The sequence below is a fragment of the Glutamicibacter sp. NPDC088483 genome (assembly GCF_044753145.1).
Classification (GTDB): Bacteria; Actinomycetota; Actinomycetes; order Actinomycetales; family Micrococcaceae; genus Glutamicibacter.
In genome coordinates, this window is sequence record NZ_JBIVMP010000009.1 from 1 (window position 1) to 55294 (window position 55294).

General features: G+C 62.5%; 57 protein-coding genes and 1 tRNA gene (1 of these 58 cut by a window edge). 23 read left to right on the forward strand and 35 right to left on the reverse strand.

Annotation, left to right across the window (positions count from 1 at the left end; genetic code table 11):
- Window positions 1-205 precede the first annotated feature (205 nt).
- The 6 genes from ACIP6G_RS17365 to ACIP6G_RS17390 all read left to right on the forward strand — a co-directional run bounded on the left by ACIP6G_RS17365 (window position 206) and on the right by ACIP6G_RS17390 (window position 7801).
- Window positions 206-2179 carry a M13 family metallopeptidase gene (locus tag ACIP6G_RS17365; protein WP_400291524.1) on the forward strand — a complete coding sequence of 658 codons (1974 nt, stop codon included), beginning with the start codon at window positions 206-208 and terminating at the stop codon, window positions 2177-2179.
- A 138-nt stretch (window positions 2180-2317) separates the two neighbouring features.
- Window positions 2318-3832 carry a lysine--tRNA ligase gene (gene lysS / locus ACIP6G_RS17370; protein ID WP_332488537.1) on the forward strand — a complete coding sequence of 505 codons (1515 nt, stop codon included), beginning with the start codon at window positions 2318-2320 and terminating at the stop codon, window positions 3830-3832.
- Between the two features lie 2 nt (window positions 3833-3834).
- Complete coding sequence (locus ACIP6G_RS17375; RefSeq protein WP_166650875.1) at window positions 3835-4002, forward strand: hypothetical protein; 168 nt, start codon at window positions 3835-3837, stop codon at window positions 4000-4002.
- Between the two features lie 137 nt (window positions 4003-4139).
- Window positions 4140-4460, forward strand: coding sequence for an Lsr2 family protein (locus tag ACIP6G_RS17380; protein WP_400291527.1), 321 nt, complete (start codon window positions 4140-4142; stop codon window positions 4458-4460).
- A 269-nt stretch (window positions 4461-4729) separates the two neighbouring features.
- Entirely contained in the window at window positions 4730-7243 is a 2514-nt protein-coding gene (locus tag ACIP6G_RS17385) for an ATP-dependent Clp protease ATP-binding subunit (RefSeq protein WP_105659016.1), read from the forward strand.
- 90 nt (window positions 7244-7333) lie between these two features.
- Window positions 7334-7801, forward strand: coding sequence for a hypothetical protein (locus ACIP6G_RS17390; RefSeq protein WP_400291529.1), 468 nt, complete (start codon window positions 7334-7336; stop codon window positions 7799-7801).
- Between the two features lie 32 nt (window positions 7802-7833).
- On the opposite strand, the gene ACIP6G_RS17395 is transcribed toward ACIP6G_RS17390, so the two are convergent.
- The 4 genes from ACIP6G_RS17395 to ACIP6G_RS17410 are packed head-to-tail and all read right to left on the reverse strand — an operon-like array spanning window position 7834 to window position 10367.
- Window positions 7834-8280, reverse strand: a complete 447-nt coding sequence (locus ACIP6G_RS17395) for an iron chaperone (RefSeq protein ID WP_105659014.1) — start codon at window positions 8278-8280, stop codon at window positions 7834-7836.
- The gene (locus ACIP6G_RS17400) at window positions 8277-8699 is read right to left on the reverse strand and encodes a VOC family protein (RefSeq protein WP_105659013.1); all 423 of its coding nucleotides are present in this window, start codon (window positions 8697-8699) and stop codon (window positions 8277-8279) included. The genes ACIP6G_RS17395 and ACIP6G_RS17400 overlap by 4 nt, the downstream gene beginning before the upstream one ends.
- 48 nt (window positions 8700-8747) lie before the next feature.
- A complete protein-coding gene (locus ACIP6G_RS17405) occupies window positions 8748-9092 on the reverse strand; it encodes a helix-turn-helix transcriptional regulator (RefSeq protein WP_219844379.1) in 345 nt (114 codons plus the stop codon).
- A 57-nt stretch (window positions 9093-9149) separates the two neighbouring features.
- Window positions 9150-10367, reverse strand: coding sequence for an MFS transporter (locus ACIP6G_RS17410; RefSeq protein WP_400291531.1), 1218 nt, complete (start codon window positions 10365-10367; stop codon window positions 9150-9152).
- 130 nt (window positions 10368-10497) lie between these two features.
- Between ACIP6G_RS17410 and ACIP6G_RS17415 the strand changes: the two genes are divergently transcribed.
- The gene (locus tag ACIP6G_RS17415; protein ID WP_105659010.1) at window positions 10498-11007 is read left to right on the forward strand and encodes an amino-acid N-acetyltransferase; all 510 of its coding nucleotides are present in this window, start codon (window positions 10498-10500) and stop codon (window positions 11005-11007) included.
- Between the two features lie 5 nt (window positions 11008-11012).
- On the opposite strand, the gene ACIP6G_RS17420 is transcribed toward ACIP6G_RS17415, so the two are convergent.
- Window positions 11013-11813 (reverse strand): DUF1206 domain-containing protein, encoded by an 801-nt coding sequence (locus ACIP6G_RS17420; RefSeq protein WP_400291534.1) that lies wholly within the window; start codon window positions 11811-11813, stop codon window positions 11013-11015.
- A gap of 64 nt (window positions 11814-11877) precedes the next feature.
- The gene (locus tag ACIP6G_RS17425) at window positions 11878-12786 is read right to left on the reverse strand and encodes an A/G-specific adenine glycosylase (RefSeq protein ID WP_400291536.1); all 909 of its coding nucleotides are present in this window, start codon (window positions 12784-12786) and stop codon (window positions 11878-11880) included.
- 123 nt (window positions 12787-12909) lie between these two features.
- Between ACIP6G_RS17425 and ACIP6G_RS17430 the strand changes: the two genes are divergently transcribed.
- Complete coding sequence (locus ACIP6G_RS17430; RefSeq protein ID WP_400291538.1) at window positions 12910-13527, forward strand: hypothetical protein; 618 nt, start codon at window positions 12910-12912, stop codon at window positions 13525-13527.
- Between the two features lie 6 nt (window positions 13528-13533).
- Here ACIP6G_RS17430 and disA read toward each other — a convergent pair whose 3' ends face one another.
- From disA to ACIP6G_RS17445, 3 genes are read right to left on the reverse strand one after another with little or no spacing between them, the layout of a single operon-like run.
- Window positions 13534-14607 carry a DNA integrity scanning diadenylate cyclase DisA gene (gene disA / locus ACIP6G_RS17435; RefSeq protein WP_105659006.1) on the reverse strand — a complete coding sequence of 358 codons (1074 nt, stop codon included), beginning with the start codon at window positions 14605-14607 and terminating at the stop codon, window positions 13534-13536.
- A 34-nt stretch (window positions 14608-14641) separates the two neighbouring features.
- Entirely contained in the window at window positions 14642-16036 is a 1395-nt protein-coding gene (gene radA / locus ACIP6G_RS17440; RefSeq protein ID WP_400291540.1) for a DNA repair protein RadA, read from the reverse strand.
- A 35-nt stretch (window positions 16037-16071) separates the two neighbouring features.
- The gene (locus tag ACIP6G_RS17445) at window positions 16072-17100 is read right to left on the reverse strand and encodes an aromatic acid exporter family protein (RefSeq protein WP_286134711.1); all 1029 of its coding nucleotides are present in this window, start codon (window positions 17098-17100) and stop codon (window positions 16072-16074) included.
- Between the two features lie 326 nt (window positions 17101-17426).
- Between ACIP6G_RS17445 and pstS the strand changes: the two genes are divergently transcribed.
- The 6 genes from pstS (at window position 17427) to ACIP6G_RS17475 (ending at window position 22428) form a co-directional block, all read left to right on the forward strand.
- Window positions 17427-18542 carry a phosphate ABC transporter substrate-binding protein PstS gene (gene pstS, locus ACIP6G_RS17450; protein ID WP_105659003.1) on the forward strand — a complete coding sequence of 372 codons (1116 nt, stop codon included), beginning with the start codon at window positions 17427-17429 and terminating at the stop codon, window positions 18540-18542.
- 119 nt (window positions 18543-18661) lie between these two features.
- Window positions 18662-19597 carry a phosphate ABC transporter permease subunit PstC gene (gene pstC, locus ACIP6G_RS17455; protein ID WP_105659002.1) on the forward strand — a complete coding sequence of 312 codons (936 nt, stop codon included), beginning with the start codon at window positions 18662-18664 and terminating at the stop codon, window positions 19595-19597.
- Window positions 19597-20736 carry a phosphate ABC transporter permease PstA gene (gene pstA / locus ACIP6G_RS17460; protein WP_133835039.1) on the forward strand — a complete coding sequence of 380 codons (1140 nt, stop codon included), beginning with the start codon at window positions 19597-19599 and terminating at the stop codon, window positions 20734-20736. The genes pstC and pstA overlap by 1 nt, the downstream gene beginning before the upstream one ends.
- Before the next feature lie 47 nt (window positions 20737-20783).
- Window positions 20784-21563 carry a phosphate ABC transporter ATP-binding protein PstB gene (pstB, locus tag ACIP6G_RS17465; RefSeq protein WP_400291543.1) on the forward strand — a complete coding sequence of 260 codons (780 nt, stop codon included), beginning with the start codon at window positions 20784-20786 and terminating at the stop codon, window positions 21561-21563.
- 203 nt (window positions 21564-21766) lie between these two features.
- Window positions 21767-22231 carry a hypothetical protein gene (locus ACIP6G_RS17470; protein ID WP_134778933.1) on the forward strand — a complete coding sequence of 155 codons (465 nt, stop codon included), beginning with the start codon at window positions 21767-21769 and terminating at the stop codon, window positions 22229-22231.
- Window positions 22231-22428: a helix-turn-helix transcriptional regulator gene (locus tag ACIP6G_RS17475; protein WP_105658998.1), complete on the forward strand. Its 198-nt coding sequence runs from the start codon at window positions 22231-22233 to the stop codon at window positions 22426-22428. Before ACIP6G_RS17470 ends, ACIP6G_RS17475 begins: the two co-directional genes overlap by 1 nt.
- Here ACIP6G_RS17475 and ACIP6G_RS17480 read toward each other — a convergent pair.
- The 4 genes from ACIP6G_RS17480 to ACIP6G_RS17495 all read right to left on the reverse strand — a co-directional run bounded on the left by ACIP6G_RS17480 (window position 22425) and on the right by ACIP6G_RS17495 (window position 26251).
- On the reverse strand, window positions 22425-23453 hold the full coding sequence (locus ACIP6G_RS17480; RefSeq protein WP_105658997.1) for an inorganic phosphate transporter: 1029 nt from the start codon (window positions 23451-23453) through the stop codon (window positions 22425-22427). The two genes, ACIP6G_RS17475 and ACIP6G_RS17480, sit on opposite strands and share 4 nt — an antisense overlap.
- Before the next feature lie 5 nt (window positions 23454-23458).
- Window positions 23459-24073 (reverse strand): hypothetical protein, encoded by a 615-nt coding sequence (locus ACIP6G_RS17485; protein ID WP_286134404.1) that lies wholly within the window; start codon window positions 24071-24073, stop codon window positions 23459-23461.
- A gap of 237 nt (window positions 24074-24310) precedes the next feature.
- Window positions 24311-25522 (reverse strand): MFS transporter, encoded by a 1212-nt coding sequence (locus tag ACIP6G_RS17490; protein WP_400291546.1) that lies wholly within the window; start codon window positions 25520-25522, stop codon window positions 24311-24313.
- Window positions 25523-25585: 63 nt separating this feature from the next.
- Complete coding sequence (locus ACIP6G_RS17495; RefSeq protein WP_400291548.1) at window positions 25586-26251, reverse strand: hypothetical protein; 666 nt, start codon at window positions 26249-26251, stop codon at window positions 25586-25588.
- 160 nt (window positions 26252-26411) lie between these two features.
- Between ACIP6G_RS17495 and ACIP6G_RS17500 the strand changes: the two genes are divergently transcribed.
- Window positions 26412-26484: transfer RNA gene (locus ACIP6G_RS17500), tRNA-Lys, on the forward strand.
- Between the two features lie 90 nt (window positions 26485-26574).
- On the opposite strand, the gene ACIP6G_RS17505 is transcribed toward ACIP6G_RS17500, so the two are convergent.
- The 7 genes from ACIP6G_RS17505 to ACIP6G_RS17535 all read right to left on the reverse strand — a co-directional run bounded on the left by ACIP6G_RS17505 (window position 26575) and on the right by ACIP6G_RS17535 (window position 32355).
- Window positions 26575-27165, reverse strand: a complete 591-nt coding sequence (locus ACIP6G_RS17505; RefSeq protein WP_400291550.1) for a dienelactone hydrolase family protein — start codon at window positions 27163-27165, stop codon at window positions 26575-26577.
- Window positions 27166-27183: 18 nt separating this feature from the next.
- Window positions 27184-27435: a hypothetical protein gene (locus ACIP6G_RS17510; protein ID WP_105658992.1), complete on the reverse strand. Its 252-nt coding sequence runs from the start codon at window positions 27433-27435 to the stop codon at window positions 27184-27186.
- A gap of 72 nt (window positions 27436-27507) precedes the next feature.
- Window positions 27508-29115 carry an ABC-F family ATP-binding cassette domain-containing protein gene (locus ACIP6G_RS17515; protein WP_332594989.1) on the reverse strand — a complete coding sequence of 536 codons (1608 nt, stop codon included), beginning with the start codon at window positions 29113-29115 and terminating at the stop codon, window positions 27508-27510.
- A gap of 212 nt (window positions 29116-29327) precedes the next feature.
- On the reverse strand, window positions 29328-30110 hold the full coding sequence (locus tag ACIP6G_RS17520; protein WP_400291588.1) for a CPBP family intramembrane glutamic endopeptidase: 783 nt from the start codon (window positions 30108-30110) through the stop codon (window positions 29328-29330).
- A gap of 162 nt (window positions 30111-30272) precedes the next feature.
- Complete coding sequence (locus tag ACIP6G_RS17525; protein WP_105658990.1) at window positions 30273-30974, reverse strand: demethylmenaquinone methyltransferase; 702 nt, start codon at window positions 30972-30974, stop codon at window positions 30273-30275.
- Between the two features lie 59 nt (window positions 30975-31033).
- Window positions 31034-32005, reverse strand: a complete 972-nt coding sequence (locus ACIP6G_RS17530) for an SRPBCC domain-containing protein (RefSeq protein ID WP_400291553.1) — start codon at window positions 32003-32005, stop codon at window positions 31034-31036.
- An 11-nt stretch (window positions 32006-32016) separates the two neighbouring features.
- Window positions 32017-32355: a helix-turn-helix domain-containing protein gene (locus ACIP6G_RS17535; protein ID WP_332731787.1), complete on the reverse strand. Its 339-nt coding sequence runs from the start codon at window positions 32353-32355 to the stop codon at window positions 32017-32019.
- Between the two features lie 221 nt (window positions 32356-32576).
- Here ACIP6G_RS17535 and ACIP6G_RS17540 point away from each other — a divergent pair, with 221 nt between their 5' ends.
- From ACIP6G_RS17540 to ACIP6G_RS17560, 5 genes are all read left to right on the forward strand, one after another.
- On the forward strand, window positions 32577-33797 hold the full coding sequence (locus tag ACIP6G_RS17540; RefSeq protein WP_400291555.1) for a GAF domain-containing protein: 1221 nt from the start codon (window positions 32577-32579) through the stop codon (window positions 33795-33797).
- 165 nt (window positions 33798-33962) lie between these two features.
- Window positions 33963-35486, forward strand: a complete 1524-nt coding sequence (gene adh / locus ACIP6G_RS17545) for an aldehyde dehydrogenase (RefSeq protein WP_400291556.1) — start codon at window positions 33963-33965, stop codon at window positions 35484-35486.
- A gap of 149 nt (window positions 35487-35635) precedes the next feature.
- Entirely contained in the window at window positions 35636-36667 is a 1032-nt protein-coding gene (gene adhP / locus ACIP6G_RS17550) for an alcohol dehydrogenase AdhP (protein WP_013347531.1), read from the forward strand.
- Window positions 36668-36835: 168 nt separating this feature from the next.
- Window positions 36836-37261: a DUF779 domain-containing protein gene (locus ACIP6G_RS17555; RefSeq protein WP_013347532.1), complete on the forward strand. Its 426-nt coding sequence runs from the start codon at window positions 36836-36838 to the stop codon at window positions 37259-37261.
- Window positions 37262-37270: 9 nt separating this feature from the next.
- Complete coding sequence (locus tag ACIP6G_RS17560; RefSeq protein WP_105658982.1) at window positions 37271-37723, forward strand: pyrimidine dimer DNA glycosylase/endonuclease V; 453 nt, start codon at window positions 37271-37273, stop codon at window positions 37721-37723.
- Between the two features lie 20 nt (window positions 37724-37743).
- Here the strand turns inward: ACIP6G_RS17560 and ACIP6G_RS17565 are convergent, their stop codons facing one another.
- The 9 genes from ACIP6G_RS17565 to ACIP6G_RS17605 all read right to left on the reverse strand — a co-directional run bounded on the left by ACIP6G_RS17565 (window position 37744) and on the right by ACIP6G_RS17605 (window position 43744).
- Window positions 37744-38727, reverse strand: coding sequence for a diaminopimelate dehydrogenase (locus ACIP6G_RS17565; protein ID WP_400291557.1), 984 nt, complete (start codon window positions 38725-38727; stop codon window positions 37744-37746).
- Window positions 38728-38840: 113 nt separating this feature from the next.
- Complete coding sequence (locus ACIP6G_RS17570; protein WP_166650877.1) at window positions 38841-38999, reverse strand: hypothetical protein; 159 nt, start codon at window positions 38997-38999, stop codon at window positions 38841-38843.
- 23 nt (window positions 39000-39022) lie between these two features.
- Window positions 39023-39301 carry a metal-sensitive transcriptional regulator gene (locus ACIP6G_RS17575; RefSeq protein ID WP_105658980.1) on the reverse strand — a complete coding sequence of 93 codons (279 nt, stop codon included), beginning with the start codon at window positions 39299-39301 and terminating at the stop codon, window positions 39023-39025.
- Window positions 39302-39328: 27 nt separating this feature from the next.
- Window positions 39329-39673, reverse strand: coding sequence for a thioredoxin (gene trxA / locus ACIP6G_RS17580; protein ID WP_105658979.1), 345 nt, complete (start codon window positions 39671-39673; stop codon window positions 39329-39331).
- Complete coding sequence (locus ACIP6G_RS17585; RefSeq protein WP_400291559.1) at window positions 39670-40539, reverse strand: sulfite exporter TauE/SafE family protein; 870 nt, start codon at window positions 40537-40539, stop codon at window positions 39670-39672. Before ACIP6G_RS17585 ends, trxA begins: the two co-directional genes overlap by 4 nt.
- A gap of 3 nt (window positions 40540-40542) precedes the next feature.
- Window positions 40543-41082, reverse strand: coding sequence for a rhodanese-like domain-containing protein (locus ACIP6G_RS17590; RefSeq protein WP_388026027.1), 540 nt, complete (start codon window positions 41080-41082; stop codon window positions 40543-40545).
- Between the two features lie 32 nt (window positions 41083-41114).
- Window positions 41115-42500, reverse strand: coding sequence for a rhodanese-like domain-containing protein (locus ACIP6G_RS17595; RefSeq protein WP_400291561.1), 1386 nt, complete (start codon window positions 42498-42500; stop codon window positions 41115-41117).
- 118 nt (window positions 42501-42618) lie between these two features.
- A complete protein-coding gene (locus tag ACIP6G_RS17600) occupies window positions 42619-43071 on the reverse strand; it encodes a hypothetical protein (RefSeq protein ID WP_400291563.1) in 453 nt (150 codons plus the stop codon).
- 4 nt (window positions 43072-43075) lie between these two features.
- Window positions 43076-43744 (reverse strand): GntR family transcriptional regulator, encoded by a 669-nt coding sequence (locus tag ACIP6G_RS17605; RefSeq protein WP_105658974.1) that lies wholly within the window; start codon window positions 43742-43744, stop codon window positions 43076-43078.
- A gap of 130 nt (window positions 43745-43874) precedes the next feature.
- Here ACIP6G_RS17605 and ACIP6G_RS17610 point away from each other — a divergent pair, with 130 nt between their 5' ends.
- Window positions 43875-46706, forward strand: a complete 2832-nt coding sequence (locus ACIP6G_RS17610) for an FAD-binding and (Fe-S)-binding domain-containing protein (protein ID WP_400291565.1) — start codon at window positions 43875-43877, stop codon at window positions 46704-46706.
- A 122-nt stretch (window positions 46707-46828) separates the two neighbouring features.
- On the opposite strand, the gene ACIP6G_RS17615 is transcribed toward ACIP6G_RS17610, so the two are convergent.
- A complete protein-coding gene (locus tag ACIP6G_RS17615) occupies window positions 46829-48289 on the reverse strand; it encodes an HNH endonuclease (RefSeq protein WP_400291567.1) in 1461 nt (486 codons plus the stop codon).
- Window positions 48290-48623: 334 nt separating this feature from the next.
- Here ACIP6G_RS17615 and ACIP6G_RS17620 point away from each other — a divergent pair, with 334 nt between their 5' ends.
- Window positions 48624-50093 carry an amino acid permease gene (locus tag ACIP6G_RS17620; RefSeq protein ID WP_400291569.1) on the forward strand — a complete coding sequence of 490 codons (1470 nt, stop codon included), beginning with the start codon at window positions 48624-48626 and terminating at the stop codon, window positions 50091-50093.
- 121 nt (window positions 50094-50214) lie between these two features.
- Here the strand turns inward: ACIP6G_RS17620 and ACIP6G_RS17625 are convergent, their stop codons facing one another.
- The 5 genes from ACIP6G_RS17625 to ACIP6G_RS17645 all read right to left on the reverse strand — a co-directional run bounded on the left by ACIP6G_RS17625 (window position 50215) and on the right by ACIP6G_RS17645 (window position 54477).
- Window positions 50215-51720, reverse strand: a complete 1506-nt coding sequence (locus tag ACIP6G_RS17625; protein WP_359198782.1) for a tripartite tricarboxylate transporter permease — start codon at window positions 51718-51720, stop codon at window positions 50215-50217.
- Window positions 51720-52241: a tripartite tricarboxylate transporter TctB family protein gene (locus ACIP6G_RS17630; RefSeq protein ID WP_400291572.1), complete on the reverse strand. Its 522-nt coding sequence runs from the start codon at window positions 52239-52241 to the stop codon at window positions 51720-51722. Before ACIP6G_RS17630 ends, ACIP6G_RS17625 begins: the two co-directional genes overlap by 1 nt.
- On the reverse strand, window positions 52231-52608 hold the full coding sequence (locus ACIP6G_RS17635) for a universal stress protein (RefSeq protein WP_359198776.1): 378 nt from the start codon (window positions 52606-52608) through the stop codon (window positions 52231-52233). The genes ACIP6G_RS17630 and ACIP6G_RS17635 overlap by 11 nt, the downstream gene beginning before the upstream one ends.
- 22 nt (window positions 52609-52630) lie before the next feature.
- The gene (locus ACIP6G_RS17640; RefSeq protein WP_359198773.1) at window positions 52631-53653 is read right to left on the reverse strand and encodes a tripartite tricarboxylate transporter substrate-binding protein; all 1023 of its coding nucleotides are present in this window, start codon (window positions 53651-53653) and stop codon (window positions 52631-52633) included.
- Window positions 53654-53808: 155 nt separating this feature from the next.
- Window positions 53809-54477, reverse strand: coding sequence for a GntR family transcriptional regulator (locus ACIP6G_RS17645; RefSeq protein WP_359198770.1), 669 nt, complete (start codon window positions 54475-54477; stop codon window positions 53809-53811).
- A 167-nt stretch (window positions 54478-54644) separates the two neighbouring features.
- Between ACIP6G_RS17645 and acnA the strand changes: the two genes are divergently transcribed.
- Window positions 54645-55294, forward strand: the 5' end (the start) of a protein-coding gene (acnA, locus tag ACIP6G_RS17650) for an aconitate hydratase AcnA (protein ID WP_400291575.1). It continues 1999 nt past the right edge of the window; 650 of the gene's 2649 nt are visible here — the first part of the coding sequence; its start codon is at window positions 54645-54647; the stop codon falls past the right edge of the window.

Below are 55294 nucleotides of genomic sequence, written 5' to 3' on the forward strand. Positions count from 1 at the left end.
TGAGGGTGTGGGAGAGTAGGTCACCGCCGGACTTAACTTGAGTAGATGGTTTGAGGCCCTGGTACCGTTTGGTGCCGGGGCCTCACCTGTTTAACTAGACTATTTAAGCCGTACGCGCATCGGCGGTCCTCACCCTTCCTATCTTCATGGATGTAGATAAGGTGTGTAGTAGAAATAACAAGATCTTCTACACGAGGGGCTTTCCTTGACCACCGAGACTACGAGTCCACTGACATACCGCGACGATTCAATTCGTCCCCAGGACGATCTCTACCGCCATAGCAATGGCAAGTGGTTCGAGACAGCAACAATTCCAGGGGATCAAGGAATTTACGGTTCCTTCATGGAACTCCGCGACCAGGCTGAGGCTGCGGTCCACGGAATCATTAATGAAGCAGTACAGAAGGTCGATTCCGGTGCAGAAACTGACGCCGCCACCCAGCGCATTGCCCGCCTCTACAGCTCATTCATGAATGAAGCCGTTATCGAAGAACGCGGTGCCGATCCGGTTGCTGTCTTTTTGAATACTATTTCCGATATCCAGAACACCGAACAGCTGCTCGAAGTATGCGGTTTCTTCCAGCGCAAAGGCATCAGCGGCTTCATGGATATCGGCGCGATGAACGACGCCGGCAATCCGGACCGGAACCTGCTGACCTTCCTGCAAGGCGGCCTGGGCCTGCCTGATGAGTCCTACTATCGCGAAGAGCAGTTCGCTGAAACCGTATCCGACTACCAGGACCACCTTGGCCGCCTGCTGGCCCTTGGCGGTATTGCTGATGCCGAAGCCGCGGCCGCACATGTCGTAGCGCTCGAGCAGGCCATGGCCTCGCATCACTGGGACCGGGTCAAGGTCCGCGATGCTCAGGCACGCTACAACCTGATGTCCGATGAGGAGCTTTCCGCGCTTTTCCCGGGTGTGAGGACCTGGCTGGCAGGCGCCGGCATTGAGCCGAAGTACTACAGCGAAGTTGTCGTCTGGCAGCCAAGCTACCTTCAGGGATTGTCTGAGCTATTCGGCTCCCAGCCGCTGGATGCCTGGAAGAACTGGTTGCGGGTCCAGGTGCTGCGCTCGTTCGCTCCCTACTTGTCCAGCGCATTCGTCAATGAGAATTTCTCCTTCTACTCGGCCAAGCTCGGTGGCGTGGAACAGCTCAAGGAACGCTGGAAGCGAGGTGTCGCATTCACCGAAGGTGCTGTAGGCGAAGACATCGGCCAGCTGTACGTGGCTGAGCACTTCCCTGCAGAGGCCAAGGACGCCATGGACGCGCTGGTCCAGCGGCTCATCGAGGCTTACCGCATCTCGATCAGCGAACTGTCCTGGATGGGACCGGAGACCATCGAAAAGGCACTGGATAAGCTTTCCAAGTTCCGTCCGAAGATCGGCTACCCGAACCAATGGATCGACTACTCTGCCATCCAGGCTGATGAACTGGACGTCATCGCGAATATTGCCTCGGCGAACGAATTCGAGTTCGCTCGTGAACTGAAGAAGATCGATGACGGGGTGGATCGCGAACTGTGGTTCATGTTCCCCCAGACGGTGAACGCCTACTACCACCCGCTGCTGAACGAAATCGCGTTCCCAGCGGCAATCCTGCGCCCGCCATTCTTCGACGTGAACCGCGACATCGCCTCGAACTTCGGCGGCATCGGCGCGGTCATCGGCCACGAAATCGGCCACGGCTTCGATGACCAGGGCTCGCAGTTCGATGGCACTGGCCAGTTGACCAATTGGTGGACCGATGAGGACCGGGCTTCCTTCGAGAAGCTGACCGCCAAGCTGGTGGACCAGTACAACGCGCTGTCCCCTTCAGAAGCCCCGGAACACAACGTCAACGGTGCACTGACCTTGGGCGAGAACATCGGCGACCTCGGTGGATTGGGCATTGCCTACAAGGCCTACAAGCTCGAGCTGGCCGCCCTTGGCATACAGGAAGATGAAGTGATCGACGGCATCACCGGAGACCAGCGCTTCTTCTACTCCTGGGCCGAATGCTGGCGCACGCTGATTCGACCGGAGACCGCGGTGGTACGCGTGACCACCGACCCGCATGCACCCGGGGAGTTCCGCTGCAACCAGGTGCCGAAGAACCTGGCATCCTTCCACGAGGCCTTCGGCACCAAGCCCGGCGATGGCATGTGGCTGGATCCAGCTGACCGCGTAGAAATCTGGTAAACCGCATAACTGAATGGATACGGCAGGGGCAAAGCCAGCTTTGCCCCTGCCCTATCCTGCGTTGCGGGCCAAGATCACTGTGTAAGGCTGATCATGAAGGGCTTCAACTGCACGCCATGACACGTAGAATGGTCTATTGTGACTTCCGAAAATAATTCCGCACAGGCCCCAGATCCAAACGACCAGCGACAGGTGCGCACCGATAAGCGCAACCAGCTGCTGGCCAAGGGCGAGGAAGCCTACCCGGTAGGCATAGCTCGCACCCACTCGTTGCAGGAAATCCGCGACAAGTACGAGCACCTCGAAGCTGGTGAAGAGACCGAAGACGTCGTCGGCATCGTCGGCCGCATCGTTTTCATGCGCAACACCGGCAAGCTGTGCTTCGCCACCTTGCAGGAAGGCGGCCAGAAGGGCGAAGGGGTTCGCCTGCAGGTCATGCTCTCGCTTGCCAACGTTGGCGAAGAGCGCCTGGCCCAGTGGAAGTCGCTCGTCGATCTGGGCGACCATGTGTTCGTGACCGGCAAGGTCATCTCCTCGCGCCGCGGCGAGCTGTCCATCATGGCAGACGCTTGGGAAATGGCTTCCAAGGCCCTGCGCCCACTGCCGGTGCTGCACGCCGATCTGAATGAAGAGACCCGCGTGCGCCAGCGCTACGCCGATTTGATCGTGCGCAACGAGGCCCGCGAAATGGTCTACAAGCGCGCCGCGATCGTCCGCGCCGTACGCAACACCCTGGAGAACCGCGGCTACGTCGAGGTTGAGACCCCGATGCTGCAGCTGGTTCACGGTGGCGCTTCGGCCCGTCCATTCAAGACGCACCTGAACGCCTTTGACCAGGAAATGACCCTGCGCATCGCAACCGAGCTGTACCTCAAGCGGTGCGTCGTTGGCGGTGTCGACCGCGTCTTCGAGGTGGGGCGCATCTTCCGCAACGAGGGTGTCGACTCGACCCACTCGCCGGAATTCACCACCTTGGAATCCTACGAAGCCTACGCCGACCAGTACGTCATGGCCGATCGCATCAAGGAAATCATTCTCAATGCCGCTGATGCCATTGGCGCCGGCCGCACCATCGAGACCCCCAAGGGCACCGCTAACTTGGACGGCGAATGGCGCTGGGTCAGCGTCTACCCTGGCCTGTCCGAAGCTGTCGGCGTGGAGATCACCCCGGAAACCGAAGCTTCGGTACTGCGCGAAGTCGCTGCGAAGCACGAAGTGAAGATCGATCCGGCCTGGGGCGCCCAGAAGCTGGTCATCGAGCTCTTCGGCGAAATCGTCGAGCCGACCTTGATCGACCCGACCTTCGTGTGCGACTACCCGCCACTGGCACAGCCGCTGGCACGCCCGCATCGCTCGAAGCCGGGAGTCATCGAGGCCTGGGACCTGATCATCGGCGGCATGGAGCGCGGCACCGCGTTCTCCGAGCTGATTGACCCGGTGATCCAGCGCGAGCGCCTGACCGAGCAGTCCCTGATGGCTGCTGGCGGCGATCCGGAAGCAATGCAGCTTGACGAAGACTTCCTTCGTGCATTGGAATACGGTGCACCGCCGATGGGCGGTATCGGTTTAGGTATCGATCGTCTGGTTATGCTTTTCACCAACGTCGGTATTCGTGAAACTATTCTGTTCCCACTCCTAAAGCCGGAGGCATAGGAATGCCATATATTGAGGCGATCGTCCCGACAATCGGCCTGGCACTGCTTTTCTGGTACGTGATGAAAGCAATTACAAACGCGGATCGAAAAGAACGCCAAGCTGAAGCTGAAGCTGATGCGCTAATTCAAAATCGCTCGGATTCTAATAATCCAGTAAACGAGAATTAGTCTTTCCTGAAAGAACCTTGTGAATTCTGATGATAATTAGAGTTTAGTGCGGCTATTTGTATATGCTTGTTGTTTGAAATGGGCTGATGATCGAATGTCAGTTGGTCCAGTACATTCAAGCTCGGAGGAATTCCTAAATGGCACGTCAGGTTCAAATTGCCCTGATCGACGATATTGATGGTAGCGAGGCGACTGAATCTATTGCATTCAGCGTCGCTGGTCAGCATTTTGAAATCGACCTGAACGACGAGCATGCTGCTCAGTTCCATGCAGCCATCGAGCCGTACATCGATGCGGCGCGCTCGTCGAAGCAGACTGCAGCGAGCGAAGCTCCAGCAATCCGCGCATGGGCGAAGGAAAACAACATCAAGGTCAACGCACGCGGACGCCTTAATGCAGAAGTTGTAGATGCCTACAATGCTGCAATGCGCAAGGGCGGACGAAACCGCACGAAGTAATTTGCGAGGTTTTCAACAAGTCTCAATATAAGAGCCGGCACGCAATGCGTGCCGGCTCTTATTCTTATAACGACGTTCGTAATTCATCCAATACTTTCATTGAACATCGCAATATTGGCGAGCCAAGTAAATCCGGAAATTAATTGCACCTCAATTACGGATTTCCGGTACCAGGGGACCGCTTCGGTTATCCCTGTGGCGAACAAGGGCGCATTGCCGGCGCTTGGTGCGTAGCATCGAATTATTGGTAAGCAAGGAGTGTGCCGAAGATGTTTGAGAGATTTACCGACCGTGCCCGTCGAGTTGTCGTGCTCGCCCAAGAAGAGGCGCGCATGCTCAACCACAACTACATCGGCACCGAGCACCTGTTGCTCGGTCTAATCCACGAAGGCGACGGTGTCGCCGCAAAGGCGCTTGAGTCGCTGAATATTTCGCTGGGTGCCGTTCGTGAGCAGGTTCAGGAGATTATCGGCAAGGGCCAGCAGGCGCCTTCCGGTCATATCCCGTTCACTCCTCGCGCCAAGAAGGTTTTGGAGCTCTCGCTGCGCGAAGCGCTGCAGCTGGGGCATAACTACATTGGTACCGAGCACATCCTGCTCGGCCTGATCCGCGAGGGCGAGGGCGTCGCAGCCCAGGTACTGGTGAAGCTGGGCGCTGACCTCGGTCGCGTGCGCCAGCAGGTAATCCAGCTGCTCTCGGGCTACCAGGGCGGCAAGGAAACTGCCTCCGCTGGCGTCAGCTCGGGCGGACAGCAGGAAGGCACCCCGGCAGGCTCGGCGGTGCTCGACCAGTTCGGCCGCAACCTCACCGCAGCTGCCCGCGAGGGCAAGCTCGATCCAGTGATTGGCCGCGAGCACGAGATGGAACGCGTCATGCAGGTCCTCTCGCGCCGTACCAAGAACAACCCGGTGCTGATCGGCGAGCCTGGTGTCGGCAAGACCGCAGTCGTCGAGGGCCTGGCCCAGTCGATCGTGCGCGGCGATGTGCCCGAGACCATCAAGGACAAGCAGCTGTACACCCTGGACCTCGGTTCCCTGGTGGCCGGCTCCCGCTACCGCGGCGACTTCGAGGAACGCCTGAAGAAGGTCCTCAAGGAAATCCGCACCCGTGGCGATATCATCCTGTTCATCGACGAGATCCACACCCTCGTTGGTGCTGGTGCCGCCGAGGGCGCCATCGATGCCGCGTCGATCCTCAAGCCGATGCTGGCTCGTGGCGAACTGCAGACCATCGGTGCCACCACCTTGGATGAGTACCGCAAGAATATCGAGAAGGATGCAGCGCTTGAGCGCCGCTTCCAGCCGATCCAGGTCAAGGAGCCTTCGGTAGAGCTGACCACGCAGATCCTGCGTGGCCTGCGCGACCGCTACGAGGCGCACCACCGCGTGACCATCACCGATGGTGCACTGCAGGCCGCTGCCACGCTGGCGCACCGCTACATCTCCGATCGCTTCCTGCCGGACAAGGCCGTGGACCTGATCGACGAGGCGGGCGCACGCCTGCGCATCCAGCGCATGACCGCTCCTCCGGCCTTGAAGGAAATGGACGAGGAAATCGCCACCGTGCGCCTGGAGAAGGAAGCTGCGATTGACGCGCAGGACTTCGAAGGGGCTGCCTCGCTGCGCGATAAGGAATCCAAGCTGATTGAGGCCCGCAACGAGAAGGAGAAGTCCTGGCGCAATGGCGACATGGACGAAGTCTCCGAGGTGACCGAGGACCTTATTGCCGAGGTACTTGCCAACTCCACCGGCATCCCGGTTGTGAAGCTGACCGAGGAAGAGTCCACGCGCCTGCTGAACATGGAAGACGAGCTGCACAAGCGCGTCATCGGCCAGGACTCGGCGATCAAGGCCATTTCCCAGGCGATCCGCCGTACCCGTGCAGGCCTGAAGGATCCGAACCGCCCAGGTGGTTCGTTCATCTTCGCCGGCCCAACCGGTGTAGGCAAGACCGAGCTGGCCAAGGCGCTGGCAGAGTTCCTCTTCGGTGAAGAAGACGCGCTGATCACCCTGGACATGTCCGAATACTCGGAGAAGCACACCGTTTCCCGGCTCTTCGGTGCTCCTCCGGGCTACGTCGGCTACGAAGAGGGCGGGCAGCTGACCGAGAAGGTCCGCCGCCGTCCGTTCTCCGTAGTGCTCTTCGACGAGGTCGAGAAGGCGCATGCCGACTTGTTCAACTCATTGCTGCAGATCCTGGAAGACGGCCGCTTGACCGACTCCCAGGGCCGTGTGGTGGACTTCAAGAACACCATCATCATCATGACCACCAACCTCGGTACCCGCGACATCTCCAAGGGTGTGATGACCGGCTTCCAGTCGGCCGCGGATACCAAGACCGGTTACGAGCGCATGCAGGCCAAGGTCCAGGAAGAACTGCGTCAGCATTTCCGCCCTGAATTCCTGAACCGTGTTGATGACACCGTGGTCTTCCCGCAGCTGAACCAGGACGAGATCGAAGAAATCGTCGACCTGTTCATCGCACGCCTGGCTAAGCGTCTGGAAGAACGCGAGATCACCATCGAGCTGACCCAGGCTGCCCGCAGCCTGCTGGCCCAGCGCGGTTACGATCCAGCAATGGGTGCCCGCCCGCTGCGCCGCACCATCCAGCGCGATATCGAGGACCAGCTCTCCGAGCGCATCCTCTTCAGCCAGATCGTTGCGGGCCAGAAGGTCACCGTCGACGTCGAGGGCGAAGGCGAGAGCCGCAAGTTCGTCTTCCACGCTGAAGGCGGCACCGGCCAGCTGGAAGGCGAGCCGGCCCCGGCAGCACTGGAAAGCTAGGCCGCAGAGGCATAACCCATAGCCGTGGAACTGACAATGTTCAGTTCCACGGCTATTGGCTTTAATCCGGCCATGTCGTAGGCTCAACACATGAAGAAGCGAAGCAAAGGGCAACAGCTGATTGCCGCTTCCTGCCTCGCAGTCATGGCCTATTCAGCCCTGTACCTTCTCCTCCGTCCCCAGCTTCCTGGACAATTGGTGCGCCATGCCGGCACCGACGGAGCCGGATACGGCCCAACGTGGCTGGTGGTGCTGGTGATTGGTGCCGCGGGCACGCTCAGTATTGCCATCGGCATCATTGCCTACCGCGACTTCACCTCATTGGAGCACTGGAACCCGGGACCGAAATCGATTGTGGTCTGCTTCCTGGCCGCTGGCTTCGGAATCCTCGGACTGGGCGCTGCCATGCTTCTCGCTGCCATGGGAGAAGACGCCGCGCAGCAAGGCACCCTGCCTATTGGCATGGGACTGCTTGGGCTGATCGGGGTCTTCGCGCTTTCCGCCTCGCTGCTGGCAAAGGCATTGCCCCAGACGGAGCAAGAAAGCCTCGACGCCTGAAGAGCAATCGATTCCCTCCGGGCGTGCTGGACTTAGCGTGCCACCGCCTTGGCTACCAACTCGGCAAGCATTTCTTCGAGCTGCCCATCAAGCGCGGTAATGGCGAACGAGGTGGGCCATAGGGTGCCCTCATCCAGCTGCGCAACATCGTTGAAGCCGAAAGTCAGGTAGCGGGTACCGAACTTCTTGGCATCCTGCATGAAGCACAAGATCTTGCCGTCCAAAGCGTAAGCGGGCATGCCATACCAGGTTTTCGGCTCCAATTCCGGAGCCGTCTCGGTGATGATCCGGTGCAGCTTCTGCGCAAGCACCTTGTCGTTGCCCTCGAAGGAAGCAATCTTCTCTTCCACTTCCTTGCGGGCCTGTTCCGCCTTCTCGGCTTTGGTCATGCGCTTCTTCGAAGTGCGCACCTCAGCGGCCCGCTCTTTCATCGCGGCCTTCTCAGCGGCTGAAAAGCCTTCTTGTTCTGAACTGCTCATGCTTCTTCTCCCTGAACTGCTTGGTTGATACGGACCATATTTCCCGAAGGATCGCGGAAGGCGCAATCGCGCGGACCCCACGGTTGGTCCATTGGCTCCTGCAGGACTTCAGCGCCCGACGCACTCAAAGTTTCAAAGACCTTGTCCAGATCATTGGTGGACAGCACCAGCGGGCCGATCGCGCCTTTGGCTACCAGCTCGGCCAAGGCCTGCGCATCGGCAGCTGACCGGCCAGCGCCCGGAGCCGAAAGCACCAGGCTGGTGCCGGCGCCGTCGGAGCCGCCAAGGGACACCCAGCGGAAGCCGCCGTTGGCGACATCGGAGAGGACCGTGAAGCCCAGCGCATCGCGGTAGAACGCGAGCGCCTCATCCACATCGAGCACGGTCAAAGGGACATGATTGATTGAAATGCTTGCCATGGCTCCAGCCTAGGGAGCGCCGACCAGATAGCGCTTCTTCAAAACTGCTCAGAATCTCTCGGGACGCAAAAGGATCTTGGCGATGCAGGCAGGGATCTGCTCGGTGGCTGAATGGTCCCGTTCCCGGTATGACGAGGGAGTTTCGCCGACCACTTCGGTGAAGCGCGTGCTGAAGGAACCCAGAGAGGTCCATCCCACTTGCATGCAAGCATCTGTTACCGAGACCGATGCGCGCAGCAGATGCATGGCGCGCTCGATACGGCGGGTGAGCAAATAGGCATGCGGGGTCTCGCCATAGGCCCGCTTGAACTCCCTGGAAAAATGAGCAGGAGACATGGAAGCACGCTGGGCCAACGCAGGCACATCCAATGGTTCCGCATAGTGCCGGTCCATCAGGTCCCTGGCCCGGCGCAGGTGCGCCAGGGTTTTCAGCGCTTCGGCATCCACCGGCTAGCCCCGGTTCCTGGCTCGCAGGACAAGGAATGCACCCAGCACCGTTGAGCACAGGTAGATCCCGGTGACGGTGATCCAGCCCGCGGTGAAGCCACCGGCCGAGCCGACCAGCAGGCCCATGGCCAAGGGCCCCACGGTGAAACCGCCAAACTGGCCCGCCGAGACGATTCCGCTGGCACTTCCCAGGCGGCTTGCGGGGATCACCCGCAGCAAGCCCGCCATCAGCACTACCGAAACTCCCAGGGCCGAGGCCCCGTGCAGGCAGACCGCTAGCCAGAGCAAGGCCACCGAGTGCAGCTGCTGGGCCATCAGGAAGCTGGCACCGCCCGCAGTGGCCAGCGACGCCAGCAGCAGCAAGAGCTTAGGCGCTGATACGCCGCGTGACATCATCTGCCCCCATCCGACGCGGGCGGAAACGCCAATGACGCCAGCGACCGCGGCGGTCAGGCCGCCAGCCACCAAGGAGAAGTCCAGCTCGCGGACCGCAAAGAGCGCCAGGTAGACGTTGGTTGCCTGTACGCCGACACCGTTGATGAAACCGAATAGGGCCAGCGCAAAAATGACGAACTTCGTGGAGGGGGCGGCCGCAGCCACCGGCTGGCTCGCGCCCGCTGCCGCCTTCTGCGGGGCAGGCGCGGCGAGCATGGGGGTTGCGCGGATAACCCGTACAGCGATCACCGCGAGGACCGCGGCGAGCACGGCGCCGGCCAGCGATGCTCCGTTCCAGCCAATGAATGCAGCCAGCAGCGGGAACCCCACGCTGCCTACGAGCTGCGAAACCTGCACGCCAGACTGCTTGATGCCAGTCCACGTGATGCGCTGGGCACTAGGGACGCGCTGGGCCAGAATGCGGTTGGTGACCCCGTTGGGGAATGACTGGGCGAAGCCGGCCAGGCCGGAAGCCGTCAGGAGCAAGACGTAGCCTGCGGGAATGGCTGCCAAGCCCAGCGCGACCGCCGTCGTGCCGAAGATCAGCAGGATCAGCCTGGTATCCGGTTGCCTGTCGGAGAACTTCCCGAAGACGGCGTTACCCAGTGCGGCGCAGCCGAAGCACACTGTCGCCAACAGGCCGAACTGGGATTCGGTGATTCCCAAATCCCTGATGACCAGGTCGCTGGTGGCGTTCAACCCGTAATTAAGCAGGGGAGCGATGCCGACGGCGGATAGGAGGATGGCAAGCAACCCGAATCCGGGGCGTGCTGTTCTAGCTGGCATCCTCATCCTTGCTCCAGTGCGACTTCAATGTTCAAGTTTATCTTGGCACGCCGTGTTGCGGGATGTTCCTTCAATGACATATCCGGCATCTGCTTCGATTCTGCAAACGGTGGGGCATAGGATTTAGAACGTGAACTCTTTTACCGTCCGCTCAGCCAGAACCAGTGATGTCAACGCTATCCGCAATCTTGTGCGCCCGTTGGCCGAGGAACGGATCCTGCTGGATAAGGAAGCGGTCACCTACTACGAGTCCATCCAGGAATTCCTGGTTGCCGAGGACGCGGACGGCAATGTTGTCGGCTGCGGCGGTTTGCACGTCATCTGGGAAGACATTGCCGAAATCCGTACCTTGGCGACCTCGGGCGAGCTGCGTGGCAAGGGCGTAGGCCATGTCCTGCTCTCCGAACTCTTGGAACGTGCCCGGGAAGTCGGGGTTGGCCGCGTTTTCTGCCTGACCTTCGAAGTGGATTTCTTCATACGCCAAGGCTTCAAGGTGATGGCTGACCAGAGCGCCGTGGATCCAGCGGTATACCAGGAGATCCTGCTCTCCCGGGATGAAGGCGTCGCTGAATTCCTGGACCTCGCACGCGTGAAGCCGAATACCTTGGGAAACACCCGCATGATCATTACGCTGGACTGATACTTCTAGTCCATCCGGTCGTAGCGCGCACGGAATACCAGGTACAGCGCGTAGCAAACCAGGCCCGCACCGATAGCAACCAGGGCAACCGGCCCAAACGGCTGATCCTGGATGGCCTTCAGCGCGCCATCAATGCCGCTGGCCTCTTCCGGGTCGCGCTGTACCGTGGCCACGATGAAGAGCAGGCCCACGGCACCGAGGACTACGCCCTTGGCAGGATAGCCCAGCATGCCCGAGTACTTGATCGCGCGCGATACCTCGGTATTTCCGGAACCGGAGAGATCCTTCAAGAACTTCCGGGTGGCACCCTTGTAGATGTAGTAGCCAGCCATGGCCAGCAGCCCCAGGCCCAAGGCGATCAGCAACCCCCGGCCAGGGCCGGTCTCCATCATTTCTCCGCTGAAGCTGGTGGCAGTCTTTCCCGAATCACTGGGAATTCCTACCGCAAACCGCCCAAAGGTGAAGCCGACAGCCAAGAATGATACGGAGATGGCCGCGGACTTGAGCCTGCCCTTCAGCTCGTTTTCGGGCAAGAAGACCTGTGCCAAGGACCATAGGCCCAGCAATAGTGCGCCGATTGCGCAGATCCACAGCAAGACCATGCCGAAAGGCTGCTCGGCCAAGGCGCCCATGGCTCCGCCCTGATCGGCTTCCGCCTTGCCGCCGGCAGCGACGAAAGCTGCGAGGATTCCCACGGTTGCGTGAAGTACGCCGTTGGCGACGTATCCCAGGCGTGCGGCGCGTTCGAACCATGGGTGCTTGGCTACGTGGCGAACAGCAGCGGCCGGATCAACTGAAGCGTTCATGGGCTAAGCATAGGTAGGCATCAGGGCATAAAGCTAGCCGCTTCTGGCTCGTTCCGGGCCGATGCTACGAAGGCAGGCGGATTCCATCTTCTTCGGCGATCGCCAGGCCATCTTTGAGCAGCCCGGCCAGTGCCCGTTCACGCTGCTCCAATGGTGCTTGCAGTTGGTCAAGCGCCACATACCTTGCATGCGATTCATGGGACAGTTCGGCCAGGAAGGACTGCTCTGGCACCGCCTGCTCGTGTTCGCGCAGGATCGCCATGATGGCGCCGCGGACCTGCCGGTCCGTACCCTTCCAAGCTTGTCCCTTCGGGATGTAGTGCGGGGCCGGCTGCCCCTGGGCAATCCATGCGCACTGCTGGAAGACCGGGCATTGCTCGCACTTCGGGCTGCGAGCGGTGCACACCAGGGCACCGAGTTCCATTACCGAAATATTCCACAGATTCGCTGCCTGATGATCCTCGGGTTGGACTTCTGCAGCCCGGGCGAATTCACTGGCGCGCGGGCTTGGCTCGGGCAATGCCATGCCGCCGAAGAGCCGTGCATGCACGCGGCGAATATTCGTGTCCACGACAACGGTGCGCTCGCCGAAGGCAAAGCAGGCGATGGCGGCCGCGGTGTAGGAACCGATGCCCGGCAAGGCCAGTAGCTCGGCTTCGGTGCGCGGGACTTCGCCGTTGTACTCGGTGGTGATCTCCACGGCGGCGGCATGCAAGCGCTGCGCGCGCCGCGGATAGCCCAGCCGTCCCCACGCTTTCAGCGCTTCGGACAGCGGATCCGCAGCCAGATCCTGCGGCAGTGGCCAGCGGCGCATCCATTCTTCCCAAACCGGCAAGACACGAACTACCGGAGTCTGCTGGAGCATGAACTCGCTGACCATGACTTCCCAGCCGCTCACTCCGGGGCGTCGCCAAGGCAGGTCGCGGGCGTTCTCTAGGTACCAGGTGTTGATGGTGTTGTGGATTTGCTGCACCCCACCACTCTAAGCCAGCGCACCGGCCGCCCGGAATCAGCGGGAATGGATTGAAGAACGTGATTTGCCCCGGATCCTACGCCATTACCGGCTTCGGGTAGGCAAATGAATTAGCCTTAAGCCATGAGCAACGCATCAGGGGGGAAACCATCGGCCAGCGTCTACCGGCGCAGGCGGATCACCGTGGCAGTACTTGCCCTGGTGCTCGTCGGCCTGCTTGTCTGGGGCGTCGTTGCGCTGGCCGGATTGTTCTCCCCTGATGAGAAGAATACTGCGGGCAATGAGCCAAGCGCCCAGCAAACCCAGTCGGTTCCTTCGCCATCGCCAGAGCCGGAAGACGACGAAGCTGCGGCCAAGAAGTGCAAGAGCGACGAGGTCGAGATTACTGCGACTACCGATGCGAAAAGCTACGCCTCGGACAAGAAGCCGACCTTGCTGCTGGGCATCGAAAATGTTTCCAAGCGCGAATGCGAATTGAACGTCGGAACCACGCAGCAGGAGTTCCTGGTTTCCAGCGGCGCGGACCGCATCTTCTCCACCATCGACTGCCTGGACGGCGCAGAAGATGTGAACCTGGCCTTCAAGCCGGGGCAGAAGGAGAACGCGCGCTTCACCTGGAACCGCGAGCGTTCGGCTCCCGGGTGCAAGTCGGTCAGCGTGCAGCCGCGTCCGGGAACCTACAAGTTCACCGCGGCCATCGGCGACTTCGTTTCGGAGCCGGTCACCTTCACCTTGGAGTGAAAAGGCCTAGATGTAGCGATCCAGCAGCGAGGATTCGGCCATGCGGGCCAGCCCTTCCCGGATGGAGCGTGCACGCTGCTCGCCGACGCCCTCGATTTCCATGAGCTGGCTGGTTGACGCTGCCATGAGCAGCTGCAAGTTATCGAAGGACGCCACCAGGCGGTCCCCGACCAGCTTGGGCACCGTGCGGATCTGCGAAAGCAGGCGGTAGCCCTTCGGGGTCAGCTGGTCGTCTTGGCCAATGGTGGAGTGCGGGAACAGGATCTTGGTCAGGCCATCAAGCTCAATGAGCTGGGCATCGGAAACTTCATGCAGCGTCTCCAGGGCACGCTCGATATCCAGCTCCTGGCCTTCCGCGTCGGAATAGTCCCGCAGAAGCAACTGGTTATCCGCCTGGATGCCGGAGAGCAATTCCGCATGCTGGGCCGCCAGCAGGCGCCCATCGATGCCCAGCTCCAGCACGTAGCGGGAGATTTCTTCGCTGGTACGGCGCAGCATCTCGGTGCGCTGCAAGACAGCGAGCACTTCCCGCGCGGTGGCGACATCTTCAATTTCCGCAGCTGACAGGGCGCTGGTGACCTGGTCCAGGCGGTGGCGGTACCGTTCCAAGGTAGCAATAGCCTGGTTGCCGCGGGCCAGCAGGCGCTCGGCTGGCTCGAGCACATGGCGCTCGCCGTCGGCATAGAGGGTGATGGTCTGCATGGACTGCGAAACCGAAATCGTCGGGAACCCGGTTTGCGCGGCTACGCGTTCTGCCGTGCGGTGGCGGGTGCCGGACTCCTGGGTTTCAATCTGCGCATCCGGCATCAGCTGCACGCCGGCCTGCTGGATCTGGCGTCCTGTGCCGTCCAGAATGATCGCGCCGTCCATCTTGGCCAGTTCGCGGATGCGTGTAGGCGTGTATTCGGTGTTGATCCTGAAGCCGCCGGAGCTGATCGACTCCACGAGCCTGTCATGGCCCAGCACTATGAGAGCGCCAGTACGGCCGCGCTGGATCCGTTCAAGACCCTGGGCGAGCTCGGTACCCGGGGCAATCTGGGCCAGAACGGCAAGGAATCCGGGGGTTGGGTGCGCTTTCAACTTGCGTCCTTTCGGCGGGCAGCAACAATCAAGTTTATCCTGCGGGCTTCTGTCGCTGGTTAAACGCAATATCCAGCGCCTGCGCGATGTTCTCCACCTGGAATACGCGGATGCCCTCGGGGATATTCTTCAACGGTTCCGGGGTGGCCGGAGCCATCGCGAAAGAGAAGCCCAGACGCTGCGCCTCGGTGATGCGCCGTGAGATTTCCGGTACTTGCCGAACTTCCCCGGCCAAGCCGACTTCGCCGAAGGCCACGAAGTCCTGCGGCAGCGGGAATTCATTCATCGAAGAAGCCAATGCCAGCGCGCAGGCCAGATCCGAGGCGGGTTCGGCAATTTTCACGCCACCCACGGTGGCGATATACGAGTCCATGGACGACAGATCCATATGCGCGCGGGCCTGCAGCACCGCCACAACCATTTGCGCCCGCGCGGCATCCAAGCCACTGGTGGCCCGGCGGGCAGCAGGGGCATTGCTGCGCGAGAGCAAGGTCTGCACCTCGGCAACCAGGGGCCGGCGGCCCTCCATCGTGACGGTGATGCAGGTGCCCGGCACCGGGGTGCGGGTTCGGGTGACGAAAAGCTTGGAAGGATCGGTCAGCGATTCAATGCCGTCTTCATTCAAATCGAAGCAGCCCACCTCGTCGGTGGCTCCGTAGCGGTTCTTCAGCGCGCGCAGGATGCGCAATCGCGAATGCTTCTCGCCATCGAACTGGCAGACCACGTCCACCAGGTGCTCGAGTAGCCGTGGGCCGGCGACCGAACCTTCCTTGGTCACGTGGCCGACCATGATGGTGGACATGGCTCGGGTCTTGGCCGCGTTGATGATCGAGGCAGCGACTTCGCGCACCTGGGAAACGCCGCCGGCAGCGCCGTCCACCTCTGCCGAGGAGAAGGTCTGCACCGAGTCCAGGATCAGCAGCTGCGGATCGATCTCCTGGATCTGCCCCAAGGCCAGAGCCAGGTCGGTTTCGGCGGCCAGGAACAGCGTATCGGCGATGGCGTTGATGCGTTCGGCGCGGGACTTTACCTGCGCGGCGGACTCTTCACCGGTTAGATAGAGCACGCGCAAGCCGGTTTGCGCGGCTTTCGCGGCAACGTCCAAGAGCAGCGTCGACTTGCCCACGCCAGGTTCGCCGGCCAGCAGGATCGCGGCTGCCGGAACCAGGCCGCCACCGAGCACGCGGTCAAGTTCGGAGACGCCACTGGGGCGGAAGGCCGCTTCGGAGCCGTCAATCTGCGCGATCGGCTTGGCTGGGTGGGCCACCTTGGCCGCGGCTACGGTACGGGCGGAGACGACACCCACTTCTTCGACGGTGCCCCAGGCCTGGCATTCGCCGCAGCGGCCCACCCACTTAATCGTGGTCCACCCGCATTCATAGCATTTGAACGATGCGGAAGACTTGCTGCGAGTGGAGGTTTTGGCCATGGCTCAATGCTATCGAGCTATGCGGACATTTTCGTTCAGGACAGCTTGGGCAGCACTTCGATGGCTTCTTCGTGTTCGCGGCCGGCCGCTTCGAGCAGATCCACCACCATCGGGCGCAGCAGCAAGACCAGGCCTTCGCCCTGGAGTCCCTCAACTCCCAGGGCGCGCGGATCCAGCTGGGCGGCGACGCCTTCGAGCTGCAGCTGGGCGGCCTTCTCGTATTTGCGTTGGCCAGCCACCGTGGTTTCGCGCACCGAATGCGCCAACGTGTTGACCGCTTCGGATAGCTCGCGCATCAGGGGAGCCAAGGTTTGCGCGCCTTCCGGGGTCAGTGCGCTGTTGCTGAGCACGGAGGCAAGGCGCCGGGCGAAGACCCGCGAGTTGCGGGCGGCCCAGTCGTAGTGGTTGAAACGCTTGGATAGCCGGTTCAGTTCATGGCGGTGGCGACGCCCGGTGGGGGAAATCGTTGCGATTTCCTTCGAAGCGCGGAAGGCGGCTGGCAGCATATCCAGGTACTTCTGGGTTCCGCGAGCCTTGATCAGTGCGTGGAAGGCTGCGCGCCGGTCATCGTCGCGGATGGCCCAGGCGCATTCCAAAAGCGCTTCGGAGAGCTCCTTGAACAGATCCGATAACGCGGACACCGGGCTGCGCCGCGGGTCGGTAGGCCAGAAAATAATCACCAGCAGGGCAAGCAGGGACCCGGTCAGGGCATCGATGGAACGGGCAAATGGCCCATCCGCGCTGATGGGCAGCAGCACTACCAGTGCCGATTGCATGCCCAGCTGGGTGGAGAAGATGGCACCGGAATCCAAATAGCGGGCAATGACCAGACTCAGCGACATCACCAGTGCGGCCTGCCAGATCCCCTGCCCGAACCAATGCATGAGGGTATCGCCCAGCGCCACCCCCAGGGTGCACCCCAGGGCGACTTCGGCGGTTTTGCGCACGGTGGTGGAGGCGCCGAAGCCCAGGGAAACCAGCGCGCTGGTGGCTGCGAAAATCGGCTGGGAATGTCCCCAGATGCTTTCGGCGATCCAAAAGGCTCCGATTGCGCCAAGCGTCATGCGCAGGATTCTAGGCAGGGAGTTGCGCGAGCGTATCAGCCCAGCGCGATTGCGCTGCGCTATGAATCCGAATAGATGCGCTGGCATGCGCTTCACTTTCCGCCCAGTTGCCATGGCTTCAGTCTTCCACGTGTTCGGCGGCAGGTGGCAGAAGCTGCCGGGATATTGCGCTGGTGAGCAGGATCACTTGGCTTCGGGTATGTTGTTAACCTTATGTTCACCTTTGCCGGGGGAGCTGGTTACTTTCGATCTTTAACGTCGTAGATGAAGCGGGAAGAAGCCGCTGAAGGTTTTACATCGATCTACCAACATGGGGAGTAAATCTCGTGAAGCTCAATCGCTTTGGCAGCGCAGCTGCTGTTCTTTCCGTAGCGGCACTCGCGCTGACCGCTTGCGGCTCGGATAACCCAACCGCCGCAGCAGGTTCTGAAGGTGCCGAGGCGTCGGCAGCATCCGGTGTCACCGGAACCCTGACCGGCATCGGCGCATCCAGCCAGAACTCGGCCATGGAAGCATGGACCACCGGCTTCAAGACCGCTAACCCGGAAGCCAACGTGCAGTACTCGCCAGACGGCTCCGGCGCAGGCCGCGAAGCATTCCTGGCCGGTGGCGCGCAGTTCGCCGGCTCGGATGCATACCTGAAGGAAGACGAAGCCGAAAAGGCCAAGGAAGTTTGCGGCCCAGAAGGCGCATTCAACATCCCGGCCTACGTTTCGCCGATCGCGATCGCTTTCAACCTCGAAGGCGTTGAAGAGATCAACATGGACGCAGCCACCATCGCCAAGGTGTTCAAGAAGGAAATCACCAAGTGGAACGATGAGGCTATCGCCAAGCAGAACGAAGGCGTTGAACTCCCGGACACCGCAATCACCGTGGTGCACCGCAATGATGAGTCCGGTACCACCGAGAACTTCGTCGAGTACCTGAAGGCCGCAGCGGCTGACGTTTGGAGCTACGATGTTTCCGGCGACTGGCCAAGCGACATCCAGTCGGAGAATGCCAAGGGCACCTCTGGCGTGGTTTCGACCACCACCTCCACCAACGGCGCAATCACCTACGCCGACTTCTCCGCAGTGGGCGGCCTGTCCACCGTGAACGTGAAGGTCGGCGAGGAATACACCAAGATTTCTGCTGAAGCAGCTGCCAAGGCACTGGAGACCGCAACCCCAGTTGAAGGCGCAGCCGAGAACGACCTGGCTCTGGACCTGGAGCGCGACACCACCGAAGCGGGCACCTACCCAATCGTCCTGGTTTCGTACCACATCTTCTGCAGCAGCTACAAGGACCAGGCAACAGCCGATCTGGTCAAGGCCTTCGGCAACTACGTCATCTCCGAAGATGGCCAGAAGACCGCGCAGGCTTCGGCAGGCAACGCCCCGATCTCGGCAGCCATTGCCGAGAAGGCAAAGAAGTCGATCGACGGCATCACCGTCGCCGAGTAGTACCCCGCCGGGCAACCGGCACCAGGTGCGGGTGGACGAACTCACCCACCCGCACCAGCAGTACCCCTCCACCCCCGCAGTGAAAACTGCACCACCCCCGTTTCGTAAAGGCTCTAGCCATGACTACCAATGCTTTGACAAGCAAGTCATCGACTTCCGGCCGCGCTGGTGACAAGATCTTCTCCGGTGCCGCCCTGGGCGCCGGTGTCCTGATCCTGATCACGCTCTTCGCGGTCGCGGTCTTCTTGCTGATCCAAGCCCTGCCGACGTTCTTCGCCGATCCGGCGGAGATTTCCGGCGGCGCAGGATTCTTCGCTTACATCTGGCCGATTGTTATCGGCACCGTGATCGCAGCGGCTATCGCGCTGCTGATCGCCACCCCGATCGGCATCGGCGTGGCGCTGTTCATCTCGCACTTCGCTCCACGCAAGGTCGCAGGCCCGCTGGGCTACCTGATCGATCTGCTCGCCGCGATCCCCTCGGTGATCTACGGCGCGTGGGGCTACATGGTGCTCGCTCCGGCTCTGGTTCCAGGCTACGAATGGCTGGCCAAGAATCTGGGCTTCATCCCCATCTTCGAAGGCCCCGCCAGCCAGACCGGCAAGACCATGCTCACCGCCGGCATCGTGCTGGCCGTGATGGTGCTGCCGATCATCACCTCGCTGAGCCGCGAGATCTTCTTGCAGACTCCCAAGCTGCACGAGGAAGCCGCGCTGGCACTGGGCGCAACCCGCTGGGAAATGATCACCACCGCGGTGATCCCGTTCGCCCGTCCGGGCATCATTTCCGCCGTCATGCTGGGTCTGGGCCGCGCCTTGGGCGAGACCATGGCCGTTGCGCTGGTGCTCTCCACCGGCAACCTGATCCCATCGCTGATCAAGACCGGCAACCAGACTATCGCCGCGGAAATCGCCTTGAACTTCCCTGAGGCCTTCGGCCTGCGCCTGGCAGAGCTGATCGCCGCCGGCCTGGTCCTGTTCCTGATCACCCTGGTCGTGAACATGATCGCTCGTGGAATCATCGCCCGCCACAAGGAATTCTCGGGAGCTAACTGATGAGCACCATGACTACTAACCAGAGCAACAGGCCCGGGGCCCCGACTCCACCGGTGCGCAAGCGCAACTCCTTGGCCAAGGGCAAGCTGCCGAAGTGGGCCATCTGGGCGATCGCCGCAGGCGCCATCATTGTCGGCGCGGCAGCGTCCACGCTGACCGGCTTCAACGTTGCCTCCTTCGCCATCTACTCGGCGCTCATCTTCCTGGTGGCCGCCTCCGTGATCACCACCGCAGCTGAAGGCAAGCGCCGCGGCAAGAACGCGATGTGGACCTACCTGATCTACGCGGCGTTCATCGTCGCCGTAATCCCGCTGGTATCCGTGCTCTATACGGTGCTGGAAAAGGGCATGCCGGGCCTGAACAGCCACTTCCTGTTCAGCTCCATGAACGGCGTGACCGGCGCGGTGGACAATGAATCCGTCGCCAATGGCACCCCGGTAGTCGGCGGCGCGTACCACGCGGTGATGGGCACCTTGCTGATCACCCTGTGGGCCACCTTGATCTCCGTTCCAGTGGGCATGCTGACCGCTGTCTACCTGGTGGAATACGGGCAGGGCAAGGCGCTGTCCAAGGCGATCACCTTCTTCGTCGACGTGATGACCGGCATTCCTTCGATCGTTGCCGGCCTGTTCGCAGCGGCCTTCTTCGGCATGATCCTGGGTCCGAACGCCCGCATGGGCATCGTCGCGGCGGTCGCGTTGAGCGTGCTGATGATCCCAACGGTGGTCCGCTCCACCGAGGAAATGCTCAAGATCGTTCCCAACGAACTGCGTGAAGCTTCCTTCGCGCTGGGCGTGCGCCGCTGGCGCACCATCTTGAAGGTCGTCATCCCGACCGCGATCTCCGGCATCGCGTCGGGTGTCACCTTGGCCATCGCCCGCGTGATCGGCGAGACCGCGCCAATCCTGGTCACCGCAGGCATCGCAAGCCAGATCAACATGAACGTCTTCGCAAACTGGATGTCCACGCTGCCAACCTTCATCTACTACCAGATCCTGACTCCGACCAGCCCGACGAACATCGACCCGTCGGTGCAGCGCGCCTGGGCTGCGGCCCTGCTGCTGATCTTCATGGTGATGGCGTTGAACCTCCTCGCCCGCCTGGTCGCTTCGATCTTCGCCCCAAAGAAGGGCCGTTGAGCTAAGGCTCCGGTCCGGACAAACCCGAACTTTCCAAGGATTACATCATGGCAAAACGCATTGACGTCAACGACCTGAACGTCTACTACTCCAAGTTCCTCGCCGTTGAAGGCGTCTCGATCAACATCGAGCCGAAGTCCGTCACCGCTTTCATCGGCCCATCGGGCTGCGGCAAGTCCACCTTCCTGCGCACCCTGAACCGCATGCACGAAGTCATCCCCGGCGGCCGCGTCGAGGGCCAGGTGCTGCTGGACGGCGATGACCTGTATGGCGCCGGCGTTGACCCGGTGACCGTACGCAGCCAGATCGGCATGGTCTTCCAGCGTCCGAACCCGTTCCCGACCATGTCCATCAAGGACAACGTACTCGCCGGCGTGAAGCTGAACGGCCAGAAGATCTCCAAGTCCGATGCCGACTCCCTGGTCGAGAAGTCGCTGCGCGGCGCGAACCTGTGGAACGAAGTCAAGGACCGTCTGGACAAGCCAGGCTCGGGCCTTTCTGGCGGCCAGCAGCAGCGCCTGTGCATCGCCCGCACCATTGCGGTCAAGCCGGACGTGATCCTGATGGATGAGCCTTGCTCGGCATTGGACCCGATCTCCACCCTGGCTATCGAGGACCTGATCAACGAGCTGAAGAACGACTACACCGTAGTGATCGTGACCCACAATATGCAGCAGGCTGCACGCGTGAGCGACAAGACCGCGTTCTTCAACATTGCGGGCACCGGCAAGCCGGGCAAGCTCATCGAGTACAACGACACTGCAGCCATCTTCTCCAACCCGGAGCAGAAGGCCACCGAGGATTACGTCTCCGGACGCTTCGGATAAAGATTTCGGATACCGCCGCTCCTTGAGCCGGCGGTAGACGGACCGGAAGGGGGGTCTTCCGGGGATCCTGGAGGGGATCACCGCCAGCGGCGCACCGATTACGGTGCGCCGCTGCACTTTAACTATTCATGTAAAGCACCCTTGACTGTAAAGCACGCTTGGCAGTAAAGTGAGGTTTACATCAATAGGGATAGGGGACAACGATGGATTCAAAAGCAGTTGGCCAGAGCAAATGGGGCCGTTCGCGCTTCGGTGGCGGGTCGGCCGCCCTGATTGCCGTCAGCCTCAGCGCAGGGGCCGTGCTTTCAGCCGGTGCAGGTGTGCTCTTCGCCCGGCTGAACGCCCCGGAGCATTTCGTCTTGGCAGCGTTGCTGATGGCCGCTGGCTTGCTGCCGGTGCTTTCTACAGCTTGCTGGGCGTTGCTGCTGGATCGCGACACCCTGCGCGGTGCCACAAGGAACCCCGAGATATCGGTGGAGAGCCAGTGGTATGACCGAGCTGCCATCGGAGTGTTCCAGGATTTGCTGTTAGTTTGCGGCCTCGGTGGCGCAGTGTTCTCCTTCATTCAGATCCAAGCATCACTTGGCCTCGTTCTGGCTGGTGTCGTGCTGCTGGCGTTGCTTGACTTCGGAATCCGCTATTTCATCATTAAGCGGGCAGAAAGCTAGTGGAGAACAATCTCAGTGCATACCGCAGGGAACGCGGGTTCTCCCAGCAAGCATTGGCCGACCTGCTGGGCGTCTCGCGGCAGACCGTCATCTCGCTCGAAAAAGGCCGCTACGACCCGTCCCTGCCGCTGGCATTCAAGCTCTCAGCGGTCTTCGGCTGCAAGATCGAAGACCTCTTCATTCCGGGCGAAGACTAGGCGTTGCCCAGCAGCGGGTGCACCGCCAGCGTGAGAATCGCGCCGCAGGCAACGCAGGCAATCGGGGTCAGCACCCAGTGCAGCAGCACCTTGGTGACATTGCGCCACACCACCGATTCGAAAGACTGGTTATTGCCGGCACCGACGATGCCGCTGGTTACCGCCTGCGTGGTGGACAGCGGCAGGTGCAAGACAAGCGAGCCGAGGAACAGCATTGCCGCGGCTACGCCCTGGGCGATCATGCCGCGCAGCGGATCGAAGTTCACCAGCCGGCGGCCGAGCGTATAGGTGATGCGCCATCCGCCCAGGAGCACGCCAAGCCCCAGTGCCGAGGCCGCGGCCAGCTGGATAGCCCATGTCACGGGCCCCGGGTCCATTGCATGACCGGTGATCAGCACCAGTGCGATCATCGCGCCGGTGCGCTGGCCATCTTGCAGCCCCAGTCCCAGGGCCACGGCGCAGGCGGTGATGGCCTGGCCTGCGCGCGAGCCGTTGTTGACCGAACGCGAGGAGTTGTGGCGCATCAGCCAGGTCGCCGGAATCACCAGCGCATAGGACAACAGGTAGGCGATGACCGGGGTGATCAGCATGGGCAGCAGCACCGAGCCGAGCAGCAGACCCCAGGCCCCGGACATGGACAGATCTCCCATGAAAGCCGAGGCGCCGCTGGCGCCCACCAAGCCGGAGAACAGCGCATGGGTGGAACTGACCGGCAGGCCGCGCCACCAGCAATACAGGCCCCACGCGCCGGCGGTCAGCAGGCCGCAGATCAGCAGCTTCAATCCGACGACGCCATCGGGGAGGTTGAAGTTCAGCTTGTCCACCAGCGCCACGCTCAGCCCTGAGGTCGCCAAGGTGCCGAGGAAGGCGAATACCGCCGCCACAGAGACCGCAATGGCCGGGCGCAGCGCCCTGGTGCGGACGGAGGCCGCAACGGCCGTAGAGGAATCCCTGAAGCCGTTGAGCACGCCATAGCCCAGGGTCAGGACGATCGCGAATCCGGTGAGGACCGAAAGGATGGTCATTTCCCCTAGGACTCCTTCACCAGCACGCGACCCAGGTGGTCCGCGAACTGGCGCAGGGTGTTGGCGGTAAGCATCAGGTGGTCGGCCACGCGCTGGTGGCGGTGGATGGTCCCTGGCTTGGCGAACTTCGCGATCTCATTGACCCACACCAGGTGGGTTCGGGCCGCGCGCTTGGAGAACTGCAGCATCTGCAGCCAGTTGTCTTCCAGGTCATCGAGGTTATGCAGGCGCTGGACCGAATCGGAGGCCAGCTCGGCCAGCTGCGAAATGAGTTCAAGCTGCTCCGAGGAACGCTCGGAAAGCGGGGTGGAGCCAACGGTCATGATCAGTTCGCCGGTGCCGCGCAGCTGTTCCATGGTTTCGTGCAGCAAGCGCGAAAGCGTGTACATGTCTTCGCGGGGAAGCGGGCTGATATAGCTGGTTCGCAGGTGGGTGAGCACCGCGTGCACCAGATCGGAGGCCTCGGCTTCCGCGGAGGCCAGATCCCGCAGCTGGTCCGCACGGGTATCGGGTGAACCGATCATCTCGGCGACATTGGCAACGGAGGTGCGAATGGTCGTCGTCAACCCGCACAGCAACTCGATGCCGCGCGAGGCGGAGGGAAAGATCTGGAACTTCACTTTACGGCGCACCATTCGATTCGACGGCTTTTGGTACCAATGCAGAACAGTTTACGACGTGGAAGTTAACACCGGGTATTTGAAGGTGCCGGACCGGGAACGCCTCTCGGCGGAAGGCCGCTCGAAGCGGCAGAATTTTGGAGCCCGGGGTTACCAGCGGCCCGGCACCGTTACCTAGTGTTCTCGCCCTACCGGTGTGCTGTCAACCGCAGGGCGGCGCTCGTGCCTTTTCTCACGCTAGCGGCGCACGCTCTTCTCCGCTCCGCTCAGGCAGAGCAGCGCGCAGCAGAACCAGATCGCTCCCGCCGGCCCCAAACCCGCGGCGACCGTACTCGAGATGATCGGCAAAGCTACTTGTCCGACCCGGTTTCCCATGAGCCGCACGGCCAATGCGGCACCGCGGTCCACCGCCGGCACCGAGGTGGAAATCATGGTCATGGTCATCGGCTGGCCCAGGCCCAGGAAGAAGCCGCCGACCAGCAACGCGGCCCCGGAGGCCCACAGCGAATCGATGAAGATCGGGGCCAGCGCGATGGCTATGCCCGAAATGTACAAACTGGTGACCAGCAGGTGGTTGCGTTCGAAGTGGGCCGAGAGCTTGGGGATGAACAGCCGGGAAACTACCGAAGCGAAACCTCGAATGGCCAAAAGCACACCAACATCTTCGGGTGTGACGCCATGTTTCTCCGCCACCAGCGGCAAGAAGGCCGTGAGGATGTCCAGCATGGCCAGCAAGGTCATCGAGGCGAACATGTGCGAAGCCATGCCCTTGATGCGCAAGACCGAGGGAATGGAGGCTTCGGACTTCGCCGGGCGGGTTTGCGGCGCCGTCTTGGAAATCCTCGGCTGCCAGCTCGGAAGCAAGAAGGGGACAGCTAGCAGCGAGCACCCGGCCGCAATCCACAGCGACAGGCTGATGCCGGCGATGCGCTCAGGGGAGACGGCATCGGTACCGGAGCCGAGCACCAATCCGCCAATCAGCGGCCCGATGAATTGCCCAGCCGCGTAGGCGGCCGTGAACCAGCCAAAGCCCTTGTCCAGATCGCTGTCGGGGAAGAACCGGGCAATGGAGGATTGCCCGCCAATGGTGAACATCAAGTGCCCGAGCCCGAGCACGGCACTGGCCAGCGCCACGGTCAAGGCATTCGGGGAGAAATTGATGCCGATGCCGCCAGCGGCCAAGAGGGCCACGCCGGCAACCATCAGGAACCGGATCCTGCGGATTCGCGAACTGGCCCGGCCCAGCATCATTGCGGTGAACAGCGGGAGGATGGCATAGGCCGCGGTCACCACGCCGACGGTGAACTCGCCGGAGCCGAAGGAGATGAGCTTGTAGGTGGTCACCGGACGAATGAGGTTCAGCGCCGTTTGGGAAAGCAGCGCCGTTGCGATCAGGATCAGCAACCAGCGTACGTGCCCTGAAGAGTTGGTCCTCGATGCGGCGCCCACACCCACCTGCCTAAAATTGAGGGGCAACTTCCTCAACCCATCCTAAGGGCGCGGGATCATGTTTCAGTCCAATGCGTCATGGCGCCAAAGCCGGGCGCAGGCTTCCAGATCCACGGCGGTGCCCATCAGGGCCTTGGCCTGCTGGGTCAGCTTGGTTCCCCGATCACTGCTGGAAAAATCCGCGGCATCGGCATGCTCGGTCATGCCCAACGCCAGTACCCGGCAATAGGCGGCGGTGCGTTCCAAGGCGTGGGCGAAGTCGCCGTCGAAGGCGCCGGAGAGAATCGACCCGGTCATCTTCTTCATCTCCTCGGCGGTCGGCGGCTCGGCCACTCCGGCGACGATGCGTTCGACCTGGGCCCGATGGGCTCCAGCCTGGAAGCGTGCAGAATGCACCTCGGGCTTGCTCATCGTTGCCGCGCGAACCGCATACAGGCGCCACAGGGCACCTGGCAGGGAGCGGGCCGGAGCCTCGCTCCACAGCTGCGCGAGCACCTCCAGCCCTTCTTCTTCGGCCACCGCAATCAGCCGGCGTGAAACTTCGGGGTCGTTGTTGGCAATGCCGCGCTGCACGAAAGCCTGGGCGGACAGATGGGCTGCCTCGGATACGCGCGCCGGATCAGCGCCTCCCTCGTAGGGCTCGAAATCTGCCGGGGCGAAGGGGCGTGGTTTGTGATGGCGGAATCCCGCATCCTGGGCAACTTTTGATCCTGCACGTGCACCTCTCATGCGCTCCAGAATACTCGCTGATCCTGAGTTCTGCGCCAACAAGTGATTTAGCTTGCAAACCCCAAGATCCATCGGAAATTACGGGTTGCCGAATTGCGGAATACGCCGATTAATACTCATGCCGGTCCATCAGGTAGTATGGATTTTGGCCTTGTGCCGTGCGCCTTTAGCTCAGCTGGTAGAGCACTGGACTTTTAATCCATTGGTCGCGGGTTCGATCCCCGCAGGGCGCACAAAATGAGACCGGACCCGGCTTGCTAACGCAAGCCGGGTCCGGTTTTTCGATTTATTGTCCGGCATGGAACCAGCGGACTGCCCTCGTGCTAGACGTAGGGCTGAAGGAACTTGACCATGCGTTCCATCACCAACGCGCGAGCTTCTGGATCATGCGAGCGAAGCGAGCTGTCGGTGAACAGGTGCTGCTTGCCAGGGTAGGTGAAGAGCTGGGCGATATCGCCGCCCTCTGCTTCAACGAAGCGCTGAGCTGCCTCCAGGTCGCCTTCCTTCGCGAAGAACGGGTCCTGGTCCATGCCATGGATCTGCACCGGGACATTTTCCGGCCACGGCCCGAAGCTCCAGTCGGCGTCCAGATCCACGAAGGATTCGAGCAGGATCGCGGCGATGGCGCCGGGACGTTGCTGCGCGCACTGCTGGGCCAGGGCCGCGCCCCAGGAAGTGCCGATGTAGACCAGCTCTTCGGGCAGTTTGCCAAATAGCTTGTCCACGCGGTCCTGGATCTTGTCCGCGGTCAGCTTGCCTGCCATGCGCATCCCGGCATCGAAATCCTTGGGCAGCTTGCCGGCGTACAGATCCAGTGCGTGCACGGTGTGGCCAGCGGCGCGCAATTCTGCGGCCATCTCCTGCACCCCGGGGGTCAGGCCCTGGACGTGATGGAAAAGAACAATCGTAGCCATGGGTGCTCCTAGCGGTTTCTAGCGTTCGTCGACCAGGTTCTCGATGCGCTGCGGCAAGTGCTCAATGGCCATGTCCCAGCCGGGCATCTGGCTATTGATCTCCACGCTGTACCCTTCGACCAGCATGAATTCTGCGCAGGTAAGGATTTCCTGGCCGGAACCCGTTTCATAGATGAAGGCACGTTTGATGTCCTGCCAGAGCAGGGTTGCGGACTGGTCGATCACGAGGCCGCTTTTGACGACTTCGACGGTGCGCTGGGGGTAGGACATACTCAACTTGCTTTCGGGGTCCTTGGCGGTGTGCTTTGAACAAGTCTAAACCGGCAGCGCACCGCCATGGGGTTAGCAAACTGGATTCGGGTAGGACTTCGCCAAGGTTCCCTGCGCATCCAGCTCCAGCAAATAGTCCAGATCCAGCTGCGACAGGAAATGCTGATCGTGGCTGACTACCAGCAACGCGCCCTTATAGGCGCCCAGTGCTTCGCTGAGCTGGCGCACGCTGTCCATATCCAGATTATTGGTGGGCTCATCGAGGATGAGCAGCTGCGCGGCTGGTTCTGCCAGCAGCAACGTCGCCAGATGGACCCGGAAACGCTCGCCGCCGGAAAGCGCCGCCACTGGCCGGTCGGCGCTGGCCCCGCGCAGCAGCAACCGGGCAAGCATATTGCGCACGTCGTTCGCGGTTGCTGCTGGCGCCACCAGCGCCACGTTCTGGATCGCGCTTAGTTGGCCATCCAGGCCGTCCAGGCGCTGGGGCAGGTACCCGACCCGGTCCACGAAGAGCGTTCCGCCCGGTCCGGGGCCGGGATCTTCGCCGGCGAGCATCTGCTGGAGCAGCCGGGTCTTCCCGGAACCATTGGGGCCGACAAGGCCCACGCGTTCGGCTCCCTGGATGATGAACTGGTGATCTTCTGCACCTAGCGCCGCGACCTGCTTGCCCGAGGGCAACCGGGGATCGGGCAGCTCGATGCTGATGTGCTCGGCCTGCCGAACCCGCCGATCGGCATCGTCGAGCCTGGCCTGGGCCGAATCGACCTTGCCATCCAGGTTTGAACGCATCTTCCCGGCGTTCGCCTCGGATTTCTGGCGAAGGTGGTTGGCCAGGATCTTCGGCATGCCTCCGGAAAGCTGGGTGGCCCGACCCTTGCGCTTGGCCCGCGCCAACTTCGTTTCGGCCTCTGCCCGTTGGCGCTTTTCCACTTTCAGGGAGGCCTGGGCAGTTCTGGCTGCCTGCTCGGCCGCCTGCTGCTCGGTTTCAAGCTGCTCGCGGTATGAGCTGTAGGGCCCTCCGAAAACGCTGAGCTTCCCGTCGTAGAGCTCCACCGTATGCTCCATGAGCTCGAGCAGCTCGATATCGTGGCTCACCACAACCAGCGTGCCCTTCCAGGCACGTACAAGGTCGTAGAGCAATTCACGGGCAGGGCGATCGAGGTTATTCGTCGGCTCGTCGAGCAGCGTGATCGGCGAATCGGCCAGTCGCAGGCCCAGTACCGCCAGCAGCATGACCTCCCCACCCGATAAGGTGGTGATTTGGCGGCCCAGATCCAGCCCGTCGAAGCCCAGCGGCGCCAGTTCAGCTCGAACCCGGGCTTCGGCATCCCAGTTCGCGCCCACCGCATCGAAATCCGCTGGGTCGACACTGCCGGACTCGATAGCTTCCAAAGCCGCCAGGACCTGATGCACCCCCAGCAGCTGGGCGACGGTCGTGTCCTGTTCCAGAGCCAGCGTTTGCGGCAGGTAGCTCAGCGGTGCGTTCGTTTCTGCCGTTCCGCTCGTTGGGCGCAGCTGCCCGGCGATCAGCTTCAGCAACGTCGATTTGCCGCTGCCGTTGGCGCCGATCAAGCCGGTCCGCCCGGATGGAAACGTGCCGTCCAGATTGGCCAGGGCGCTTTCTCCCGTGGGCCAGGAAAAGCTGAGGTTGTTCAGGGTAATTGGTGGTGTCAAAGACATGCAGGTCCTCCCGCGAATGCGAAGGGGCTGCCGGCTTGGGGGATCGCAGAATTGGCTCAACCCCGCAGGGGAGCCGGAAAGGAAAAGGATACCGAAGCCGGTAGCCGAAATGAACAAGATGCACCGTTGGGAATCGATGCGGGGTCATCGGCTGGCTCAGTAGGTATCCATGCCAACGAGTGTAGCAGGGGGGAATTGGGGTGTTAACCCCCTCAGTACAAGAAGATCGGGAGCCATTCCCGGTTGTGCGCGTGGACCAGCGCGAGGAACAGGACGAAGTCGAAGATCAGGTGCACGCTAACTACATAGGACAAGGACTTGGTCAGCTTGAAGGTATACCCCTGCAGCAGGGCGAAGGGAAAGGTCAGCAACGGCCCCCAGGATTGGTAGCCGATCTCCCACAGGAAGGAGGAGAAGATCACCGCTTGCAGGAGGTTGGCCTGCCAGTCCGGGAAATGCTGGCGCAGCAATGCGAATGCCGTGCAGATGAAGAACAGCTCGTCCCAGATGCCCACCGAATTAACTCCGAGGAAGAGCCGCCAGAAGATGACTGGGTCCGAGGCATCCGGCCAGTTCTGGTAGGCGCCGGTGCTGATCAGGTACACCGGGAGGATGAAGAAGCCCAGCGCCACCACCCCCAGCAAGTACAGCTTCGCTGCCAGCGGCCACTTGCGGCCGATGTTCACCGGGAACTTGATGATCTGCTCGCGCAAGGCGAAGCGCGAGATCAGCCAGGGCAGCAGGACTGCCGCGGCCAGCGCGCCACCCATTAATGCCATATGCCCCAGGCTCAGGTCGGCATTCAATGGAACCAGGCTGATGACCACCAAACCGGTTGCGATGAGTCCCAGATGCCGTGCAAGCCTGCGGTCGATGAACCCCGCGCACAGCAGGCTCAGCGCCAGCAGGCCGTAGCCCAACAGGTCGTTTTCGGCGCCGAAGAGGAACACTGCGGAACCCGAGAGCAGGGAAGCCGGCAGCAGCTTCCAGCTCATCGCGGGGCGGTGCGATTCGGTTGGTATCTGGCTCACGGACACAAGCATGCCAGCTGGGCCGGCAGAAAGACACAGCCCGCCGCCGCGGAACCAGTGCTTTAAAGCTTCTGGCCCGCATCCGTCATTTCGGCTGCGGGCCAGAAGGAAAATTCTGGAGAAGTGCTACTTCCAGGCGCGGTGCACCGCGACGATGCCACCGGTCAGGTTGCGGTATTCCACGTTCTTCCAGCCAACGTTGACGAACTTGGCGCCCAGCTCGTCCTGGTCTGGCCAAGCTGCAATGGATTCAGCCAAGTAGGCGTAAGCGGTCGGGTTAGGGGAAACCAAGTAGCCCAGCGCAGGAATGGCGCGTGGCAGGAACTGCTTGTAGGCCGTCTTGATCGGGGCGACGGTCGGAGTGGAGAACTCGGCGACGACGATCCGTCCACCGGGCTTGGCCACGCGGCGCATTTCGGACAGGGCCTTCTCGGTATCCGCGATATTGCGCAGACCGTAGGAGATGGTCACTGCATCGAAGGTGTTGTCCTCGAACGGCAGGTCGGTTCCGTCTCCGTAGACGAAGTTCAACTGCGGGTAGCGCTTGCGGCCCTCATCGAGCATGCCGTGGGACATGTCGCAGGCGGTGACGTCAGCGCCGGCTTCCGCGAGCGGGACCGAGGAGGTGCCGGTACCTGCGGCGAGGTCGAGAATGCGCTCGCCGGGCTTTGGCGCGATCGCTTCGGTGGTGATCTTGCGCCAGTAGTTCACGATGCCGCCGGTCATCAAGGTATTGAGCAAGTCGTAGCGAGGAGCCAGCTTGTCAAACATTTCCTGAACCTGTTCGGCCTTCTTGTCCAGGCCTGCGCGCGCATTCTGAGAACTCATGGGTCTAAGTCTTCCATATTTGCGCGCGCCAAGGCGCCGGATGTGGGGCGAATCGCCCTTTAGAGAATCGATTCGAGCCGGGCGTAGCTGGCCTCCATCCCGTCGGTCATTCCGGTGGCGAGCACCATGTCGCGGGTTTGCGCATCTGGGTAGGTGATCAGGATCGTCAGCAGGGTACCGCCCTGGTTGGGTGTCAGCGTTAATTCATTCACCGTGGCCGGGTAATCGGTGCCGATCATTTGCTCCGTGGTCCGCTCGTAGGATTGGGGCAGCGTTTCAAGCACGGTTCCAGTGAAACCGAAACCGGAGCCGTCATCGGCAGATAGCGGTTCCCACCAGTACCGGTAGGTCTCGCCGGCCTCTTGCGCCGTCACGCATTCAGCCAACTGCCATCCGTCGGGGCCGAGCATCCAACGCTTCATGAGCCGCTGGTCATGGTGGGCCTGCCAGACTTGCGCCACTGACCCGCGAACCACGCGGGTAATGCGCACCTGGGTGTCCGACAGGATCTGTGCGTCGGTGATGAAATCTTCGGCATAATTGCGCAGGTCGATGAGGACTTGCTCGATCTGGCTCATGGCCGAACGGGTGCCGTCGATCATGCCCATTGCTACGACCTGCTCCAGGTCCTCGGCGGAGTCGAAGGTGGAGGTGATGGTCAATTTCGTTCCCTCGGATGTCGGATCGAAGGTGAAGACTATGCGATTGGCCGGCAAGTCGGTATTGGGCGTGCCATCGGCGTGCGCAAAGCCGTCACTGACCTCGAAGAATTTGTGCTCGACGACTTCGTTCCAGATCCAGTATCCGTGGAATTCTTCGCCTTCGGGAGAAGTCATGTGGTAATTCGAACGGCCACCAGGGGCGGCATCGTGCCGGGTGAAAGTTGCCGGGTATTCCACCGGCCCCCAGAACTTTTCAAGTTGCCGGGCGTCCAGATAGGCATCCCACAGACGGGAAACTTTGACCGGGAATTCTGCATGGACAGTCAGTGAGAGGGCTTCGGAATCTTTGACAACGGATGTGACAGGCATGGGAATGCTCCTTAGGTAGCCTCGTCGGCGAGGAAATCATCGAGCCGGCTGATGCGTTGGCGCCAGATATCCTCGAGGGAAGTAAGTAGTTCTTGCGCATGCCGGATGGTATCCGGCTGCCCGCGAACGATGCGTTCGCGGCCACGTGCGATTTTCCTGACCAGGCCTGCGGCTTCCAGCGCGGCAACGTGCTTCTGCACTGCGGCAAAAGACATGTCGTAGCTTGACGCCAGATCCGTGATGCTGACCTCGGCGTGAAGCGTCCGCCGCACGATGTCCCTTCGTGTGGCATCTGCCAAGGCGCGGAAGACCTTGTTCACCTGTTCTTCGCTCAACTCATATACAACCATTTGGTTGTATGTTACTCCCTTCGTTGCGGCTGGTAAAGGGGAATCCCGGAAATTGCCGAAGATAAATTTCTAGTCAACTTATCGCCTGATTTTTGACGTAATTCCGGATGATTTATCACCTAATCGGATTTGCGGGGCAAGGCGGGCTCTTCTCAAGGCCCGGCCCTTCGCCTAGGCTTGTGGGAACTGCGGAGAATAAGCCTTGCTAGCGAGGGGATTGCATGAGTGGGTTCGCCATTGATTGGCCTGGCGCATCGCGTCGCGCTCAGCATGCCCATGAGCTTTTGGGGTCCAGTGGCGCCGGTGTTACCGACCTCCCCTTGCGCAATGACGTGCGTGAATCCTGGAAGCGGTCACTGGAGAATTCTGCTGATCTCCGCGTTCCGTCGGTACTGAGCGATGACCACCTGCGTCTCGCCCGCGAGCGCAGCGAGCTCCAGCGAATCTGGCCCGTTTTCGAAAAGCTCCTGGTCCCCGCTGCCGCGGATGCCAATCTCTTGGTGGCTCTTGCGGATGCTGGCGGCACCTTGCTGTGGGTGGCGGGTGGAAATGGCGCAATGAGCCAAGCCGAGCACGTGGGCTTCATGGCAGGTGCCGACTGGGCGGAAAAGAGTGTTGGCACATCCGCGCCGGGCATGGCGCTGGCAACCGGGACCGGCTCGCAAGTGTCGGGGGCTGAGCACCTCTACGAGCAAGCCCACCGCTACAGCTGCTCGGCGGTACCGATTCGCGATCCGCGCACGGGGCAGGTGATTGGCGCAATAGACCTGACCGGTGGACCGGAAGCCATTGCCACGCACTCCCTGCCGCTGTTGCAGGCGGCGGTCATGGCTGCGGAAACGCAGCTGCTTTTGCCAGGTGCCGGAGTCGTCGCCGACCCCGACTACCTGGACTTGGGGCGCTCTGACGGGGCCCATCTGGGATCCGCGCCGATTTCCCTCCGCCATGCAGAGATCCTGACCCTCCTGGCGCATTACCGGGAGGGCTTGAGCACTGCTCAGCTGGTGGAAGAGCTGTTCGAACGTCCTGATGCTGCGGCCGAAGGCACGGTCCGCGCCGAAATTGTCAGGCTGCGCAAGGTGCTCGCAGGCCCAGGCGGGCGTGCCTTGACTTCACGCCCATACCGCCTTCAGTGGGACCTGCATACGACCCTTGGCCGCCTATGGCATGCCCTGGAGCAGGGTGATCTCGATACGGCCCTGCCGCTGTACTCGCCGGGCCTGCTGGCCCGCTCCCAGGCGCCAGGGATCGTTGCGCTGCTGTACCGGACCGAAGCTGCGCTGCGTGAAATGGTGCTGGATCGAGGAACTGCGCATCAGCTGCTGAACCTGGGCCGCCAGCTTGCCGACCCGGGCCTGTTGCGTGCGGCCTTGCGGGAATTGCCCGCGCAATCCCCAGCGCGCTCACTTGTCGTCGCCGAAGTCCAGGCCATCGAGAACTAGGTTCCCGGGCATTGCCGATCCACCCGCTAGGCCCGGAGTTGCCGCTACGGGCATCATGCACGTCCGTTGCAACCTGCCTGCAACCTTTATGTGACTAGAGTCACAAGCATGGTTCCGCGATGATGCCGTCGCGGCCAGGACATCCGATTAAGGAGACGTGGAGCAATGGCGGTTTACGCAAACCCGAATACCGATGGAACACTGGTCAATTTCAAGCCGCGCTACGAGAACTACATCGGCGGTGAATGGGTAGCCCCGGTCAAGGGCATGTACTTCGAGAACATCACCCCGGTCACCGGAAAGGTCTTCTGCGAGGTGGCCCGTTCCACCGCAGAGGACGTCGAAGTAGCACTGGACGCGGCGCATGCGGCGGCTGGCGCCTGGGGCAAGACCAGCCCGGCCGAACGCGCAGTCATCCTGAACAAGATCGCGGACCGCATCGAGGAAAACCTTGAAATGCTCTCCGTGGCCGAGACCTGGGATAACGGCAAGGCGATCCGCGAGTGCCTGAATGCCGACCTCCCGTTGGCAGTGGACCACTTCCGCTACTTCGCCGGCGCCATCCGCGCCCAGGAAGGCAGCCTCTCCCAGCTCGATGAGGACACCACCGCGTACCACTACCACGAGCCGCTGGGCGTGGTCGGGCAGATCATCCCGTGGAACTTCCCGCTGCTCATGGCCGTTTGGAAGCTCGCCCCCGCTCTGGCTGCCGGCAACGCGATCGTGCTCAAGCCCGCCGAGCAGACCCCTGCCAGCATCCTGGTGCTCATGGAGCTGATCGGCGATCTGCTTCCAGCCGGCGTGCTGAACGTGGTCAACGGCTTCGGCGTGGAATGCGGCAAGCCGCTGGCATCCAACAAGCGCATCCGCAAGATCGCCTTCACCGGCGAAACCACTACCGGCCGGCTGATCATGCAGTACGCGTCGGAAAACCTGATCCCGGTCACCCTGGAACTGGGCGGCAAGTCCCCGAACATCTTCTTCGAGGACATCGCGGCCAAGGATGACGCCTTCTACGACAAGGCGCAGGAAGGATTCACGCTGTTCGCGCTGAACCAGGGCGAAGTCTGCACCTGCCCATCGCGTGCGCTGATCCAGGAAAGCATCTATGACCGCTTCATGGGCGATGTGGTGGCCCGCACCAAGGCCATCAAGCAGGGACACCCGCTGGATACCGACACCATGATGGGTGCCCAGGCATCCAACGACCAGCTGGAGAAGATCCTCTCCTACATGGACATCGGCAAGTCCGAGGGCGCCAAGGTGCTGCTCGGCGGGGGACGGGCGGATCTGGGCGGAGAGCTCTCCGGCGGCTACTACGTGCAGCCGACCATCTTCGAGGGCACCAACGACATGCGCATTTTCCAGGAGGAGATCTTCGGGCCGGTGGTCGCGGTGACCAAGTTCAAGGACTACGACGACGCGATCTCCATCGCCAACGACACCCTGTACGGGTTGGGTTCGGGGGTGTGGAGCCGCAATGGCAACGTGGCCTACCGTGCCGGCCGCGCCATCCAGGCCGGACGCGTGTGGGTCAACCAGTACCACGCCTACCCGGCGCACTCGGCCTTCGGCGGATACAAGTCCTCGGGTATCGGCCGCGAGAACCACCTGATGATGCTGGACCACTACCAGCAGACCAAGAACCTGCTGGTTTCCTACTCGGAAGACAAGCTGGGCTTCTTCTAGGAGCAGTAGCTGCCACGAGCAGCATGAGATGACAACAGACCTCGAAGGTGCGGGGCCAGCCGGGACAGCGTCCGGGGATCGATTGGCCTCATCCCCCGCACGCCAGCCGGCACCCCGCACCTTCGAATGCCATGCAAAGGACAAAGTACATGAGCAAGATGAAAGCTGCAATAGTCGAAGGTTTCGGCGAAGAGTTCCAGGTGAAGGACGCCGAGATCCCCGAGCCGGGCCCCGGCCAGGTGCTGGTGAAGCTGATCGCCTCGGGCGTCTGCCACACCGACCTGCACGCCGCCGAGGGCGATTGGCCGGTCAAGCCGAAGCTTCCGCTGATTCCCGGGCATGAAGGCGTGGGCATCGTGGAAAAGCTCGGCGAAGGAGTCACCGAGGTCGCGCTCGGGGACATGATCGGCAACGCGTGGCTGGCCAGCGCCTGCGGGCACTGCCAGTACTGCCGCACCGGCTGGGAGACGCTGTGCGAAGCCCAGTCCAATGGCGGATACTCCGTGGACGGTTCCTTCGGCCAGTACATGCTGGTGGATTCCCGCTATGCCGCGCACATCCCGGAGGGCTCGGATCCCCATGAAATCGCGCCGGTGCTGTGCGCGGGAGTGACTGTCTACAAGGGCCTGAAGATGACTGAGGTCAAGCCCGGCCAGTGGGTGGCTATTTCGGGTATCGGCGGACTGGGCCATATCGCGGTGCAGTACGCGGTGGCCATGGGCATGCGGGTGATCGCCATTGACGTGGCCGATGACAAGCTGGCGCTGGCCTCGAAGCATGGAGCGGAAATCACCGTCAATGCCTTCGCCCAGGACCCGGCCGAGATCATCCAGCAGAAGGTTGGCGGAACGCACGGCGTGCTGGTTACGGCGGTGCATCCAAAGGCGTTCGGGCAAGCGATCGGCATGACCCGGCGCGGCGGAACGATCGTGTTCAACGGGCTGCCCGCCGGTGATTTCCCCGCACCCATTTTCGACATCGTGCTCAAGGGCCTGACCATCCGCGGATCGATCGTGGGAACACGGCAGGACATGATCGAGGCGCTGGAATTCTATGCGGCAGGGAAGATCAAGCCGACCTTCCATACCCGCCCGCTGGAAGACATCAACGCCGTATTCGACGAAATGCGCCATGGCAAGATCGATGGGCGCGTTGTCATCGACTACGCCGGCAGGGCGTAGCCGGATCCGCAACGGTTGATGGCACGGTACCGGATGCGGCTTTTCGAAGCGGCATCCGGTACCGGTGCCCTGGCCGCCCTGGCCGAGCGATGGACGGTGCGGCCCAAAAAGAGGACACTGGCCACAACGAGATAAATCCGGACGTGGACAACGAGGCAGGAGCAGGACATGAGCACCGTAACCGAAACGCGCGCCGCAATCGAGGGCGAGGAGTTCTCGCGGGTGGCCTTCACCTCCGAAGCCCTGGACCTGCTGCGCAAGCTGTGGGGGATCCACGGCCCGCTGATGTTCCACCAGTCCGGAGGGTGCTGCGACGGGTCCTCGCCGATGTGCTACCCGGCCGGCGAGTTCCGCACCGGGGGATCGGACATCCGGCTCGGCGTGCTTTCCCTGGACGGCGCTGATGGCACCGCCCTGGGCGACATTGATTTCTGGATGTCCAAGGAGCAATTCGAATACTGGAAGCACACCAAGCTCACCGTTGACGTGGTCAACGGGCGGGGATCCGGTTTCTCCGTCGAAGCCCCGGAGGGCAAGCGCTTCTTGATTCGCAGCGAGATCATCGAGTTCCCGGCTGGCCCGAACCCCGACTAGGCTTGGCCCATGCGACTGTGGTCCCTGCACCCCTCATTGCTCGACGCCAAAGGGCTGGTTGCCTGTTGGCGTGAAACACTGCTGGCCCAGAAGGTGCTCGCCGGCCAGACCAAGGGCTATACAGGGCACCCGCAGCTTCTCCGGTTCAAGGCGCAGCCCGCCCCGCTGGTGCATATGGGCGGCTATCTGCAGGGCTTGTGGGACGAAGCGGCTGTCCGGGGCTATCGCTTCGACGCCGCGAAAATCCTGCATCCGGCAGCCGCCGCGCAGCTGGAAAAGATCCCGGTCACCCAGGGGCAGGTGCACTTCGAGCGCGAGCACCTGCTGCGCAAGCTCTCCGTCCGGGATCCCGCGCGCATCGCCCGCTTGGAACCGGCAGGGCAGGTGGCCCTGCATCCGCTGTTCGTGCAGGTCCCGGGGCCAGTGGAGGCCTGGGAGAAGGATGCGCTCGCCAGCGGATGAGCTGCTGGCCCGGCAAAATCCTAGAGCAGCTCTGCGCGCAACTGTGCGGGGGACTTGGGCGAGAGCAGCCCCGGGGCCACATCGTAAACGGTCTGCGCACCGGTGATGCCGCGCTGGTTCATCCGGAAGGCGGCCCGGGCGTAAGCCACCAGCACGCTGGAAGTGAATTCCGGGTTGGAGCCAAGGGCCAGCGAATACTCGATGACCTGCTTCTGCTCGTCGCTGGTATTGCCCGAACGGATCACGAACCCGCCATGCGGCATATTCGAATGCTCGGCGGCCAAGCTCTGCTCGTCGATGAACTGCACCGTGGTGTCGTACTGGTCGAAGTAGTGCTCCATGGTCACGATGGCTTCGCGCACCGACTCCGGATCGGCACCGTCTTGGAGCACGACAAAGCATTCGCGCTGGTGCTTCTCGCGGGTGCTCAAGGAAGGGCGCTCGCCGGCCCGGACCCGGTCGATAGCCTCCTGGCTCGGGATCGTGTACTGCACGCCGGCGGCGACGCCCGGGACGCGGCGGATCGCATCCGAATGCCCCTGGCTCAGCCCGCGGCCCCAGAAGGTGTAGGTTTCGCCGTCGGGCAGCAAGGCCTCCCCGAAGACCCGGTTGATCGAGAACATGCCCGGATCCCAGCCCACGGAGAGCAACGCGGTCTTGCCAGCTGCCTTCGCCGGGCCGTCGATGGATGCGTAGTACTCGGGGATGCGGGCGTGGGTATCGAAGCTGTCCACGGTGTTGAACAGCGCCGCGAACTTCGGGCCCTGCTGCGGCAAGTCCGATTTCGAGCCGCCGCAAAGGATCAATACGTCGATCTGCGCGGCGTGCTTTTCCAGCTCATCGATGCCGAACCGCGGTGCCGGCTGAGCCAGCTGGAGGGCCTGCGGATCACGGCGGGTGTAGACGCCCACCAGCTCCATATCCGGATTCTTGGCGATCGCGGCTTGGACGCCGCGTCCCAGATTCCCATAGCCAGCAATACCGATGCGGATCTTTGAAGTCATGCCTGCCGTTTCCTTGGGGAGTGAAGTTTGCTCAGCCGCGGATGGGCTAAATACTTCGGATTATGCCAACGAATCCCGGGGCAGTGAAACCCTTGACCCTCTATGACCCCGGCTTAGCCGAACAGGCGCTTGAAGAAGCCCTTCTTCGGTTCGGCTTCGTGGCCCTGGCAGCGGTCCTTATTGGGGACATTGCGCATAGTTGCTTCAACGTGCTGGCCGCAGCCAGCCCACGTGGTCTTCTGGCAGATCTTGCATTGAACCTGGCGGCACATAATTTTTTCCTTTTCGTCAGTAATCAGGACAGGGAGAGGAAGAGCTTTTCGAGTTCTTCGACGCTCAGGCCGTCTTCTTCCTCGGAAGCCTTCTCGGGATCGGCGATGCAGTACTGCATCGCGGTGGAGACAATGGCGAATCCGGCGCGGTCCAGCGCGGTGGAGACGGCGGCCAGCTGAGTGACTACCTCTTTGCACGAACCATCGGTTTCCACGGCGTTGATCACCGCATCAAGCTGGCCTCGGGCACGCTTAAGGCGGTTGAGGATCCGCTTGCGGGTCGCTTCGTCAGCAGTACGCATCAATTTCTCCTTGGTACGGGTAGCGGGTTAGTCGTCTTCTGCAATTTCGGCATCCAGGTGTTTGAGTTGGACGAGCAACTGCTCCATAGCGCCAGAGCTCAACGCTCCGGGTTTTGAATGTACAAGTATCCCATCCTTGAACGCCATGAGCGTCGGTATGGATGCAATCCGGGCTGCCTGCGCCAAATCCGGCTGGGTCTCGGTATTCACCTTGGCGAAGGCGATTTCAGGATGCGCCGCGGATGCTTCGTCGAAAATCGGGGCAAAGCCGCGGCAAGGACCGCACCAAGGCGCCCAGAAATCCACGAGCACCAGCCGGTTCCTTGCGATGAACCCAGCGAAGTTCGAAGCTGACAATTCAAGCGGCTTCATCGGGTTTCTCCTTTCAGAACGAGCGGGCAGCGCGCCCCCATCGCCGGAATTTTGTTGCACAGCAGCACCAATGCGCCCGCGAGGGCTGCAACCGCAACTACGACCAGCCCGCCGGGAGCCGGCAGTTCCTGGCTGAGCACGAACACGCCCATGGCCAAGACGAAGTAGCCGAAACCCTTGCGCAAAGCGCGTTCGTCGATCCTGCGCGAAAGCCGTGCGCCGATCAACGAACCGAGGATCGCGGTGGTCGCCAGCCCTGCGGCCAGCGGCCAATCCAGTGCAACTGAATTCAACTGCCCGGCCAGGCCAGTGATCGAATTCAGGGTGATCACCAGCAGGGAGGTGCCCACCGCCTGTTGCATGGACAGCCCGGCCTGCAAAGCCAGTGCAGGGACGAGCAGGAAACCGCCTCCGGCACCGACCAGGCCGGTGACCATGCCAATGCCCAAGCCGACCGGGGCGGACAGCCACAACGGCTGTGTTGCGCTGCCAGTGTTTTTCCGTCCGCGGATCATCCCGCGGGCACTGGCCAGCATGATGATCGCGAAACCGAGCATCAGCAGCTGGGCAGGGATCCCGCTGGCCAGCAGCCCGCCGCCAAAGGCGCCAAGCATGCTGGTGGCCGCGAAGACCATCCCCTGTTTCCAACGCACATTGGCCTTGCGGGCATGCGGGATCAGGCTCGTTGCCGAGGTCGCACCGACCACCAGCAGGGAGGTGGCGATCGCTTCCTTGGCGGGCAACCCGGCTACATAGCTGAGCAGGGGAACCATCAGGATTGAACCGCCGCCGCCGAACAGTCCCAGGGCCAGCCCGACGATGCTCGCTAGTGCAAGGGCCAGAACCAGCAGCGGTCCGAACTCCATGGCCTACTTCTTTACTTTGTTCCAGGGCATCTTGCCCAAGAAGCTGATCATCGGGCAAGAATCCCGCAGGGCTGAGAACACCAGTCCGCCACCGATGGCCGCCGAAAGATAGGCGAACTTCGGGGAGATGAACTTCGCTCCGAGCAACCCGGCGAGCACCACGGAACCTGCGGTCATGCGCATCTGGCGGTCCAGCGCCCAACGCTGCACGCCGCGCACCATGGTGCCGCCGGCATTTTCGTAGGCGGTGACGCCGCCAAGCAGTACCGTGCTGTGCTCGATCTGCTGCTCCTGCAGGGCACGCTGCGCCTTGGAAGCACGGTTGCCGCTGTGGCAGATCAGCACCGGCTTGCCTGGAATCTTGGCGAGCACCTCGGTGGCGTTGGCGGTGAATTCTTCGAGCGGCACGTTGTACGAGCCGGGAATGTGGAGGGTTTCGAATTCGCCCGCGGTGCGCACGTCAATCAAGGCGAGGTCCGTGTCGGGGGCTTCCACCAAGCATCTAAGTGCTTCGGCGTCCATGGTGGTCAAAGGAGTAGTCATTGAATGCAGTTCAGCTTTCGTGGCGGGGGTGGCTAGTTGGCGAAGGAGGACCAGCCGAGGTAGCTGCCCTCAAGCTCGACGACGTTGTAGCCGGCATCGCGCAGTGCGCTGGTGGCCACGGCATTGCGCATGCCGCTTTGGCAGTAGGTGACGATGGTGCCGCCGGCGGGCAGCTGATCGAGATTCCACAACACCCGTCCGCCGGACAGCTGCTTGGCGCCCGGGATATGCCCGGCGGCGAACTCGGTCTTGTTGCGGACATCCAGCAGCATCTCGTACTCGAAATCGTCCAGCTGTGCCGGGGTGATCGACTTCGGCTTCACCGTTGGCAGGCCTTCCAAGCTGGTGGTGAAACCCTTGACCGCGTCGATGCCCACGCGCATTAGGTGGGCGCGGATCGTCGCGGCGTGTTCGCCGGTCTCGGCCAGCACGATCAGGGCGCGTTGGTCCTTTTCCGGATCGTAGGCCCAGGCGCCGAAGCTGGCGGTCTTCGCCGTACCCGGGATGGACAGCGCGCCGGGAACGGTGCCTGCGGCGATCTGGGTGTACCCACGGGTATCGACGAACACCGAGACCCCCGCCTCCACCTGCTGGAGGAGCTGCTGGACGGGTATTTCAGCTAGGGGGTCGAGCTGGCCCAGGATGGCTGGGCCCAGGCGGTTCTGCCGCTTCATGCGGCCGAAGTAGGCGTGGGCGTCAGGCTGGCCGTTGAGCAGTTCGGCGATGAAGCCGTCCTGGTCGTCGTTGGCCAGGTAGGTGCTCCACCAGGCGAACTCGCGTTCGTAGCCCAACGTGGTGGAAGGGACCGCGCCCAGCGCTTTGCCGCAGGCGCTGCCCGAGCCGTGGCCTGGATGCACCTGGATGTAATCGGGCAATTCTGCCAGGGTTTTCTTCAGCGAAGCAAAGAGATCGCGGGCGCCTTCGAAGCGGGTATCGACACCGCCGGCGGCCTCGTCCAGCAAATCCGGACGGCCTAGGTCGCCGGCGAAGATGAAGTCGCCGGAGAGCAGGTAGCCAGGGTCTTGGCTGAAGGCTCCGTCGGTGATGGTGTAAGCCAGGTGCTCCGGGGTGTGGCCCGGGGTGTGGCGGGCGGCGATGCGCAGGTTGCCCAGCGTGATGATATCGCCATCCATCAAACGTTCTGCCTCGAATCCGTACTGCCAATCTTTGCCGCCCTCGCCCGAAACGTAGCTGGTGGCGCCGGTGGCGGCGGCTAGTTCGCGGGTTCCGGAAAGGTAGTCGGCGTGGATGTGGGTTTCAGCGACGGCCGTGATGCGCATGCCGTGCTTGGCAGCCAGGGCAAGGTAGTCGGCGATGTCGCGGCGCGCGTCGACCACGAGAGCTTCGCCTTTGGCCTGGCAGCCGATGAAGTAGCTGGCCTGCGCGAGATCTTCGTCGTAGAGGCGTTCAAGCAGCATGGTTGGTTCCTTTCAAGGTGGATTGGAACCAGACTAGTCTATACCCCCGGGGGTATGTCAAAATACGGATGGGGGTATGTGCGGAGGCCCGCAATGCCGCTAGGTGGGAAAGGTGTTTTTATGCCCGGGTGAAAGTGCGCAGCCAGCCGGTTAGCCGCAGCTGCTCCGCGGGGTCCAAGGTTGCCAATAGCTGCAGGGTGCCGTCGTCTGCGGGGCGCAGAATACCCAGGTGATCGGCTGGAACATCGGACATCGCCTCGCCAGCCGGGGAATCGGGCGATGCGCTCGCCGCCCTGGAGATGAAGACCTCGTCGGGTGAACCGTTCCAACCCTCGAGGATCGAGATGGTGCCTTCCAGCAGGCGCAGGGCCTCGTGCGCGTGGATCCATGCGGTGGCATCTTTGGCAGCCAGCTCGAACCCGGCTTCGGGAACACTCTTGCGCAGGCCCGTGGCCAGGACGCGCGCTTTCGCGCTGAGCCCCTCGGCCTGGAAGGCAGCTACCGCATCCAGGCGCTGTGTCATGCGCGCGAAGTCCTGCTCAATGCTTTTCCTGCTTGCGAAAATGCCCATGCTCCTATCTTCGCCTACCTTGGGAAAGGCTGTCGAGGTGCTCGGCCAATCGGGTGCTCGCGCGGGAGAGGTGCTGGGCCAAAACCTCTGCCGCGCCCTGGGCATCGCCGGCGGCGATGCATTCGAGCAGGCGTTCATGTTCGCTGGCGATATCCGCGGTGTTCAGCAGCGTTGCATCCTGGACGTGGGTCATGCACAGGCGAATCTCATCGCTGAGCTGGCCGTAGATTGCGCTGGTACGCGTCGAATCCAGGGCCTGGACCAGTGCGGAGTGGAAGCGGACATCCGGATCGACGATCTGGATCGGGGAAGCATCGCGCAGTGCGGTGATTTCGGCATTGGCCTCGCGTGCAGCTTCCGGGACCTGTCCGGTGCTGGCCAGCAGTCGCACGGCCTCTGCTTCGATGATGGCGCGGGTGCGGTAGATGTCGCGGGCGTCGGCGGATGAGAGCAGCGTGACTTTCGCGCTCTGATGCGCGTTGCGCGTCAGCAGGCCGCTGGCAACGAGGTTCTCCAGCGCGGCCTTGGCGGTTGGCCGGGCCACTTCATAGTGCGCGGCGACGTCCACTTCGCCCAGCGGGGTGCCGGGAGACAGTTCCCCGCTGAAAATCCGGGCACGCAGTGACTTGACGACGGCCTGAACCACGGAAACCACACCTAAACGGGCCGCCATCAGGGTCCTTTCGAGCCGCGGAAAATTTACCTAACAAGTATCCCATGAATCGTACTACTATGGCTTGTGTACTTGTAAGACAATTTCCGTATTCGGCAAGCTCCGCTTGCCAACTGCACAGGAGCGCACCATGGCATTGAGCACGCCAGCACTCGGAGAAACGACGGTTTCATCCGGCATCCTCGATCTGGTCGGCGACCAGGATCGCGTCAAGACCCGATCCATCGACCGCGTTGCCTACGCCTCGGATGCCTCGCACTACCTGTACACGCCGCAAGCTGTCGTGCTGGCCAAGGACGCCGCGGAAGTCTCCGCGCTGCTGGCTGCGGCCGCGCGCGGCAACCAGCCGGTCACCCTGCGCTCGGGCGGCACCTCGCTGGCCGGGCAAGCCAGCGGCGACGGACTGATGATTGATGTGCGCCGCAACTTCCGCGGCATCACCGTGCTCGATAACGGAGCGCGCGTGCGCGTGCAGCCCGGTGCCACCGTCCGCCAGGTCAACGCGCGCCTGGCCGTCTACGGCAGCAAGCTGGGGCCGGATCCGGCCAGCGAGGCGGCCTGCACCATCGGAGGCGTGATCGCGAACAACTCCTCGGGGATGGCCTGCGGCACCGAATTCAACACCTACCGCACCCTGGAATCCATGACTTTCGTGCTCCCCTCGGGCACCATGATCGACACCGCGGATCCGCAGGCCGACCGCAAACTGGCCGCCGCTGAACCGCAACTGGTCGCCACGCTGGACAAGCTGGGCCAGCGCGTGCGCAGCAACCCGGCCTCGGTCGCCAAGATTGAGAAGCACTTCGCGCTGAAGAACACCATGGGCTATGGCATCAATGCCTTCCTGGACTACGACACCCCGGCAGAGCTGATGGCACACCTGATCATCGGCTCCAAGGGCACCCTGGCTTTCGTCGCCGAGGCCGTCTTCCGCACCGTGCCGATCCGCAAGCTGGCCATTGCCACCTTGGCCGTCTTCGATAACCTGGATCTGGCCACCCGGGCGCTGCCTGAACTCGTGGATTCCGGCGCCGCCACCCTGGAGCTGATGGATTCCACGTCGCTGCGCGTGGGCCAGTCGCTGCCCGGCGTGCCGGATGCCATCATGGGCTTCGACGTCGACCAGCAGGCCGCCTTGCTGGTCGAATACCATGCGGACGCCGAAGAGGAACTGGCCGGGCTGCGCTCCGCTGGCCAGTCGCTGCTCGACGCATCGGCATTGCGGGCCCCAGCGGTGCTGTCCCCAAATGCGAAGAACCGCCAGGCCGCGTGGAAGTTCCGAAAGGGCCTGTATGCTTCGGTAGCCGGTGCCCGCGCCACAGGCACCACCGCGCTGCTCGAAGACGTCGTGGTCCCGGTAGAGTCCCTGGCCGAAACCTGCGACAGCCTGCAGGAGCTGTTCACCGAGTACGGCTACGCGGATTCGGTGATCTTCGGCCACGCCAAGGACGGCAACATCCACTTCATGCTCACCGACCGTTTCGAAGGCGATGCGGCGTTGAACCGGTACAACTCCTTCAACGACAAGATGGTCCAGCTGATTCTGGACAAGGACGGCAACCTCAAGGCGGAGCACGGCACCGGCCGCGCCATGGCGCCGTTCGTGCGCGCGCAGTACGGCGATGAGCTCTACGAGGTGCACCTGGAGCTGAAAGCCGCCTGCGACCCCCGCCTGATGATGAACCCCGGGGTGATCATCGACGAAGACCACGCCGCGCACATCCGCAACATCAAGCTCAACGAGACCATCGAGATCGAGGCCGACCACTGCGTGGAATGCGGCTATTGCGAGCCGGTCTGCCCGTCCAAGGACCTGACCCTGACCCCGCGCCAGCGCATCGTCGTGCGCCGGGCCATCGCCAAGGCCGAGGCCGAGGGCAACGCCGAGCTGGCGGCCGAACTGGAGCGTGACTATGAATACAACGGCGTGCAGACCTGTGCCGTGGACGGCATGTGCGTCACCGCCTGCCCGGTGGGCATCAACACCGGCCTGCTGGTCAAGCGCCTGCGCCGCGAAGACGCGCACCCGGTCCTGGAAGCCGGCTTCAAGGCCGCAGCCAAGGGATGGGGACCTGCCACGCGCGCTGGTTCGCTGGCCCTGAGCATCGCCGATAAATTCCCTGCTTCGCTGGTCCGCGGTGCCACCGATGCTGCGCGCAAGGTGGTCAGTACCGACACCATGCCACGTTACGATGCCGACCTGCCCGGCGGTGGCAAGGCGCGCAAGCCCATGGCCGGCAACTTGGGTGCAGCTGGCACCGAGCCGCTGGCCATCTACCTGCCAGCCTGCGTGAATTCGATGTTCGGCCCTGCAGGAGACGGGGAAGGCGTTGCCCCGGCGTTCACCAAGCTGCTGCACGCTGCTGGCGTCTCGGTTTACGTCCCCGAGGGCATTGAATCCACCTGCTGCGGTACCCCGTGGACTTCCAAGGGCTACGAACAGGGCCATGAGGTCATGGGCCAGCGCGTGCTGGAAGAAGTCCGTGCGGCCATGCCGGGCAAGGTCCTGCCGATCATCTCCGATGCCTCCAGCTGCACCGAAGGCTTTGCGCATACCCTGGCCGAGCATGGCTACGAAGTGGTTGACCTGCTGGCGTTCACTTCGCAGCACTTGCTGGAGAAGCTGCCAGCGCTCGAGAAGATCTCCTCGGTCACCTTGCACCCAACCTGCTCGTCCACGCAGATGGGCCTGAACCCGGACATGCAGAAGATCGCAGAGGCTGTGGCAGATACCGTGAACACCCCGGTGAACTGGGGCTGCTGTGGTTTTGCCGGTGACCGCGGCATGCTGCATCCGGAGCTGACCGAGTCGGCTACCGCTCGCGAAGCTGCCGAGGTTCGTGAACTGGATGCGCAGGAACACGCTTCGTGCAACCGCACCTGTGAACTGGGCATGACCCGTGCGACGGGCAAGGAATACCGCCACATCGTTGAACTGCTGGCAGACGCCGCCAGCAAGTAGAGGTCGGAGCAAAGCCGCTTGGAAAGTAGTTTCCAGGCGGCTTTGTCGCAGGATGCTGCGCAAAGCCGGTGGCGTCGAGCGGCATTAAGCCATGAGTACGCGCAATGGTTGCTTGCCGGGAGTCAGGCTGCGATGTCTTCAGGGCCATCCTTGGGCTTCAGCCGTTCCTTGAGTTGCTGTATCCATTTCGAGTCGCGTCTCAATTGTGGGAACGGCTTGTGCGCGTATCCCGTAGCTGGTGGGGCGGTGGACTTGTAGGACATCGCCGAGCCGGGGCAGATCATGATGGTGTGGCCGTTGCCGTAGGTCGTGTATTCGTACCAGCCGGCGGCTTCCTTGGCTTTGTTGCAACTAGCGCAGCGGCCATCGCCGTTGAAGACGGTGCTCTTGCCTCCGCGGGCGTATTGCTTGACGTGGTCTATTTCCTCCACGATGCCGTCGCAGAACGGGGTGCGGCAGTGCCGGTCGCGGATCGCGATGAACTTCTTGAGCTTTTCCGGGAAGATCCGGGCTTTGGAGTCCATGGCGATCAGGTCCTGGTCGCCGGGTGCGGTGTAGAGGCGGGCGAGTTCGGTGCGCACGTCGAGTTGTTCGATCAGTTCCGTGGTGGGTTTGGCGTCCATTTGGTCGAAGGTCAGGCTGTTGGGGATCTGGTGCCCGCTGATCCATTCGCGTACGCTCTGGGCGGGGATGAAGCCGTAGCCTTCCAGATAGGCTGGTTCGCGTTCGCCGGCGAACAGGGCCCGGTCGGTCATGACTACTGCGACTTGCAGGGCGATGGGCATCTTGGAGGGTTCGCCGACCATCATGTAGCTGAAGAGCAGGTCGGCGCGGATCTGGGTGCGGGTGCGCGGGTCGCCTTTTTTGCGCAGGGTTTTCGATTCTTCGTCGAGGTAGCGTTTGAGGCACATGCCCTGCAGCAGGGGGTATTCGCCGTGGATGATGATGCGGCCGTGCTGGTCGTCGATTTTCAGGGTGAGGTTGCGTTGCTCTTCGACGGTTTTCTGCTTGATGGAGTCGGGGTCGGAGATGTAGGCCAAGGCGAATTTTCGGACTGTTTCCTTGATTTGGGTGGTGCCCATGGATTCGAACATGTGCGGGTTCTGGGCGTAGAGCTGGTCGAATTCGGTGCGGCGCTGGGGTTTGAGGTCTTGGAGCGGGGTGAGGATGGCTTGGGTTTGGGCTTCGGTGAATTCGCCGCGGGCGCAGGCGGCGGCGAGGTTCGGGGTGTCTTCGAAGAGGATGCGGCAATTGACCAGGTAGTTGCGCATGCCGTGCGGTGATTGCTTGCGGGCCAGGGCGACGCAGGCGGCTGCGCCGCGGGTTTGGTCATCGAGGTGGACGCCGCGTTCTTCGTGGTCGCGGACGTATTCTTTTTCGATTTGGTGGGCGAGGCAGGCCTGCTTGCAGCGTGCTGCGGAGATGAGGGCTTCCAGCAATTCGATACCGTGGGCGCAGTCGGCTTTGCTGCCGTGTTCCTCGAGGGCGGAGAGGTCGTTTTGCACGGTTTGGACGTGGAGGTCGAATTCCTCGGGGGGTGCTGGTGGGGTGAGGCTGTTTCCGTGCGCCTTTGCTTCGGACATGTTCTAATTATACTTCGCTTGTTCGAACATGTCTTCTAATAGTGTGGAAAACTTCAGGGGTTTTCGATAGGCGCTAGTGCGCGAAGCGGAATAAAATGCATAAATATGCATTCCTGATCATGAAATCCATCTCAAAAGCTGACTGCCGAGCGATGCGCAAATACGGCTAATGCCCAAGAAGAAGCGGGAATTAGTGCGAACCCGCCGGATTCCTGAAAAGTCGGGACCAGCTGGATTATGACATGATATTCCAGTTCAGAACTTCCACGCGCAGCGCCCGGCCGCATCCTAGGCAGGGGCGAGGCAGCACCACCATTTCCCTTGAGGATCCGCGATGAACCGCAAACCGTCCGTGAGCAGTCCGGCCACCCTGCTGGGCGCGCAGCTGCGCCGCCGCAAGTCGATCACGAATATGATCGCCGAAGCGGAAACCAATGCAGGGGCAGGCCAGCTGCGCCGCACCTTGGGCATGTGGCAGCTGACCATGATCAGCGTCGGCGCCACCATGGGCACCGGCATCCTGGTGATCCTCGGCGATACCGTGCCGATCGCCGGTCCGGCCATCTGGATCTCGTTCGTGATCGCGGGCATTACCGCGCTGCTTTCGGCGGTGTCCTATGCCGAAATGGCCGGCATGGTTCCGGTTACCGGCTCCAGCTATTCCTATTCCTATGCCACCATGGGCGAAGGCATCGCCTGGATCTGCGGCTGGTGCCTGGTGCTCGAATACGCGGTGTCGGTGGCTGCGGTGGCCGTGGGTTCGGGCCAGTACGTGAACGAAACGTTGCGCACCTTCGGCATGGAGCTGCCCGAGCTGCTGGCTGGCGGCCCGGCCGACGGCGGAGTGGTTAACCTGCCGGCGCTGATCGTCGTCGCACTGGCCACCTTGCTGCTGGTGCGCGGGGCGCGCGAGTCGGCCATCGTGAACTCGATCGTCGTGGCCATCAAGGCCGGCATCCTGCTCTTCTTCTCGGCCGTCGCCTTCAGCGCCTTCAATGCGGGCAACTTCGAGCCGCTGCTGCCAATGGGCGCCGCCGGCGTGACCGCGGCGGCATCGAGCGTGTTCTTCTCCTATATCGGCTTCGACGCCGCCTCGACGGCCGGCGAGGAAGCCAAGAACCCGAAGCGCGACCTGCCCCGGGCGATCATGCTCTCCATGCTGATCGTGACCATCAGCTACGTGCTGGTGGCCGTTTCGGCGATCGGCGCGCGCGAATGGAACTGGTTCGAAGGCGCACAGGCGCCGCTGGTGCAGATCATCGGCGAACTGACCGGGCAGCCGATCTTCGTGCTGGTCTTCGCGGTCGCCGCCGTGCTGGCCATCGCCTCGGTAGTGCTCACCGTGCTCTACGGCCAGACCCGCATCCTGCTGGCCATGTCGCGCGACGGGCTGGTGCCCGCGGTGTTCGGCAAGGTCTCGGCCCGCACCGGCACCCCGGTCGCCGGCACCTGGATCACCGGCATCCTGGTGGCGGTCACGGCCGGGTTCATCCCGCTGGGCGCACTGGCCGACGCCACCAGCATCGGCACGCTGTTCGCCTTCGCGCTGGTGGGCGCCTCGGTGATCTACCTGCGCAGAACCCAGCCCAAGGCCGAGCGCACCTTCCGCGTGCCGCTGTACCCGCTCACCCCGATCCTGGGCATCTTCGCTTGCCTGTTCCTGATGAGCCAGCTCGGTTGGCATACCTGGCTGGTATTCATCATCTGGATGATCGTCGGCGCAGCGCTCTACCTTGGCTACGGCCGGCGCCGTTCGCGCCTGGGCCAGATGAGCGCGCAGGACTACGCGGCCAGCCACCTGTAGAACCGCAGGCGGGGGCCCAGGACACATCACCGCGCACCGCCTGGCTCCCCGGGCGCGCTTGGCCGCAGCGCACGAACCGATGGAACTTGGCGTGCAGCCGGGAAATCCCAAAGCGTTGCAGCTACACGTCCTGGCGGCGCGGGGAAGCGATCCGGCGCCACAGGCTGTAGCCGATCATCGCCGCCAGCAGCGCATACAGGGTGATCGTGATCCCCGAACCGAGCAGGATCGACAATTCGCCGCCGCTGGACATCAGCGCATTGCGCAGGCTGGTTTCGGCCAGCGGGCCGAGCACCACGCCGATCATCACCGGAGCCAGCGGGTATCCGTAGCGGCGCATCAAGAATGCGACGAAACCGATGGCCAGCACCAGCAGCAGGTCGATCACCGAGGCGCCGGTGGCATAGACGCCCAGCCCGCAGAACACCGTGATGCCGGCGAACAGGTGAGGCTTGGGAATCAGCAGCAGCTTGGCCCACATCGGCGCAAAGGGCAGGTTCAGCACCAGCAACATCACCAGACCGACAAAAAGGCTGGCCAGCAGTGCCCACACCAGATCGGCGTTGCGCTCGAAAAGCATCGGGCCGGGCTGCAGGCCGTATTGCTGGAAGGCGGCGAGCATGATTGCGGCCGTCGCCGAGGTGGGGAGTCCCAGGGCCAGCAGTGCGCCCATGGCGGTGCCGCTGGTGGCATTGCCCGCGGCTTCAGGGGCGGCCACGCCGCGGATCGCGCCGGTGCCGAACTTGGGTTGGCGGCGCTTGCGGTCAAGCTGCCGTTCGGTGCCGTAGGCCAGGAAGGTCGGGACCTCGGCGCCGCCTACCGGGATCACTCCGAAGGGCACGCCGAAAGCGGTGCCTCGCAACCAGGCAGGGATTGCCTCGCGCACTTCGGAGCGCGAAAGGTAGGGACGGCCAGCCACGGAGATGGCGGTCAGCTTCTCATCGCGGTGGATGCGCGAGGCCACATGCAGCACTTCGCCCAGGGCCAGCACTCCGACGGTGATCACAATGATGCTCACCCCGTCGAAAAGCTGGGGCACATTCGCGGTGAAGCGCGAGGCGCCGGAAATGCCGTCGATGCCGACCACGGCCAGGGCCAAGCCCACCAGGAGCGAGGCCAGCCCCTTCAGCGCCGAATCGGAGACCACCGAGGCGGTGGCAATGAATGCGAAGATCGCCAGGGCGAAGTATTCGGCCGGTCCGAAGAACACGGCGATTTCCGCCAACTTCGGGGCGAAGAAGACCACCATGGTGGTGGCGATCAATCCCCCGACAAAGGCGCCGATGGCGCTGGTGGCCAGTGCCTGGGGCGCTCGCCCGTCCTTGGCCATGCGGTGACCCTCGAAGGTCGTGGCAATGGCGGTGGAACCGCCGGGGGTATTCATCAGGATGCCCATGGTGGAGTCGCCGAACAGACCGCCAAAGTAGACTCCGGCGAACATGATGAAGGCGCCGACCGGATCGAGCGAGAAGGTCATCGGCAGCAGCAGGGCCACTGCCATGGAGGATCCCAGGCCGGGAAGCACGCCCACGGCGGTGCCCAACAGGGCTCCGATGAACACCCAGAGCAAGTTCATCGGGGTCAGCGCCTGGCCGAAGCCTTCGAGCAGCAGGTTCATCGATTCCATTAGCCGATCAGTCCTTCCAGAATGCCGCTAGGCAGATTCAGTCCGAGTGCCGCGCCGAAGGCCAGCTGGATGGCGGAGGCGAATACCACGGCGATGCCCAGGTCCCTGGCGCGGTTCTTGCTGCCCAGAGCAAAGGCAACGGTCCAAAACAGGAGGCTGGCACTGATCAGCCAGCCGGCGGGAACCAAGAGCAGGGCGAAAGCCAGGAAGCCTGCGGCGACCAGTGCCACGGTTTTCCAGTCGGAATAGCTCCGGTAATCTTGCCGATCAGCGGCGACGGGTTCCGGGGTGCGCACCAATTGAACGGTTAGCAGCGCTGACAGAACGAAGATCGCGACGATGATCAGGATCGGGAAGAATTTGGGTCCCGGCTGCTTGGCGCCGTCGGGCACCTCCATGGTGATGACGCCGACGCTCAGGTAGATTCCCAGCAGCACGAGGATTCCCGGCAGGACCAGTCCGCTGCGCCCGGTGCCGGGAGAGGTCCGGTGTGCGGCCTGAAGGGCAGCTTCAGTGTTCATCGTCGTCCGCCTTTACGCTCAGTACCGGGATGCTGGCACCGAGGATCACGGCCTGGGCATCGGAACCCATCAGCATTTTCCCTACCCGCGAGCGGGAGCGTACGCCGATGACGATCAGCTGGGCATCCAGTTCGTTGCCCAGGTCGACCAGTTCGTCGGCGGCACGCGGAGAATTGGCGCGAGGCTGCACGAAGCGCGCCCTGCCTTGCAGCCGCTCGGCCAGTTCCGCGTTCGGCCACCTCTCGCCGTTAAGGGCGAAGAGCGGGAAGAGCGCAACCTCGGTGCGGGCCAGTTCGGCGGCGGCCAGGCCATGCCGCAGGGCGGCGGCGCCCTCGGCGGTGTGGGTGTATCCGACCAGAATGGTCATGGTGTCTCCAATATCTTCGGGGCTAGTAGCCGAGCTCATTCCAGATGGCGTCAACGCTTTGGCGTTCGGATTCGAGGAAGTCCTCGAATTCCGGTCCGGTCAGGAAGGTGTCGGCCCACTGGTTGCGTTCCAGGGCGTCGGCCCATTCAGGGGTCTTGACGGTTTCGGCGACGATTTGCTGGAGCTCTCGGACGTTCTCGTCACTCAGGCCGGGAGGCGCGACGATTCCACGCCAGTTAGTCAGCTCGATGTCGTAGCCCAGCTCTTTGAGGGTGGGCACCCCGGTGGCCTGGACCGGTTCGGGGGCGGAGACGGCCAGCGCCCTGAGTTTTCCTGCTTCGATCTGGTCGGCGAAGTCCACCCAGCCGGAGACCGAGGCCTTGATGGTTCCGCTGAGCAGGCTGGTGGCCAGTTCGCCACCGCCTGAATAGGCGATGTAGTTCACCGTGGTGGGCTTGATGCCGGCCTGCTGGGCCAGCTGGGTGATGATCATCTGATCGACGCTGCCCAGGGAGCCGCCGCCGAAGGCGAAGGAATTGGGATCCTCGGCCCAGTCGGTGACCAGTTCGTCCACCGAGTCATAGGGGGAGTCGGCGGGCACCACCAAGACGTCGTAGTCATCGGTGAGCCGAGCGATCGGGGTGACATCCTGGATGGTCGTTTCCGAGCCGTTGATGTTGACGGCTCCGAGCATCGTGATGCCCATGACCATGAGGCTGGATTTCTCGCCGTCCATGCCGGCGAATTTGTTCAGCCCGATGGTGCCGCCGGCGCCGGGGATGTTGACGACCTGGGCGTTATTGACGATTGATTGCGCGCGCATGGCCTGCTGGGCTTCGCGGGCTGCTCCATCCCAACCGCCCCCGGCGCCTGCCGGGGCGATAAGGGTCAGCTGGGCTCGTGCGTTATCGCCGTTGCCGCCGCTGGCCGCGCTGAAGGCCGCCCCGGCGACCACCGCGGCGCCAGCCAAGAGGGCCAAGCAGCGAAGTGCTGTTCGCAGGGGTGGCGGGAGGATCGTGCGCCGCCGGGTGCTGTCAAGAGTCATTCTGATCCTTTCGCGTCCGAGTGCGAGGACCCGGCCGGATATTACAAATTATAAATTATAGTTAATGACCATATGTTGTGACCCATGTCATGTCAAGGTGCTGGCGGAGGGCAAGAAAATACCCCCGGCGCCTTGGGCGCCGGGGGTATTCGGGGCTAGGGGGCTTCGGAGCCCAGGGCGTCAATCGCCCTGCGGCCGAGGCTCCCTTGTACGTGCCGGGCCATTTCTTCTTCGGCCTTGGCTGCATTGCCGGCAGTCACTGCCTTGAGAATGCGCTCATGCTCTGCGGCCACGCGCTTCTTGTCCGCAGCCGAATCCTTCCGCGCGGACAATCCCACCTGGCGGTACCGGTCGGCCTTGTCCCATAGCGATTCAAGCATGCGGATCAGCAGGTCGTTATGCGAGGCCGCATAGATCGACCGGTGGAACTCGCGGTGCGCGGCAAGTGCTTCGAGGTCGGGATTCTGCGCCAACGGACGCATCTTCTCGGCCGCCGCCTTCATGCGGGCGATGTCGCTGTCGGTGCGGTGGGCCGCCGCCAAGGCGGCGGCCATGGGATCCAGCCGTTCGCGCACCTGGAAGAGGTTGGTCGCCTCCCGGGCAGTCAGCGGCGCAACCTTGGCGTTGCGGTGGGCGTCGATGATAATCAGCCCCTCGGCTTCCAGCTTGCGCAGCGCTTCGCGCATCGGGGTCAGGCTGACGCCAAGATCGGCGGCGAGCTGCGATTGCGCCAAGGCTTCGCCCGGAGGTAGTTCCCCGCTCATGATCAGCCCCCTGACGCTCTGATAGGCGTAGGCATTCTTGGTCAGGGCAGCTTGGCTCACGGGTGGCCTCTTTCGAAGTGCAGGGTTTCAGCGATGCACCATTTATAGAGTGCAGCGTCCTTTTTGTAAATGTTAGTCGGTGGGTGCGCTGGGCAAATGGAGGGTGTTGGGTCTGGCGTGGACGTGCGGTACGATTTTATAAATTATAAAAATGAGGGGAGAGGCGAATGCCTTCGCAGAACCAACGGCGCATCACAACCTTCGCATCGGGCGGCAAGAGCTATTCGGCCACCGATCTGAGGGCGGCACTGGGTGCAGAATTCAGCCGGCTTCCCGTCGTGCTCAGGCTGCTGGCAGAAAATACCTTGCGCCGTTCCAGCGTGGAGGAAAGTGCCAGGACCACAGCCAACCTCAAGGATTGGCTGCAGGAGTGCAGATCCGAGGCCGAGCTGGAATACTGGCCGCACCGCATCTTGATGCATGACACCACGAGCACTCCCGCCCTGGTAGATATCGCCGCCATGCGCGACTCGTTGGCCGAGGTCGGGATCGACCCGAGTACATTGAACCCGCAGTTGCAGGTCGAGGTGTCCATCGACCACTCGCTCGCCGTCGAGGACTACGGCCGTGACGACGCTGCACCGCGCAATCTCGCCCATGAGTACCGGCGGAACCAGGAGCGCTACCAGTTCCTGAAATGGGCCCAGCAGTCAATGGATACGGTCAACGTCAACCCGCCCGGAACCGGGATCATGCATACCCTTAATCTGGAGCAGCTGGCTACCGTGGCTCATCCTGACTTTGAGCATTCGGGGGATCCGTCAGCTCCGCTCATCGTCCCTGACATGATGATCGGCACCGATTCGCACACTCCGAT

Excerpts from the sequence above, each read along its gene's own strand:
- pstB (WP_400291543.1), top strand. The coding sequence starts at position 20,784 with ATGGCAAAACGCATTGACGTCAACGACCTGAACGTCTACTACTCCAAG.
- ACIP6G_RS17430 (WP_400291538.1), top strand. The coding sequence starts at position 12,910 with ATGAGCAACGCATCAGGGGGGAAACCATCGGCCAGCGTCTACCGGCGC.
- ACIP6G_RS17385 (WP_105659016.1), top strand. The coding sequence starts at position 4,730 with ATGTTTGAGAGATTTACCGACCGTGCCCGTCGAGTTGTCGTGCTCGCC.
- ACIP6G_RS17540 (WP_400291555.1), top strand. The coding sequence starts at position 32,577 with ATGAGTGGGTTCGCCATTGATTGGCCTGGCGCATCGCGTCGCGCTCAG.
- ACIP6G_RS17380 (WP_400291527.1), top strand. The coding sequence starts at position 4,140 with ATGGCACGTCAGGTTCAAATTGCCCTGATCGACGATATTGATGGTAGC.
- ACIP6G_RS17400 (WP_105659013.1), bottom strand. The coding sequence starts at position 8,699 with ATGGCAAGCATTTCAATCAATCATGTCCCTTTGACCGTGCTCGATGTG.
- ACIP6G_RS17605 (WP_105658974.1), bottom strand. The coding sequence starts at position 43,744 with ATGGCGGCCCGTTTAGGTGTGGTTTCCGTGGTTCAGGCCGTCGTCAAG.
- pstC (WP_105659002.1), top strand. The coding sequence starts at position 18,662 with ATGACTACCAATGCTTTGACAAGCAAGTCATCGACTTCCGGCCGCGCT.
- ACIP6G_RS17390 (WP_400291529.1), top strand. The coding sequence starts at position 7,334 with ATGAAGAAGCGAAGCAAAGGGCAACAGCTGATTGCCGCTTCCTGCCTC.
- ACIP6G_RS17530 (WP_400291553.1), bottom strand. The coding sequence starts at position 32,005 with ATGCCTGTCACATCCGTTGTCAAAGATTCCGAAGCCCTCTCACTGACT.
- ACIP6G_RS17520 (WP_400291588.1), bottom strand. The coding sequence starts at position 30,110 with ATGAGCTGGAAGCTGCTGCCGGCTTCCCTGCTCTCGGGTTCCGCAGTG.
- ACIP6G_RS17470 (WP_134778933.1), top strand. The coding sequence starts at position 21,767 with ATGGATTCAAAAGCAGTTGGCCAGAGCAAATGGGGCCGTTCGCGCTTC.
- ACIP6G_RS17595 (WP_400291561.1), bottom strand. The coding sequence starts at position 42,500 with ATGCTGCTTGAACGCCTCTACGACGAAGATCTCGCGCAGGCCAGCTAC.
- ACIP6G_RS17625 (WP_359198782.1), bottom strand. The coding sequence starts at position 51,720 with ATGGAATCGATGAACCTGCTGCTCGAAGGCTTCGGCCAGGCGCTGACC.
- ACIP6G_RS17510 (WP_105658992.1), bottom strand. The coding sequence starts at position 27,435 with ATGTCCTACCCCCAGCGCACCGTCGAAGTCGTCAAAAGCGGCCTCGTG.
- ACIP6G_RS17405 (WP_219844379.1), bottom strand. The coding sequence starts at position 9,092 with ATGGACCGGCACTATGCGGAACCATTGGATGTGCCTGCGTTGGCCCAG.
- ACIP6G_RS17505 (WP_400291550.1), bottom strand. The coding sequence starts at position 27,165 with ATGGCTACGATTGTTCTTTTCCATCACGTCCAGGGCCTGACCCCCGGG.
- ACIP6G_RS17620 (WP_400291569.1), top strand. The coding sequence starts at position 48,624 with ATGAACCGCAAACCGTCCGTGAGCAGTCCGGCCACCCTGCTGGGCGCG.
- ACIP6G_RS17445 (WP_286134711.1), bottom strand. The coding sequence starts at position 17,100 with ATGACGCTTGGCGCAATCGGAGCCTTTTGGATCGCCGAAAGCATCTGG.
- ACIP6G_RS17515 (WP_332594989.1), bottom strand. The coding sequence starts at position 29,115 with ATGTCTTTGACACCACCAATTACCCTGAACAACCTCAGCTTTTCCTGG.
- ACIP6G_RS17585 (WP_400291559.1), bottom strand. The coding sequence starts at position 40,539 with ATGGAGTTCGGACCGCTGCTGGTTCTGGCCCTTGCACTAGCGAGCATC.
- ACIP6G_RS17395 (WP_105659014.1), bottom strand. The coding sequence starts at position 8,280 with ATGAGCAGTTCAGAACAAGAAGGCTTTTCAGCCGCTGAGAAGGCCGCG.
- ACIP6G_RS17480 (WP_105658997.1), bottom strand. The coding sequence starts at position 23,453 with ATGACCATCCTTTCGGTCCTCACCGGATTCGCGATCGTCCTGACCCTG.
- ACIP6G_RS17560 (WP_105658982.1), top strand. The coding sequence starts at position 37,271 with ATGCGACTGTGGTCCCTGCACCCCTCATTGCTCGACGCCAAAGGGCTG.
- ACIP6G_RS17565 (WP_400291557.1), bottom strand. The coding sequence starts at position 38,727 with ATGACTTCAAAGATCCGCATCGGTATTGCTGGCTATGGGAATCTGGGA.
- ACIP6G_RS17590 (WP_388026027.1), bottom strand. The coding sequence starts at position 41,082 with ATGACTACTCCTTTGACCACCATGGACGCCGAAGCACTTAGATGCTTG.
- trxA (WP_105658979.1), bottom strand. The coding sequence starts at position 39,673 with ATGAAGCCGCTTGAATTGTCAGCTTCGAACTTCGCTGGGTTCATCGCA.
- ACIP6G_RS17575 (WP_105658980.1), bottom strand. The coding sequence starts at position 39,301 with ATGCGTACTGCTGACGAAGCGACCCGCAAGCGGATCCTCAACCGCCTT.
- ACIP6G_RS17535 (WP_332731787.1), bottom strand. The coding sequence starts at position 32,355 with ATGGTTGTATATGAGTTGAGCGAAGAACAGGTGAACAAGGTCTTCCGC.
- ACIP6G_RS17635 (WP_359198776.1), bottom strand. The coding sequence starts at position 52,608 with ATGACCATTCTGGTCGGATACACCCACACCGCCGAGGGCGCCGCCGCC.
- ACIP6G_RS17555 (WP_013347532.1), top strand. The coding sequence starts at position 36,836 with ATGAGCACCGTAACCGAAACGCGCGCCGCAATCGAGGGCGAGGAGTTC.
- ACIP6G_RS17420 (WP_400291534.1), bottom strand. The coding sequence starts at position 11,813 with ATGAACGCTTCAGTTGATCCGGCCGCTGCTGTTCGCCACGTAGCCAAG.
- ACIP6G_RS17610 (WP_400291565.1), top strand. The coding sequence starts at position 43,875 with ATGGCATTGAGCACGCCAGCACTCGGAGAAACGACGGTTTCATCCGGC.
- ACIP6G_RS17570 (WP_166650877.1), bottom strand. The coding sequence starts at position 38,999 with ATGTGCCGCCAGGTTCAATGCAAGATCTGCCAGAAGACCACGTGGGCT.
- ACIP6G_RS17615 (WP_400291567.1), bottom strand. The coding sequence starts at position 48,289 with ATGTCCGAAGCAAAGGCGCACGGAAACAGCCTCACCCCACCAGCACCC.
- ACIP6G_RS17375 (WP_166650875.1), top strand. The coding sequence starts at position 3,835 with ATGCCATATATTGAGGCGATCGTCCCGACAATCGGCCTGGCACTGCTT.
- radA (WP_400291540.1), bottom strand. The coding sequence starts at position 16,036 with ATGGCCAAAACCTCCACTCGCAGCAAGTCTTCCGCATCGTTCAAATGC.
- ACIP6G_RS17600 (WP_400291563.1), bottom strand. The coding sequence starts at position 43,071 with ATGGGCATTTTCGCAAGCAGGAAAAGCATTGAGCAGGACTTCGCGCGC.
- adh (WP_400291556.1), top strand. The coding sequence starts at position 33,963 with ATGGCGGTTTACGCAAACCCGAATACCGATGGAACACTGGTCAATTTC.
- ACIP6G_RS17410 (WP_400291531.1), bottom strand. The coding sequence starts at position 10,367 with ATGCCAGCTAGAACAGCACGCCCCGGATTCGGGTTGCTTGCCATCCTC.
- ACIP6G_RS17640 (WP_359198773.1), bottom strand. The coding sequence starts at position 53,653 with ATGACTCTTGACAGCACCCGGCGGCGCACGATCCTCCCGCCACCCCTG.
- adhP (WP_013347531.1), top strand. The coding sequence starts at position 35,636 with ATGAGCAAGATGAAAGCTGCAATAGTCGAAGGTTTCGGCGAAGAGTTC.
- pstA (WP_133835039.1), top strand. The coding sequence starts at position 19,597 with ATGAGCACCATGACTACTAACCAGAGCAACAGGCCCGGGGCCCCGACT.
- ACIP6G_RS17495 (WP_400291548.1), bottom strand. The coding sequence starts at position 26,251 with ATGAGAGGTGCACGTGCAGGATCAAAAGTTGCCCAGGATGCGGGATTC.
- ACIP6G_RS17630 (WP_400291572.1), bottom strand. The coding sequence starts at position 52,241 with ATGAACACTGAAGCTGCCCTTCAGGCCGCACACCGGACCTCTCCCGGC.
- ACIP6G_RS17525 (WP_105658990.1), bottom strand. The coding sequence starts at position 30,974 with ATGAGTTCTCAGAATGCGCGCGCAGGCCTGGACAAGAAGGCCGAACAG.